The sequence below is a fragment of the Laceyella sediminis genome (assembly GCF_003003125.1).
GTDB lineage: Bacteria > Bacillota > Bacilli > Thermoactinomycetales > Thermoactinomycetaceae > Laceyella > Laceyella tengchongensis.
The window spans coordinates 1-57671 of record NZ_PVTZ01000012.1 but is presented as its reverse complement, the minus strand read 5'-3'; the positions used below and the strand labels follow the sequence as shown (position 1 = coordinate 57671).

56 protein-coding genes, 1 tRNA gene and 1 pseudogene (1 of these 58 running past the window's edge) are annotated in these 57671 nt (G+C 47.1%); 20 read left to right on the top strand and 38 right to left on the bottom strand.

Annotated features, from left to right (window positions below):
- From CLV36_RS13475 to CLV36_RS13460, 4 genes are all read right to left on the bottom strand, one after another.
- Positions 1–642, bottom strand: the 5' portion of a protein-coding gene (locus CLV36_RS13475) for a hypothetical protein (protein ID WP_106343005.1). 378 nt of this gene lie to the left of the window's left edge; the window shows 642 of its 1020 coding nt (coding positions 1–642); its start codon is at positions 640–642; its stop codon lies beyond the left edge, outside the window.
- A 50-nt stretch (positions 643–692) separates the two neighbouring features.
- A complete protein-coding gene (locus tag CLV36_RS13470) occupies positions 693–1487 on the bottom strand; it encodes a helix-turn-helix domain-containing protein (protein WP_106343004.1) in 795 nt (264 codons plus the stop codon).
- A gap of 165 nt (positions 1488–1652) precedes the next feature.
- Complete coding sequence (locus CLV36_RS13465; protein WP_106343003.1) at positions 1653–2675, bottom strand: tyrosine-type recombinase/integrase; 1023 nt, start codon at positions 2673–2675, stop codon at positions 1653–1655.
- 142 nt (positions 2676–2817) lie between these two features.
- Positions 2818–2893 (bottom strand) — tRNA-Ala (locus CLV36_RS13460).
- Positions 2894–3137: 244 nt separating this feature from the next.
- Here CLV36_RS13460 and CLV36_RS13455 point away from each other — a divergent pair.
- Positions 3138–3917: a 2OG-Fe dioxygenase family protein gene (locus CLV36_RS13455; RefSeq protein WP_106343002.1), complete on the top strand. Its 780-nt coding sequence runs from the start codon at positions 3138–3140 to the stop codon at positions 3915–3917.
- A gap of 87 nt (positions 3918–4004) precedes the next feature.
- Here the strand turns inward: CLV36_RS13455 and CLV36_RS13450 are convergent, their stop codons facing one another.
- The 4 genes from CLV36_RS13450 to CLV36_RS13435 form a co-directional block, all read right to left on the bottom strand.
- The gene (locus CLV36_RS13450) at positions 4005–5105 is read right to left on the bottom strand and encodes a hypothetical protein (protein WP_106343001.1); all 1101 of its coding nucleotides are present in this window, start codon (positions 5103–5105) and stop codon (positions 4005–4007) included.
- Positions 5106–5126: 21 nt separating this feature from the next.
- Positions 5127–6407, bottom strand: coding sequence for a hypothetical protein (locus tag CLV36_RS13445; RefSeq protein ID WP_106343000.1), 1281 nt, complete (start codon positions 6405–6407; stop codon positions 5127–5129).
- Between the two features lie 239 nt (positions 6408–6646).
- Positions 6647–7531, bottom strand: coding sequence for a phosphate/phosphite/phosphonate ABC transporter substrate-binding protein (locus CLV36_RS13440; protein WP_106342999.1), 885 nt, complete (start codon positions 7529–7531; stop codon positions 6647–6649).
- Between the two features lie 429 nt (positions 7532–7960).
- The gene (locus tag CLV36_RS13435) at positions 7961–8839 is read right to left on the bottom strand and encodes a hypothetical protein (protein ID WP_106342998.1); all 879 of its coding nucleotides are present in this window, start codon (positions 8837–8839) and stop codon (positions 7961–7963) included.
- A 589-nt stretch (positions 8840–9428) separates the two neighbouring features.
- On the opposite strand from CLV36_RS13435, the gene CLV36_RS13430 reads away from it, so the two are divergent.
- From CLV36_RS13430 to CLV36_RS13405, 6 genes are all read left to right on the top strand, one after another.
- A complete protein-coding gene (locus tag CLV36_RS13430) occupies positions 9429–10034 on the top strand; it encodes a hypothetical protein (protein WP_106342997.1) in 606 nt (201 codons plus the stop codon).
- 101 nt (positions 10035–10135) lie between these two features.
- Positions 10136–10747: a hypothetical protein gene (locus tag CLV36_RS13425; protein ID WP_106342996.1), complete on the top strand. Its 612-nt coding sequence runs from the start codon at positions 10136–10138 to the stop codon at positions 10745–10747.
- Between the two features lie 590 nt (positions 10748–11337).
- A complete protein-coding gene (locus tag CLV36_RS13420) occupies positions 11338–11586 on the top strand; it encodes a hypothetical protein (RefSeq protein WP_106342995.1) in 249 nt (82 codons plus the stop codon).
- Between the two features lie 163 nt (positions 11587–11749).
- Entirely contained in the window at positions 11750–12358 is a 609-nt protein-coding gene (locus CLV36_RS13415) for a hypothetical protein (RefSeq protein WP_106342994.1), read from the top strand.
- Positions 12359–12626: 268 nt separating this feature from the next.
- Entirely contained in the window at positions 12627–13265 is a 639-nt protein-coding gene (locus CLV36_RS13410) for a hypothetical protein (protein WP_106342993.1), read from the top strand.
- A 447-nt stretch (positions 13266–13712) separates the two neighbouring features.
- Positions 13713–14351: a hypothetical protein gene (locus tag CLV36_RS13405; RefSeq protein ID WP_106342992.1), complete on the top strand. Its 639-nt coding sequence runs from the start codon at positions 13713–13715 to the stop codon at positions 14349–14351.
- A gap of 205 nt (positions 14352–14556) precedes the next feature.
- On the opposite strand, the gene CLV36_RS13400 is transcribed toward CLV36_RS13405, so the two are convergent.
- The 4 genes from CLV36_RS13400 to glpT all read right to left on the bottom strand — a co-directional run bounded on the left by CLV36_RS13400 (position 14557) and on the right by glpT (position 18183).
- The gene (locus tag CLV36_RS13400) at positions 14557–15108 is read right to left on the bottom strand and encodes a hypothetical protein (protein ID WP_106342991.1); all 552 of its coding nucleotides are present in this window, start codon (positions 15106–15108) and stop codon (positions 14557–14559) included.
- A 111-nt stretch (positions 15109–15219) separates the two neighbouring features.
- Positions 15220–15393 (bottom strand): hypothetical protein, encoded by a 174-nt coding sequence (locus tag CLV36_RS17390; RefSeq protein ID WP_022738002.1) that lies wholly within the window; start codon positions 15391–15393, stop codon positions 15220–15222.
- A gap of 480 nt (positions 15394–15873) precedes the next feature.
- Positions 15874–16794 carry a glycerophosphodiester phosphodiesterase gene (locus CLV36_RS13395; RefSeq protein ID WP_106342990.1) on the bottom strand — a complete coding sequence of 307 codons (921 nt, stop codon included), beginning with the start codon at positions 16792–16794 and terminating at the stop codon, positions 15874–15876.
- A 39-nt stretch (positions 16795–16833) separates the two neighbouring features.
- On the bottom strand, positions 16834–18183 hold the full coding sequence (glpT, locus tag CLV36_RS13390; RefSeq protein ID WP_102993455.1) for a glycerol-3-phosphate transporter: 1350 nt from the start codon (positions 18181–18183) through the stop codon (positions 16834–16836).
- Between the two features lie 240 nt (positions 18184–18423).
- Between glpT and CLV36_RS17730 the strand changes: the two are divergent.
- Positions 18424–18552, top strand: a pseudogene (locus CLV36_RS17730) (DinB family protein); the annotation flags it as partial.
- A gap of 161 nt (positions 18553–18713) precedes the next feature.
- Here CLV36_RS17730 and CLV36_RS13385 read toward each other — a convergent pair.
- The 3 genes from CLV36_RS13385 to CLV36_RS13375 all read right to left on the bottom strand — a co-directional run bounded on the left by CLV36_RS13385 (position 18714) and on the right by CLV36_RS13375 (position 20468).
- On the bottom strand, positions 18714–18968 hold the full coding sequence (locus tag CLV36_RS13385; protein WP_102993456.1) for a hypothetical protein: 255 nt from the start codon (positions 18966–18968) through the stop codon (positions 18714–18716).
- A gap of 190 nt (positions 18969–19158) precedes the next feature.
- Complete coding sequence (locus CLV36_RS13380) at positions 19159–19776, bottom strand: PH domain-containing protein (RefSeq protein ID WP_106342989.1); 618 nt, start codon at positions 19774–19776, stop codon at positions 19159–19161.
- A 185-nt stretch (positions 19777–19961) separates the two neighbouring features.
- Positions 19962–20468, bottom strand: a complete 507-nt coding sequence (locus CLV36_RS13375; RefSeq protein ID WP_181353044.1) for a TlpA family protein disulfide reductase — start codon at positions 20466–20468, stop codon at positions 19962–19964.
- A 278-nt stretch (positions 20469–20746) separates the two neighbouring features.
- Here CLV36_RS13375 and CLV36_RS13370 point away from each other — a divergent pair, with 278 nt between their 5' ends.
- Complete coding sequence (locus CLV36_RS13370) at positions 20747–22051, top strand: helix-turn-helix transcriptional regulator (RefSeq protein ID WP_106342987.1); 1305 nt, start codon at positions 20747–20749, stop codon at positions 22049–22051.
- A 54-nt stretch (positions 22052–22105) separates the two neighbouring features.
- On the opposite strand, the gene CLV36_RS17385 is transcribed toward CLV36_RS13370, so the two are convergent.
- On the bottom strand, positions 22106–22255 hold the full coding sequence (locus CLV36_RS17385; protein ID WP_022737991.1) for a hypothetical protein: 150 nt from the start codon (positions 22253–22255) through the stop codon (positions 22106–22108).
- Positions 22256–22788: 533 nt separating this feature from the next.
- Here CLV36_RS17385 and CLV36_RS13365 point away from each other — a divergent pair.
- Entirely contained in the window at positions 22789–23469 is a 681-nt protein-coding gene (locus CLV36_RS13365; protein WP_083464900.1) for a Crp/Fnr family transcriptional regulator, read from the top strand.
- Between the two features lie 43 nt (positions 23470–23512).
- On the opposite strand, the gene CLV36_RS13360 is transcribed toward CLV36_RS13365, so the two are convergent.
- From CLV36_RS13360 to CLV36_RS13330, 7 genes are all read right to left on the bottom strand, one after another.
- On the bottom strand, positions 23513–25210 hold the full coding sequence (locus tag CLV36_RS13360; protein ID WP_181353042.1) for a YndJ family protein: 1698 nt from the start codon (positions 25208–25210) through the stop codon (positions 23513–23515).
- A gap of 169 nt (positions 25211–25379) precedes the next feature.
- Positions 25380–25766 carry a VOC family protein gene (locus CLV36_RS13355; protein ID WP_022737987.1) on the bottom strand — a complete coding sequence of 129 codons (387 nt, stop codon included), beginning with the start codon at positions 25764–25766 and terminating at the stop codon, positions 25380–25382.
- 102 nt (positions 25767–25868) lie between these two features.
- Complete coding sequence (locus tag CLV36_RS13350; RefSeq protein WP_054095730.1) at positions 25869–26360, bottom strand: BslA/BslB family hydrophobin; 492 nt, start codon at positions 26358–26360, stop codon at positions 25869–25871.
- 325 nt (positions 26361–26685) lie between these two features.
- Positions 26686–28827, bottom strand: coding sequence for a tetratricopeptide repeat protein (locus CLV36_RS13345; RefSeq protein ID WP_106342985.1), 2142 nt, complete (start codon positions 28825–28827; stop codon positions 26686–26688).
- 13 nt (positions 28828–28840) lie between these two features.
- Entirely contained in the window at positions 28841–30607 is a 1767-nt protein-coding gene (locus tag CLV36_RS13340) for an HSP90 family protein (RefSeq protein ID WP_106342984.1), read from the bottom strand.
- 149 nt (positions 30608–30756) lie between these two features.
- Positions 30757–31812 carry a hypothetical protein gene (locus CLV36_RS13335; protein ID WP_106342983.1) on the bottom strand — a complete coding sequence of 352 codons (1056 nt, stop codon included), beginning with the start codon at positions 31810–31812 and terminating at the stop codon, positions 30757–30759.
- A 228-nt stretch (positions 31813–32040) separates the two neighbouring features.
- A complete protein-coding gene (locus CLV36_RS13330; protein WP_106342982.1) occupies positions 32041–32571 on the bottom strand; it encodes a GNAT family N-acetyltransferase in 531 nt (176 codons plus the stop codon).
- Between the two features lie 183 nt (positions 32572–32754).
- Between CLV36_RS13330 and CLV36_RS13325 the strand changes: the two genes are divergently transcribed.
- The 6 genes from CLV36_RS13325 (at position 32755) to CLV36_RS13305 (ending at position 38117) form a co-directional block, all read left to right on the top strand.
- Positions 32755–33003 (top strand): hypothetical protein, encoded by a 249-nt coding sequence (locus tag CLV36_RS13325; protein ID WP_054095735.1) that lies wholly within the window; start codon positions 32755–32757, stop codon positions 33001–33003.
- Between the two features lie 268 nt (positions 33004–33271).
- Positions 33272–34804, top strand: a complete 1533-nt coding sequence (locus CLV36_RS13320) for an MDR family MFS transporter (RefSeq protein ID WP_022737979.1) — start codon at positions 33272–33274, stop codon at positions 34802–34804.
- Between the two features lie 111 nt (positions 34805–34915).
- The gene (locus CLV36_RS13315) at positions 34916–35113 is read left to right on the top strand and encodes a hypothetical protein (protein ID WP_022737977.1); all 198 of its coding nucleotides are present in this window, start codon (positions 34916–34918) and stop codon (positions 35111–35113) included.
- A 244-nt stretch (positions 35114–35357) separates the two neighbouring features.
- Positions 35358–36929, top strand: coding sequence for an esterase/lipase family protein (locus CLV36_RS13310; RefSeq protein WP_106342981.1), 1572 nt, complete (start codon positions 35358–35360; stop codon positions 36927–36929).
- A gap of 65 nt (positions 36930–36994) precedes the next feature.
- On the top strand, positions 36995–37138 hold the full coding sequence (locus CLV36_RS17380) for a hypothetical protein (RefSeq protein ID WP_181353041.1): 144 nt from the start codon (positions 36995–36997) through the stop codon (positions 37136–37138).
- A gap of 217 nt (positions 37139–37355) precedes the next feature.
- A complete protein-coding gene (locus CLV36_RS13305; protein WP_106342980.1) occupies positions 37356–38117 on the top strand; it encodes a hypothetical protein in 762 nt (253 codons plus the stop codon).
- A gap of 59 nt (positions 38118–38176) precedes the next feature.
- Here the strand turns inward: CLV36_RS13305 and CLV36_RS17725 are convergent, their stop codons facing one another.
- Both CLV36_RS17725 and CLV36_RS13295 read right to left on the bottom strand, forming a co-directional pair.
- Entirely contained in the window at positions 38177–39019 is an 843-nt protein-coding gene (locus CLV36_RS17725; protein ID WP_245888367.1) for an LPXTG cell wall anchor domain-containing protein, read from the bottom strand.
- A gap of 397 nt (positions 39020–39416) precedes the next feature.
- On the bottom strand, positions 39417–40259 hold the full coding sequence (locus CLV36_RS13295) for a GNAT family N-acetyltransferase (RefSeq protein WP_181353039.1): 843 nt from the start codon (positions 40257–40259) through the stop codon (positions 39417–39419).
- A gap of 184 nt (positions 40260–40443) precedes the next feature.
- On the opposite strand from CLV36_RS13295, the gene CLV36_RS13290 reads away from it, so the two are divergent.
- Both CLV36_RS13290 and CLV36_RS13285 read left to right on the top strand, forming a co-directional pair.
- Positions 40444–41547 carry a DNA cytosine methyltransferase gene (locus tag CLV36_RS13290; protein ID WP_106342977.1) on the top strand — a complete coding sequence of 368 codons (1104 nt, stop codon included), beginning with the start codon at positions 40444–40446 and terminating at the stop codon, positions 41545–41547.
- Between the two features lie 82 nt (positions 41548–41629).
- Entirely contained in the window at positions 41630–42433 is an 804-nt protein-coding gene (locus tag CLV36_RS13285; RefSeq protein WP_106342976.1) for a TdeIII family type II restriction endonuclease, read from the top strand.
- Positions 42434–42584: 151 nt separating this feature from the next.
- Here CLV36_RS13285 and CLV36_RS13280 read toward each other — a convergent pair whose 3' ends face one another.
- The 3 genes from CLV36_RS13280 to CLV36_RS13270 all read right to left on the bottom strand — a co-directional run bounded on the left by CLV36_RS13280 (position 42585) and on the right by CLV36_RS13270 (position 44439).
- Complete coding sequence (locus tag CLV36_RS13280) at positions 42585–42899, bottom strand: DMT family transporter (protein WP_106342975.1); 315 nt, start codon at positions 42897–42899, stop codon at positions 42585–42587.
- A 5-nt stretch (positions 42900–42904) separates the two neighbouring features.
- On the bottom strand, positions 42905–43273 hold the full coding sequence (locus CLV36_RS13275) for a DMT family transporter (protein WP_106342974.1): 369 nt from the start codon (positions 43271–43273) through the stop codon (positions 42905–42907).
- Between the two features lie 203 nt (positions 43274–43476).
- Positions 43477–44439, bottom strand: a complete 963-nt coding sequence (locus CLV36_RS13270) for a class I SAM-dependent methyltransferase (RefSeq protein ID WP_106342973.1) — start codon at positions 44437–44439, stop codon at positions 43477–43479.
- A gap of 303 nt (positions 44440–44742) precedes the next feature.
- Here CLV36_RS13270 and CLV36_RS13265 point away from each other — a divergent pair, with 303 nt between their 5' ends.
- Entirely contained in the window at positions 44743–45309 is a 567-nt protein-coding gene (locus CLV36_RS13265; protein WP_106342972.1) for an NAD(P)H-dependent oxidoreductase, read from the top strand.
- A gap of 136 nt (positions 45310–45445) precedes the next feature.
- Here CLV36_RS13265 and hutI read toward each other — a convergent pair whose 3' ends face one another.
- The 6 genes from hutI to CLV36_RS13235 all read right to left on the bottom strand — a co-directional run bounded on the left by hutI (position 45446) and on the right by CLV36_RS13235 (position 53474).
- Positions 45446–46732: an imidazolonepropionase gene (gene hutI / locus CLV36_RS13260; RefSeq protein WP_106342971.1), complete on the bottom strand. Its 1287-nt coding sequence runs from the start codon at positions 46730–46732 to the stop codon at positions 45446–45448.
- Positions 46733–46788: 56 nt separating this feature from the next.
- Positions 46789–48453, bottom strand: a complete 1665-nt coding sequence (hutU, locus tag CLV36_RS13255; protein ID WP_106342970.1) for a urocanate hydratase — start codon at positions 48451–48453, stop codon at positions 46789–46791.
- A gap of 90 nt (positions 48454–48543) precedes the next feature.
- The gene (locus CLV36_RS13250) at positions 48544–49518 is read right to left on the bottom strand and encodes an agmatinase family protein (protein ID WP_106342969.1); all 975 of its coding nucleotides are present in this window, start codon (positions 49516–49518) and stop codon (positions 48544–48546) included.
- A 38-nt stretch (positions 49519–49556) separates the two neighbouring features.
- Positions 49557–51083: a histidine ammonia-lyase gene (hutH, locus tag CLV36_RS13245; RefSeq protein ID WP_181353059.1), complete on the bottom strand. Its 1527-nt coding sequence runs from the start codon at positions 51081–51083 to the stop codon at positions 49557–49559.
- A 327-nt stretch (positions 51084–51410) separates the two neighbouring features.
- Positions 51411–52244, bottom strand: coding sequence for a phosphoenolpyruvate hydrolase family protein (locus CLV36_RS13240; RefSeq protein ID WP_106342967.1), 834 nt, complete (start codon positions 52242–52244; stop codon positions 51411–51413).
- A gap of 12 nt (positions 52245–52256) precedes the next feature.
- Entirely contained in the window at positions 52257–53474 is a 1218-nt protein-coding gene (locus CLV36_RS13235) for a Tm-1-like ATP-binding domain-containing protein (RefSeq protein WP_054095744.1), read from the bottom strand.
- 292 nt (positions 53475–53766) lie between these two features.
- Here CLV36_RS13235 and CLV36_RS13230 point away from each other — a divergent pair, with 292 nt between their 5' ends.
- A complete protein-coding gene (locus CLV36_RS13230; RefSeq protein WP_181353038.1) occupies positions 53767–55254 on the top strand; it encodes a DUF4153 domain-containing protein in 1488 nt (495 codons plus the stop codon).
- 97 nt (positions 55255–55351) lie between these two features.
- Here CLV36_RS13230 and CLV36_RS13225 read toward each other — a convergent pair whose 3' ends face one another.
- The 4 genes from CLV36_RS13225 to CLV36_RS13210 all read right to left on the bottom strand — a co-directional run bounded on the left by CLV36_RS13225 (position 55352) and on the right by CLV36_RS13210 (position 57543).
- The gene (locus CLV36_RS13225) at positions 55352–56083 is read right to left on the bottom strand and encodes an EcsC family protein (RefSeq protein WP_106342965.1); all 732 of its coding nucleotides are present in this window, start codon (positions 56081–56083) and stop codon (positions 55352–55354) included.
- Between the two features lie 72 nt (positions 56084–56155).
- A complete protein-coding gene (locus tag CLV36_RS13220; RefSeq protein ID WP_106342964.1) occupies positions 56156–56614 on the bottom strand; it encodes a hypothetical protein in 459 nt (152 codons plus the stop codon).
- Positions 56615–56725: 111 nt separating this feature from the next.
- A complete protein-coding gene (locus CLV36_RS13215; RefSeq protein WP_102993484.1) occupies positions 56726–57112 on the bottom strand; it encodes a hypothetical protein in 387 nt (128 codons plus the stop codon).
- 17 nt (positions 57113–57129) lie between these two features.
- The gene (locus tag CLV36_RS13210) at positions 57130–57543 is read right to left on the bottom strand and encodes an AAA domain-containing protein (protein ID WP_342748027.1); all 414 of its coding nucleotides are present in this window, start codon (positions 57541–57543) and stop codon (positions 57130–57132) included.
- Positions 57544–57671: the final 128 nt, after the last annotated feature.

Below are 57671 nucleotides of genomic sequence, written 5' to 3'. Positions count from 1 at the left end.
CTTGGCGACGTCTTGGTTGGTCTCATCCGCTTGGTTGGTTTGGGCAGTATCCGCTACTTGGGCGGTTTCATCCGGTTGGTCGGCTTTGTCGTTGTCTTCTGGTTGGGCGGTTGGTTGTTCCGGTTGATTGGTCGGTTGGTCGGTCTGTTCTCGTTGGGTGGTTGGATGGTTTGGGTGGTCTGGTTGCTCCGGTTGGTCGTGGCGGTCTGGTCGGGCGGTTGGTTTTTTCGGTTGGTCGTTTTCCGCCTTCTCCTCCGGTTCCTGTTCCGCGTTCTCGTCCGCCTTCTTCGTGGCGTTAGTCATAATCGCTTCCATAATCAAAACGGCGGAGACTATAGAGCTTCCGAGCAACCACCCGTCAATTCCGTATTTATATGTGGCGGCGATATTAGACCAGCCAACGAGCGCGACGCCTTGAATAAATCCCAGGTATGCGGGAGTTCCTGGCTTATACCCGCGTAGACGTGCCGCCGCTAGATTGATTCCCCCGACAATGAACATTGTTTCGCTCATAATGGTAGCAACCCACGCCTGCCGCGACGTGTACCCTACGCCCATAAACAAATCATGTGTATGATTAACGCTAATATATACCGCGCATACCAGAACTAACAGCGCTGATAAGGTGTTTAACAGTTTCATATTATCTCCTCCATATCCGCTGTTAAGCGTATTTGTTTTAGTCCGCCATATCAGGCGTAATATTCACATCCGGTCATAGTCTCTTCATAGAGAGCGTCTAAACAGTTGCGCAAAACTCCGTTATAATAGCCCGTTAACGAGCGTACTTTTCCTTTCTTGAATGCCTTAAATGATTCTCTTAACGCATACAATCCTATATCGGTTAGCTCGTTAATGTCGTAACCAGAGCGTAACCATTTAATATTCATCAGAAACACGCCGTAAATTTTGTATAATAGCTTTTTATCTCCTGTATGATTGAGTACTAGACTTTTGAATCGGTTGTACGGGTTTTTTCTAGAAAAACGTTTATTAAACTTCTCTATGATGCTTTTAGAAATTACTGCTTCGTCGTCATTTTCGACGGTCTTATCGCTTGTCTCGCTTGGCTGTTCCGGTTCTTCCCGTTGTGACAAATGCGCTGTGTCATTAGTAGAATATGGCAATAGAATATATAAATTCGAGCCGTAGCCGCCCGCTTTTTCTCGTAATACGTTCTTCTTCGCAATAATGCGCAATTCGATGAGTCGGTCAATCGCGCGGATAACCGTCCGGCGACTGATTCCGATACTTTCGGCTAAAGTGTCATGTTTAATGAACGCGGTACCGCAGAATTTGACCGCGTAGCGTGCTAGTAGCTTATAAACAGCGATAGCGTTTTTATTGAGTAAGTGCGTTTTATGATACAAGTGCTTGGCGACAGTTCCGTTCAAGTGTTCAACGTTTTTGAATAGCGAGTATTTCTTTGCGAGTTGCGCGTAGTTATTAGCGGTTTTATTAGCGGTTTTATTAGCGGTTTTGCTCATGCTGTCGGCTCCCCTTTACCGAGAGCCCCGACTAACACACGATTATTAGTGTAGCGGTATTGAAGCATATCCCGCCCACTTGCTATAATAAAAACCTCTTTAATGTGTTTTGTGTCGTTGTGTGTCGTCGGGCTTATGCTCGGCGCTTTTTTTATGTCTGAATGGCTAAACTCGGATATTTTGTATAGGCGAAAACTTGGCGTGTGTCTTCGATATGTCCGCGTCGGTCATCTGTACATATCGCCGAACCATTGAGATGGAAGAATGACCTAGAATCTTCTGCAATGACATTACGTCGCCGTTATTCAGAAGGTATTGCGTCGCAAAGCTATGACGTAGAACGTGCGGCGATACTTTCCGCGTAATCCCCGCTTCTTCCGCGTACCTCTTTAATCGCTTGCGGAATATCTCCCGTTCTAGCGGATTCCCGTAGACCGTGCAGAACAGATAAACGCAATCTATTTCCTTTACCTCGGCTATTAGCTCTTTTAGTAACCGCCCGGTCTTGGGGCTGAACGGTACGAACCGGAATTTACCGCTCTTAGCGTTCTCGGCTTTAACGGTAATGTTTTGTGTCTTAAAGTCGATATCATCAGCGGTAAGCGCGAGTGCCTCACTGATTCTCAACCCGGTGTCTAGTAGTAGAACGATTAGAACGTAATCCCGAAATCCAGCGAATCGCTTAGTATCAGGAATGCGTACCAGCCGCTTTATTTCATCCATCGTTAGCGCCTCTACCGCGTCCACGGGTTCTTTAACGAGCTTGACAGCATGGAAAGGGTTGTCATCGGTGTATTTTTCGGATTTTAGGAAGTTAAAGAAATCGCGCAAATGTTTCAAATGCGTGTTAACCGTGGAAGGCGATAAACCCGCCGTTTTATAGTCGTCATCGACAAATTGGTTATTTTCGTGTTTTACGTGGTTATACCGTAGATAGGAAATGAACTCCCGAACGGTCTGAACGCTTAACGCCCGCAATGATACGTCTTGATGTCCGTTGTCTTCGACGAACTGTAAGAACTTGTTAACGGCTAGCCGCTTGTTAGTTAACGTGCCTTTCGCGGTGCCCTCCGCTTGTTTGGCGTAAATGTACATTTCGAATAGTTCCGGTAGGCTTGCTAACGTTTCATTAGAACGACTTAACGCCCGCTCTAGCTTCGCGCGGCCGCGTCTTCCGTTTTTCGGCAACAAAAAAACCCCCCTTAACACGCGCAAATAACGTGTCAAGAGGGTTAAGGACGGCACAAAAAAAGGTGTACCGCTACCTTACCGAGTGAATGAACGTTAACACTCCGGTAAAATAACGGTACACCAACGCTTTTAAACCGTGTGGTGGAGCATAGCGGGCTCGAACCGCTGACCTCTACACTGCCAGTGTAGCGCTCTCCCAGCTGAGCTAATGCCCCGTATTCAATTGACTACAATAGTTATTGTATCCAGATGGAACACCCATGTCAACAACAAAATACCCATTCCGGGAAAGTTATTTTATTCCACTAACAAAGCCTTTCATACAAACATATTATCTACCCACCTCGCTTCTTCCTGCCATCACAGCAGGCTCCTCTCATCATCCCAAGATTCAGACTTCGCAAAATTCCCCTCTGCATCTAAGCGGCATGGTATGATGCTTACAGGAGGTTTGTCGACATGGAAAAGTTACTCACTCAATCTAAACCATTACAAGAAAACGGGTTCATTCGTTTCGACCTTAAACAAATGTGGTCATATCCGACACTGGGGGAAGAGTTGTCACAATTGCAACAGGCGTTCGCCGATCTGCCGCCTGATCCTTATGCTCCAAATCACACACGTTTCCGCCGCTATTCCCGGGCTATTATCTTGCCATGGGATAGCACGTTTTACTGGCTACCAAACCATATTCGGGAAGATGGCGTGGAAGTCTGCGAATATTTTCAAGGGACCTTTAATGCCGAGCATGTGGATACCTACCGGGCATTCGCACCGCTGTCTGAAGCGACCAAGGCCAATCCCCTGTTACATAACATCATCCTCCATGATTACGAGCAAACGTTTTGGGAAGCGCGCGACTTGGTGATGCCCATTCATGTCGGTGTGCATTTGGTCAATTTTCTTGTGAAACCAGGTGAAGAAGCATTCGCATCCCCCAACCACATCCATCAGGACGGCGAGCCGTTCACATTTGCTCATCTTATCACATACCGCAATGTGAAGGGTGGCCTTAATGCCATTGCCCATCCCGACTGTACTGGCAAGCAGTTGGATGAGGTTCCGGAACATCTGGTTCACACGCGATTCACCTTGACCGAACCACTGGACTCCTACGGCGTTTGCGACAGGATGGTCAGCCACTATGTCAGCCCTGTCACTTGCGGCCCCAACGGTAGCATCGCAGAGCGCGGCATGTTGCTGATCGATTATACGCCGACGGTGATAGCAATCACATAATTCAGCCTAGTTGACATAGTAATGTTTAAATTATAACGAACAATAAAAAAGCCAAAGCCCACGGAACAACCTACCGTGGGCTTTTTGCTAAAAGATCAAGTCTTCCAGATTGAATTCATCTGATTTTTTCTTTTGCAATTCTTGCTTGTGCCACTTCGCATCGGCGACGGCCACTTTGTTCAATTGCATCGTATCATTGTAGCTGAGCACCACCACATGTTGGCCCAATTGGTAGTAAGATTGTTTCACTTCTCTTTTGACCGGATTGCCAAATACCTTATTCACTCCTGCAATTTTCCAAGGTTTATCCTTTTGCTCCACTTCGATTCGGGTGAGTCTGTCTTCGTGGAAAGTTAATCTGATCGCTTGATTCTTGTATTCATAGCCGATGCGTTTGATTTTCTGCTCTTTATCTTGCTCTTCATACACCAAGTCCTTGCCGCAGGTGGTCAGTACCTGGTCATAAGTAGTACCCAAAGCGCCGCAACCATACGCTGGCAAATCCCCAGCTTGCATGTATTGCTTCAGCTTTTGCGCTGCGGGTTCCCCACCAGCCAGGGGCAACTCTTTATCTGGGCTCGCTTTGTATTCCTTTTGCAAAGCCGGAACGGATTTGTTCTCCCCCTTAGGTCTGATGCTGCTTCCTTCCAAGCGGATTGTGCGCAACAACCGCTTGTCTGGATCATACACGAAGGTCACTTTGTTCTTGCCCACAGGATAGGCATATTCGCTCACTTCATCATTAAGGCCATTGTGTTTCGTGTCATTAAATTCTTTTTTCACCTTATTGAAAGTCACCTGTGCGAAAGCAGGATCAGTTACTTCCATCTCCGTCAGCACTTGGTTGGTGAAGAAATACGACACCGTCCGACCTGCTTCCCCTTTGATCCGCACTTCATGTCTCAATTCAAACGGGGCAGTCGTTGATTGCGAACGCAATTGGTACACATAGTTTGGGCACTCTTTCATCACATCTTCTAAGCGATCCCCCAGTGCGCCGCAATCGCCGTAGATCAATTCATTCTTCTGTGCCAATCGTTTGGTCTTCACCTCTACCGGCTCATTTCCGGCAATCTGCATCACCCATTGGTTGGTTTGGTCCTCGAACGCAATCAAAATTACACTCAAGATCCCTGGGATCAACAGCACGCCAAAGATCGCGGACAACCATTTCCTTTTTTTCGACATGATCATTTCCCTCCCTTGCCATTAGCGATAGGTTTGTTTCTCTTTAAACTCCCTTTTGATATAGCCAAAATTCGGCTCAAACATATCGGCTCGGCGTAACCAAATGTCTTGGCACTTGTTATCGCTGAAAGAGAAAGTAATCTCTTTCCCATCTATCTTGTATGTAAGATAAAAGGATTTGGTATCAAACAACGTGCTCTCTTTCTCCTGCATTGGCTTACCAAACACTTGCTTCACTTGTTCCGGCGTAATGGCGAGCGAAGGTCTCTCCACCGTTTTAAAATTTTTCTCCGAATAAGAGAAGGTGTTCACAGAAATGGAAGCCAACACCCCACGATAAAACTTGGTCTTGATCTCTCTGTTTTTGAAGGCCCAATTCACATATTGGGTTTCTTCTCCCATGTCGTAGCCTTTTGCAGAAACGAGGGCGCCGCACTTCTTGTACACCTCTGCCAAACTGCTTCCCAACGGGCCGCAGTCGTAGTTAATCATATCCCCTTTGTCAAAGGCCGCCTTCAACTTGACCACCGCATCCATGCCACCTCTCGCTTCTTTGTGAGCAGGCGCCCGATGAACTCGGTTAAATGGGTCATACTTCTTGATATAAGGGTATTGTTTGGGATCTTCTAAATCGATTTGTAACAACTTTTTGTTATCCTTGCGAACAGTAAATTTTAATTCTTGTCCGCCTTCCATGTTGTATGTGAATGTCTGCGTTTTAATTTTCTCTTTGCCCTCTGTTTTCTCGAATTCAAACGGCTTATTATTTGTTACGCCAAACGTGCGCCTGATATCGTCCAACGTCGTCGACAGAAACATGTTGTCGATCACAGATATCCGTTTCAATCTCTCATTATTAAAATCAAGTAAAATGATATGATGATCGCCTTTTTGATAGCCCAGAGTTTGAGTTATCGCATCAGATAAGATCGTTCTTCTACTCAATGCGGGTTCACCACAGTTGTCCACCACGCCGCGCACGGTAGAGCCCAACACGCCGCAATCGTAATGGATCAAGTTCCCATCCTTAACCAATCGTTTCAATTGATCCATCTCGGTTTCTTTCGCCTGTTCTATCCCCAACAGATCCCATACCCATTCTTTCGCTTTTCCCTCGTATGCCGTCAATACGATCGACATCACCGTAGGAATGAGAATCACCCCGAACAAAAACGAAAAAAAGCGCTTCAAACGCTTGCGCTTCGGCTTGTCCCGATTTACCGGTTTGTACTCAAGCTCATCTTCAGCCTTATCTTGCATCAAATCATCATTGATATCATCCGACACAAAGCGACGGCCCATCGTACTCACTCCTTTTCCATGTTTCTCCTGACATTTCTTCATCTTAGCAGAAAACCAAACTGAAAACAGTTGCAAAAATTAAAATAAAGAATGAAAAGGCACTCTTTCCTTATTGGATGAGTGCCTATGTTCCGGTCACGCTTCCCACCAGCAAACCATATGGGGGATGGGCATTACTATGGGACAAGCGCATAGAACAAGGCGACAAGACCATATTCCCGCTTGCCGCCTCACTAAAACTATCGATTTAACGTATAGCCTGCGTCAATCAAAAACATCGCATCACGTACAGACTGATACATCCCGCGATCCGCTTTAACATATTTGGCCAACCCCAAATCCTCCACCGCATCTGGTTCGCGGGTGTGAGCCGTAAGCAATGCTTCGGTCAACTTCGCCCGCAACTGGGCATCCATCTCCGGGTGGGCAGCAATGGGTGAGCCAGGAATTAACTCTGATTTCCAAAGAATGGTCAAATCATCTGGGCTGATCTCTCCGCTTTTCAGCATTTGCTCATAGGATTGATTGTCCAGCGCCCCTGCCACAGCCCGGCCGCTCTTCACCGCTTTCGCCACCGCGTCATGACTTCCCATGAACCGCGCTTCACTGAAGAATTGGTGCGACTGGATATGCAATAATTGAAAGTAGGCATTGGGCATCAAAAAGCCGGATGTGGAAGTGCGATCCACAAAAGCAAACGGCTTGTCCCGCAAGTCTGCAATCGAAGTGATGCCATTGCCCCGGCGGGTGACGATCAAACTACGGTATCCGCTTCCCGTTTGTGGATATGATTCCATCACCAAAGGAACGGCGCCGATTTCTTTCTCCGCTTTCACATAAGAATAAGAGCCAAACAGCGCGAAATCAATCTTCCGCTCCTTCATCGCCGCAATCACGCCGTCATAATTGTTCGGCATATACAATTCAATGTCAACGCTCAGCTCTTTCTCCAAATAAGCAATAAGGCTTTCATAACGCTCGCGCATCTCCGCCGGATCCCCTTTGGGTACAACGCCCATGCGCAAAGTGACGTCACTCTTGGCACCCGCCAACGAGCTACATCCCGCCATCACGATCAATAGAATCAAACCGGATAATAACCAAATAAGTCCTTGACGTTTCATACCTTCCGCCTCCCGCAGTAACAGGGGTCATCATATCCCTTGAACCAGTGTAAGGGAAGATCCCCAAAAACACACGAACAAAATCACCCTTTCATTCCGTTTATTACCATTTTTAGGCGCTACAGAACAGGCTCTAAACTAGACTGACCAGTCAAATCGAGCGATTGCGCTAATAAAGGATTTTTTTTGAAATGATATGGGTATATGCCTAGGAGACCGCCTAATGAATAAAAACAGCTGAAGAAGCCACATTCAAAAACCTTTTCATCACTTCAAAGCCTGAAAAGGCTCATTGGGTACAAGGTTTACTACTGGTGGTCGTAGATTGTAAACTATACACCTCCTTCCCATTTATGATATAAGATTCTTCTCTCAATTTACCTTTTCTGCTTCTTTCTACATGTCCACTACACTTGTACCAGATGTACATCAATCAAAAGAAGTTACTACCGGCTTTCCTTTTTGCTCGGCCACAGCGATCGTTCTGTCAGTGGACACATCATTATTGATTATCCATTTTTGTTGATTCTTATCATAATAAAGGTGAATCTCTCGCACTGGATCTCCATCGAAAGAATCGGAGGGATCGCGGAATGTTTGCATCATTTCGACAATGACAGAAAACTCTTCATTTCCGCTGTATGTAGCGTTCACTTTCCCATCCAAATAGATCTTGGTGCCTTTAATATCTATGCGTAACCCTGGGTCGGCGTTCTCGATTTTCAACCGCAGCTTGTCCATTTCATACGCTTCCCAGTCAACATTCTTCATCAGGGAAGGATCACGCCGATTAATGGCATCTTCTTTTTGCTTGACATAGGTGTTTATCACTTGCACCAAGGTGTGGGCAACTTCCTTCGAGTTTACCCATTGTTCATGTTGTTGCGCACGTTTGTCTTCCTCTATAAAATAATCGCTTGCTACACCAAGGATGCTAAACACTTGCACACATCCTCCCACATTCAAAAACAAGAGAAAAACAAGGCCCCACTTAAACAATTTGTCATGTGTTTGATACTTGAAGACCATCCGCCCGATTAAGGTTCCCAATGCCCCACCGAGCAGAGACCATAAAAACAGACGCCCTCCGGAAGGTCGGAAATAGGCAAAAGTTCTCAACCGTTCTTCTTCTTCAATTGATTCTTGATTCCGCTCCCGCCCCACCAGGAGGAAACAGTACACATTAATAAAGATGACATATAATACAGGGATGACATAGAAAAACACAGTCGGTCCCATTCCATTGAAAAAGAAAAAAAACAATACCAGCGGAAAGATGATCGAAACAACACAGATGGCTAAAAACATAAATAGACATCCATGAAAACGTGATACACCTGGATCTCGTGACATCATGCTATCCTCCACTCCCACTGCATCTTTGTATCAAGATACATTTAACAACCGTTGTATTGCAAAGAAAATCTATGCATGCAATACTGATTGTTATAAAAACAAATATATTATAACTGATTTTGTCATTCTAACATGAATTTATTCGTATGCTTAGCCTTTTCTATCTCCACAATCTAATGAACAGCCCACCTTCATTAATTCCTCTCCATTCTTTTTCGCACAATAATTTATTTTTTTCCAAAAAACGATCACAATATATAAACACGTTGAACTTTATTCAAAATAATTATAAATTGTATATGTTATATAATTAACAATTTTAAATGCGTAGAGAACATATGACTTGAGTGCTTGGAGTACATTCAAGGATGACCTGGCAAAAACCACTGTGTCCTTTATTCGTGCTTTCAATAAAAATGTTCAGGTGTATTACGAAAAAGAGCTCATTCTCAAGTTTGCCTTGGTCGAAAAAAACGGGAACTAATATATATACTAATGAGACAATCCGTCATTGAAACCTTACAGAAAGATGTGATGAAAAATGGCACGACGTGTCTGGCGGTATGACTATGGACTTGGAACGATTTATGCCGAGTTGGACAAAAGCAAAACCTCGATGATGGATCTAATTCAGAAAGCATTCGCTATTGCAGATGACTTCGGATATATCAGTCGAGTCGAAATCACCACTGAATCAATTGGCGAAGATGCATTTGTTGAACAATATAATGTACAAGGAACAGGAGCATTTAAACCAATCGATCAGTTACATATCACAACTAAAGCCCCAACTGAAGAATTCATTGCATTTATAAAAAAACATCCTGATGTTAGAAAACTTAATTTCTCATTAAGCACAACCGGAGTAGATGATCATGGTCGCACTGTTCTTATAGGTGGAGCCGTAGATCTGACTATCTATCTTGAACCCGACGAAGAGTGGGGCATGAACATCTTTATCAATACAGATATTTTCATCCCCTTGTTTTGGATCAAAGATGCCCGCACAGAAGCAATGGCCGAAACTAACGCTCCTGTCCTGAAACGATTACTTGAAAATTGCTTAACCCGCTTCCCTGTCACCGAATGGGAGTGGTTAGACACCTTGCATTACACAGAAACATATCTCAATCTATCCGTTAAGTAAACTACTATCAACAGCGAGGCAAACATGTATTAACTAATAAGTTATACACTGCACATCGTGAAGATGATACAGCGACCCTATACAGAAAGGTGTGATGAAAATTGGCAATACGTATCTGGCGTTATAACTATGGTCTTGGAACGATTTATGCCGAGTTGGACAAAAGCAAAACCTCGATGATGGACATAATCAAGAATGCATTCGCCATAGCGGAAGATTTTGGATTTATCAGTCGAGTCGAAGTAGCTACTGAATCAATCGGTGAAGATGCATTTGTTGAACAATATAATGTGCAAGGAACAGGAGCGTTTAAACCAATCGATCAGTTACATATCACTACCAAAGCCCCGACTGAAGAGTTTTTAACCTTTATAAAAAAACACCCTGATGTCAATGAACTTTGCTTCTCATTAAGCACAACAGGAATAAACGATAAGGGCCAGACTGTTCTAATAGGCGGAGCCGTGGATCTAATCATTTATCTCAACCCCGACGAAGAGTGGGGGATGAACATATTTATCAATACAGATATTTTCGTCCCTTTGTCTCGGGTAAAAGATTCTTGTACTGAAGCAATGGCAGAAACAAATGCCCCTGTCCTGAAACGATTGCTTGAAAACTGCTTAACCCGCTTCCCTGTCACAGAGTGGGAGTGGCTAGACACCCTATATTATACGGAAACGTATCTTAACCTTTCCGTAAAGAACAAGTAACCTACTATCTAATAGCAAGACGAACATCTATTGACACCTAAGCTACCTGTTTATCGAGATGCTGCACAGACCAAACTTGATTGGGAAGCTCACAGAGTAGCCTCTTTTGAAGACAGAATGCAGGCGCTCAGACCTTATCTTACAGGCTACGCGGAAGAAAAATTCATTAACTTTAGAAATAATTCTTCTAGCAAAAAAATGAAGCAGCTTGGCTGGGAACGGTCGGTGAGATCGAGTTCCTAGAGCGTCAAGTTTTTGAAAATAAACAGATCGTTGAAGTATTAGAAGACGACCGTGATATACACATTTATCCAGATACCAAAATTTCAAACCCTGATTTTCGAATTGAACAAGAAATATATGAAGTGAAAGGGATCAATAACATTTCAGGGAAAAAAGTGCAATCACTGGTCAATTGGAAAAAGCCAATACAAAAATAAAAAGCTCCGGCTATGATACTCCTACTTATACTGATGATCAACAGCCACAGGGCATCGCATCGCTGCAATTTATCGGGAAAGAGCTAAAGTTGTCGCTTCGACCTTTACCAAAGCAAACCGGAAGCCGAGCGCAACCGGATTGAGCAGGAAATGCAAGAGCAGAAGAAAAAGAAAACCGCTCCAGTAAAAGAAAGAACAACAGAAGACACTTCAGATGGATGGAATTCGCTGAGTGATGTTATTGATGAAATCACTGAGCTTGATTTGACTGCAATGGAATCTAAGCAAGAGAAAGAAGCGGAGTCCATCGAAGCGGCTTTGGCCGAAATTAAGCGCGAGTTGGATGATTTGGATAAGTCTGGATTATTTGCAGTGGACAACAACCAATCTGCAGGTTAATAACACCAAAGGCAGGAACAACCATGTCTGTTATGGTTTCCTGTCTCCGAGCGTAAAAAGCTCTTTAAGGAAACTTTTGTCGATTTCTACATCATCTGAAATATTCACAAAAACATATTTTAGATTATAATTGAATTATTAAATTAAAAAGGTGTGATGAAAATTGGCAATACGTGTATGGCGTTATAACTACGGACTTGGAACGATTTATGCCGAGTTGGACAAAAGCAAAACCTCGATAATGGATCTGATTCAAAAAGTATTCAGTGTAGCAGAAGACTTCGGATATATCAATCGAGTTGAAGTAACCACCGAATCAATCGGTGATGACGCTTTTGTTGAAACCTATAATTTACAAGGGGTAGAACCATTTGAACAACCAATTGAAAAGTTGAATATTACTACCAAAACACCGACAAAAGAACTCATTGCGTTTGTAGAAAAAAATCACGATGTCAGCAGGCTTTACTTCTCCTTATGCACCACCGGTATAAATGAATATGGAAACACCGTTCTTTTGGGACGTGCCGTACAACTAGTCCTCTTTCTTGAACCTGACGAGGAGTGGTGGATTAATATCCATATTAATACTGACATTTTCGTTCCATTCTTTTGGGAAAAAAATGACTGCACAGAAGCAATGGCACAAAAAAACGCCCCCATCCTGAAGCAATTGCTTGAGAATTGCTTAACCCGCTTCCCTGTCACCGAGTGGGAGTGGCTTGACCCTCTGCCTTATATGGAAGAATATCTCAAACTATCCGTTAAGTAATCTACTATCAACAGCGAGGCGAACGGAATGAGGGTCTAACACAATTGCCTTATTTCCCATTCGCTTCATGCATGTAAGGCGATTTATCCTAGCTTCCTGTTACCGAGTGGCAAGAAGAAACACCATGTTATTTGGAAAAGTATTTAAATTTATTACGTTAAACAACTGCTACACATACCAAACTTGATTGGAAAGCTACCGAACGGCCACTCCTGAAGACAGGATGCAGACACTAAGGAACCTATCTTACAGAAAGATGTGATGAAAATTGGCACAACGTGTCTGGCGTTCAAACTATGGTCTTGGAACGATTTATGCCGAATTAGACAAGAGCAAAACCTCGATAATGGACTTAACCCAAAAGGTATTTGACATAGCGAAGGACTTCGGATTTGTTACTCGAATTGAAGTCACCACCGAGACAGCAGGTGACGATGCCTTTGTTGAATCTATTAATCTACAAAAAGAACAAGTCTTTCAACCCATCGAAAAAATGAACATTACCACAGAATCCCCCACCAAAGACTTTATTGCGTTTATAGAAGAACACCATGATGTCTGTAAGCTTTACTTCTACCTAAGCACAACAGGTGTAGATGAGCATGATCGAACCATTCTGTTAGGCGGAGCAGTACTTCTAATTTTTTATCTATATCCTGACGAAGAGTGGGGCATGAACATATTTATCAATACGGATATTTTTGTCCCCTTTTACCGGAAAAAAGATGGTTGTACAGAAGCGATGGCACGAGCAAACTCACCTATCCTTAAACAATTACTCGAGAATTGCTTAACCATCTTCCCTGTCACTGATTGGGAGTGGCAAGAAACCCTACCTCATATGAAAGAATATCTCAACTATCCGTTAAATAACCTATTACACAACAGCGAGGCAAACATTAATTGACAAATAAGCTACCTGTTTATCGAGATGCTGCACAGACCAAACTTGATTGGGAAGTTCACAGAGCAGCCTCTTTTGAAGACAGAATGCAGGCGCTCAGACCTTATCTTACAGGCTACGCGGAAGAAAAATTCATTAACTTTAGAAATAATTCTTCTAGCAAAAAAATGAAGCAGCTTGGCTGGGAAGGGTCGGTGAAATCGAGTTCCTAGAGCGTCAAGTTTTTGAAAATAAACAGATCGTTGAAGTATTAGAAGATAACCGTAACGAAAAATTTTGTCCTAGAGTCAATGTTTCAAACCCAGACATGGATTAGGTATTATTCTTGGCTAACAGTTATTAACTTGACAACATGTTAATCCAACTGATCAAGGTTAGCTTGCTTAAAAATCACATCGTTTTAAAATCATATGAATATAGTAAATATCAATGATATAGGAGCCGATCCAAATGGAAAGACTCTATCATCGGCATGATCCCTCTATAGCAGGAGCAATCTATGTTGAAATAGACAAACACAAAACAACAAACTTAGATCTCATTCATAAAATATTCTTGGCCGCTCAATCATTTGGATATGTAAGTTATATAGAAATGGTTACAGTTTCTGCTGGTGACGATGCATTTAGAAAATCCTTCAATGTACAAGAGACACGAACTTTGGCCTCGCACAATCAAATGAAAGTAACCACATCACATCCAACCGAAGATCTGGTTTCCTTTATAGAGCAAAATGGCGATATCACCGAAATGCACATTGATTTGGGAACTACTTGTTATAATGACAATTTCGAATGGGAAGTATTTGGAGAAGCCATCACACTCTCATTCTATACCGAGGCTGACGGAGAAGATTGGGGGCTATATATCAAGGTAAACACAGATATCTTTGTACCATTCCGCTGGATCCGTGATAAACGAACAGAGGAAATGGCACGAATGAACGCACCCAAACTAAAACAACTCATCCAAGAAATTATTAGTCTTTTGCCCGTAACCCAATGGGAATGGGAAGAGTATAAAGATTTTGTGATAGCGTATTTAGAAGGAAACATGTTTGCATCAGATAGTAAAAAATCTCACCCTTAAAACATGCCAAAATTAACAGGATGATTAGTTACGATAGCATTAACTGAAACCATAGCAAAAGAAAGTAATCAACCACAACTAATCCAATACGTAAAGAGTCAGCAAGGAAAAAATTAACATTGTGATGCCGACCAAAAAAACTCTTCTAACAAGCTTGTGAGAAGAGTTTTTTTGGATTATAAAACAAAATAGCCCCGTTTCGGGGTTATATATGGGCAGGAACCAGATGTGTTTTAGCAAAGTCTTTAACGCTGTCAAAGTCGCCATAACGAATCTCTAGGGTCTTGTCCGTTTTTTTGTCAGTTAGATACAGTGGGTGTTTCACTGCTTCTTTGTGGGTGTATGTTTTCCAAAGCCAATTGATCTCATCTACGACAAATGCTTTGTGAGAAGAAAAGTAAAAGCCAGCCCAAACAACGCCTACGCCGTTCTCAACCTCGTCGATTGGATATTCACCGACCAACTCCTCAATTTCCCGCATGTGTGCATAGTACTGCACGGATCGTTCAGGAAATCCAAGGGCGATACCGAGATGATAATGGTATGCACCAGAGTAGGCTTGTACACCGTCCATTCTGTTTTTAAAGTCATTCATCAAGGTGTCATTTTGAAAGAACAGACAGCTGCGCGGCTCATGCGGTAGAACGTGTGTAATGTGTGGATACTCTTTTAATTGGCTGTAAGTTTGAAGGGTGTTCAATTCTAACACAGCCGGTTTGTAGCCGTCTAAAAAGGCTTGGTACCAACGCTTTTTCATGAGGACTACTCTCCTTATTGGTATCAATAAAAAGCCAGTCCCAAATATGAGACTGGTTCAAGTATACGTCAAACATTAGACTGTCATCAACCTATTTTTTAAATAATCAGATTAATCAGGCTCGACGACAACTTCACAGCGGGAGCATTTCCACTCCCCGTTGCTCCATGACAGTTTGTCGTCTTTGCCACATGACCAGCAGGCACTAGGTTTTGGTGCCCTGAATTTTTTTGCAATACGGCCTTCGATACCCATACCTTTTAGAACAAACCATTTTCCGCGCATCGTCATACCCCCCTCGGTTATTTAACCAGAATAGATAGTGTGGGTAGAGAACGTATGTTGCGGCTACAGTTTTATTATAGTACCTATAACCATAATATTAAATATTTTTTAAAAAATTATATAAATAATCTTGATTTTTCTTGTGTAACTCGTATTCTTTGTCCAAGAAATTATCAGTCTTTTGCCCGTAACCCAATGGGAATGGGAAGAGTATAAAGATTTTGTGATAGCGTATTTAGAAGGAAACATGTTTGCATCAGATAGTAAAAAATCTCACCCTTAAAACATGCCGAAATTAATAGGATGATTAGTTACGATAGCATTAACTGAAACCATAGCAAAAGAAAGTAATCAACCACAACTAATCCAATACGTAAAGAGTCAGCAAGGAAAAAATTAATATTGTGATACCGAACAAAAAAAACTCTTCTCACAAGCTTGTGAGAAGAGTTTTTTTCACCATCCTGGATCTTCCGGCAACTAGTTGCAATTCTTTTTTAAAAGGTCAGTCAAGCGGTCGGCGTAGTTGGTGAACATGCCGGTCGCGCCCCAATCGAGCATGCGCTTCATATCCGGTTTTTCGTTGACGGTGTAAGGGTGGAACAGCAAGCCACTCTTGCGCACCTTTTGGACGTACGCGCGGTCAATGCGGTCGAAGTTGGCACCAACCCCGATGGCGTAGGTTTTGATCTCATCCAGTTCCCGTTTCGTGATGTGGCCTTGTTCGTTTTCATACCACAGCAGGGTAACCAAGGGGATCTCTGGGTTCAGAGCATGGATTTTTTTCAAGCTTTCTGGGCTGAAAGATTGGATGATCACCTTTCCACGCTTGGCGTGCTTGCCAATGAGTCGATGAGCTTCCAAGGTCTTCAGCAATTTTTCTTCCATGCCCGGGTAGATTTCCGGCGCTTTGGTTTCGATGTAGTAATTGGCACTGTGGCCAAAATGGTGAAGCACTTCATCAAGCGTCGGTACTTTTAATCCTTTGTAGTCCGGCTTCGCTTTATCCGGATATGCTTCGTTGAACCATGATCCGGCATCCAACCGCTTGATTTCAGCCAAGGTGTGATCTTTTACCAGTCCGGTGCCGTTCGTGGTCCGATCCAGCGTTTCATCGTGCATGGCGATGAGGTGGCCGTCTTTGGTCATCTGCAAATCGATTTCAATGTAGTCCGCTTTCATCTTTTTCGCCAGCTGATAAGCGACGATGGTATGCTCAGGCGCATGGCCGGAAGCCCCCCGATGGGCCACATTCAGGATCCGGTCGGGTGACAAAAGATCCTTGTGTCCTTTGCCCGCCCGAGCTGCATCTGGTGCGGCGAAAGCGCTGGTCACCCCGACTGCAAAGCTGAGTCCTAATGCGGCGATGGTCATGGCTACACGTTTCATTGACTTTTTCATTTGCTGTTCCCCCATTGATGTCAGTAGTCAAATGACGGTTTAAACCGTTTTTTGCTCAGATTTGCCTGTGTTCCATGTCAGAGCCAAGAAAAGGATGGCTAAAACACAAGAAACAACCAACAGTGTAAACATCCCATCCCAACCAAAGCCGTCAACGACATAGCCAACAATGGCGCTGGCGAAAGCGGTTCCAAAGAGGTACCCAAAAAATCCAGTCAAGCCAGCCGCGGTGCCTGCAGCTTTTTTGGGCACCAAGTCCAATGCGTGCAAACCAATCATCATAACTGGACCATAAATCAAGAACCCGATCGCTACCAGGGCAATGTTATCCAACAAGGGATTGCCCGCCGGATTTAGCCAGTAGATTAATACGGCGATCAATACGCCGGCCATGAATATGACACTTGCCGGTGCGCGCCGCCCTTTGAACAGCTTGTCGCTCATCCATCCGCTCAGCAGCATGCCTGGAATGCCAGCATATTCATACAGGAAGTACGCCCATCTAGAACCCTCTGGAGAAAAGCCCTTCGCTTCCGTGAGATAAGTGGGTGCCCAGTCGATGACACCATAGCGTACAAAATACACAAAGATATTGGCGAGGGCGATATACCACAAGAACTTGTTGTTCAACACATACTTGAACAGAATTTCCTTCGTGGTCAAATCCTTGTCGTAATCTTCGTTTTCGCTTCCTTGCGGATAGTCGTTTTTGTATTCTTCAATCGGCGGCAAGCCCACCGACTGCGGCGTGTCGCGTACTGTCAATAAGATGAACAGGGCGATCACCAGCGCAATCATTGCTGGGAAGAAGAACACGCTTTTCCAGGTGGCGAAAATCGCGATGCCTAGTGTCATCAACGGAGCCACCAGCCCGCCCCCAATATTATGGGCGATGTTCCACAAAGACATTTTTGTGCCCCGTTCACTGATGGAAAACCAATGCACCACCGTTTTTCCGCTAGGGGGCCATCCCATGCCTTGCGCCCAGCCGTTTAAAAACATCAGCACAAACATCACTGTGATGCTGGATGTAATAGCGGGAATCAAACCGAACGCCATGTTGATCAGAGCTGATAAAATAAGGCCCGTCGCTAGGAAGTACCTGGGGTTGCTCCGGTCGGAAACGATCCCCATCAAAAACTTGCTGATACCATATGCGATGGAAATGGCTGACAGCACCAGTCCCAACTCACCTTTGGAGAAGCCTTCCCGCACCAAATCGGGAATGGCCAGGGAAAAGTTTTTCCGCACCAAATAATAGCCAGCATAACCAATAAAAATGCCCAAAAACACTTGTAGCCGAAGCCGACGATAAGTTGAATCAATCTTGTCCGCTGGCAACCTCTCAATATGAGGAGCTGGCTTGAACAATGTCAAAAGCCAATTCATCGGCAATTCCCTCCCATGCTAAATATTGGGATGAAAAAAAGAGACCACAAATACAACCCTTTTGCAACGTCGCAAAGAGTTTAAATTAGTGGTCTCCTATCCTCATCACCATTATTAACTTACAAATACAGAAACGATCTAAGCGCTTCCAACTTTCTTTTATGTTAAGTGATTTTATGACAAGAATGCAACAATTTTTTTATCAGCGACGAGTCCAGTGATTTCCGATGGCCTGGCCGTAAGGTGAAACACCCGTATTTCGGCTATATCAACGTCCAAGAATGGTATCATCACATCGTGATGCATTTCGCCCACCATTTGCGGCAAAAGAAACGGCTGGACGAGTTTATCGCCGCTCACGCCGCGTAAGGATCGCTATTTTTTGCACCCAAGCAAAAAATAGCAAGACTCACCCCCCCACCCGAACCACAAATGGAAAACGGGAAGTGCCACACAGCTAGAGTGCGTGTGGCACTTCCCATCACATACTGGCGAAAGCGCGCCTTCCCATTCGTATGCCAATCAAACGGTCACCCTCGGTTTGTCACCAACGCCATAGTCAAACCGAAGACCGACAGCATCAAAAAGACATACAGCACCTTTTGCGCGAGTGAAAAGTCAGATAGTTTGCGCGGGAACAAAGCGGCAAGCTTCGTCCAGACCACCATCGCCAATCCGACTCCCAAGAGATGCGCAAAAAACGCTTGTTTCAGCAGCAGAGCCAAGACAAAAGCCAGAAACAGGAGCCCCACTCCCCACATCCGACTCCTCGGATCATCCACCATCGTCCGCTCCCTTCACAGTTCATCCGCTCTTGCAAACGCTTTCGATTAAGAACTTTTATATTTATTTTCGCGCATCTAGTGCTTCATTTCAATCGTTATCTTATGTTCCTCGCCCCAAGTCGGCCCCTTTGTTCGCCTGAAAAAAACCCGTGATCGAGCATTCGATGCACGGGCGGACAATGATCCGTTATCAGTTGTTGATGTAACGATCAAACACAAAGCCGAAATCTGTCACCATGTAACGACTTCTTGTGCTGGCGAGCCAATCAAACGCGATTTGGTTCAATTCCTTAAATTGTTGGCTGAGCATGCCTTCTGTACTTCTGATTTGGCTCAGGGTGTTGGAGGCCATCTCGATGCTCTTTCTGGACAAACCCAGCAACGCTTCGCTGTCCGCCTGCACGATGGAGATGCGAACGAGTGATTTGTACAGGTCTTTCAACTCATTGATATGTTTTTTATGTACATCGATCGAGTACTCCATGTTTTTGCCGAGCATAAACTTGATCTCCGCGTCCATATCCATCATGCCAGCGGTTTCCAAGGTAACATTGGAGATGCGATAGTTGCAATAGTCATACCGGTACAGTGTGCGTTTTTTGCTCGATGCGCTGCTTCCATCCAAGTGAATCAACGCTCTGTTGGTGAAGCAATACTCATCGGCCTTCGACTTGATGAGGAAGTAGATCCGCTCATTATCTTCATGCATCACATAATCGTCCGTATCTACCTTGTTGTAATCTTCTGGCTTGATAACAATCCCCACATCGCTCAGGCCAAGCACATCGGATGCCACTTTTCCTAACATGTTACCATTCCCTTCCTTTGTGTCATGTGATTTTTAAAAGCTATGAAACCATGACTTTGACACCTATGATACTATCACCTCATCTACTTACGACATAGATTATCCGTTATGAAACGAAACAAAACCTATTGAAAAAAGATGGTTATCCTTCTTTGCCACACCCGTCCATCTCCGTCTCAGGATAACTACTTGACCTGTGCACGCAACCATGCTTCTGTATCGGCCGGACGCACACCCTTGACAATCCGCTCGATTTTCCCGTCCCGATTAATAAAATAAGTGGTCGGAATCACTTTAATCTGAAACTGGTTTGATACACGGTCTTGTTGATCCATCACCACAGGAAACCGAATCCCATAATCTTTGGCAAAGAATTGGGCTGATTTCACATCATCCCGTTTTGTCCAATTGACAAACACAAACTCCACTTGCGAACCGTACTTCCGATGCCACTCCACCAACAGCGGAGCCTCCTTATGGCATGGATCACACCACGTGGCGAAAAAACTGATGATCGCTGGTTTGCCTTTGGCATGGCTGTATGCGTATTTCTGACCGTCAATGGTCTCAAGCGTAAAAGCGGGCGCCGGGTCCCCTGGACCAAGCTCTGATGAGCCTGGCAATCCCTTCTGCAAGATGGCGATACCAATCAAAATCAAGAGCAAAGCCCCTACGAAAATTGATTTCTTCATTGTCTCCATTCTCCTATCGTGTCCAGCCTATCCATTTTCTAATATAGAAGAAATCTCATCCAAGAGAAAGAGAACCATTTAGCGGTGGCGCCCCTCCCTGCTTGACTACCCGCCCATCATAGTGAACATCGTGTTTTAATCACTATCAATCATGTGCAAAAGATGATAATCATAAGTAGCAAATGCATTTCCATCATTCCACTTAATAATGTTTATTGGTACAATATTTTGGTATATTAAAATTAAAGAATTGACTAACAGAGTAGGTGGCCGTGGCCATGCATATCGGAGAAAAAATAAGACAGCTTCGCATGATGAAGAATATGCGACAGAGTGAATTGGTCGAAGGCATTTGTTCGGTTGCTTATCTCAGCCGCATCGAAAATGGCAAAACCAAACCTTCCGCCCCATTCATCCGCGCCGTATGCCAGAAGCTTGGCATTGTTCCCGATGACATCTGCGACGATGATTCCAACAAGAAAAAGCAACGGATCGCCAACATCATCAGCCAGTACAAAAAAACACGCATTCTTAATGAAACGGATGAATATCTGCTGAAAATTTCCCTGTTTGAATCGCACCTGCTGGACACACGAATCAACATTTACACGATATTGATTCGGCACTATCTGACCGACAACCGAATTAGTGAAGCGCAGCAAGTGTTTCAATTGTCCAAGAAATCGGTTCCCGACGAGGTCCCACCCGACCTGACCATCGAATTTTTCTACTACTATCTCAACTGCGGCAACATCTTTTTCAGCACCCAAGATTACATCAAAGCGACCCATTATTACGAACTGGCTGAGCGCTTGTCTAACCGGGTTGGAGAAAAAGACTTAGCGATCCTATTTTACAATCTCAGCCTTGTTAAACAGCATCTATCGCAGGACAAAACGATCTGCCTGCACTATTCGCAAAAAAGCTTAGATATACATAAAAAGCTGGGCAATGAAGTGGATCAGGCCAAAGTGCTGATCACCAAAGCGACGCAATACAACTTAAATCACCAATACAACCAAGCGATCAAGTGTTTGGATGAGGCGTTGGAAATCGTGCTAAAAACGGAAAACGTCAACTTCCTCGGCATGATTGAATACAATTACGGCCGCGCATACCAATCAAAAGGGGAAATTGACACCGCCATCAAGCACTATGAGACATGCCTCCAGCTACGGAGTAAAATCGGCGCGGAACAACCGAAAGTGCACACATACCGGGAATTGATTCTCATCTACATGGAACGCAAAGATTTGGGGAAAGTGGATCAATATTTGAAAGAGGGCCTGCGAATCGCGGAAACCTATCAACAATGGTATCACTATGTCGAGTTTCACATGTTTAAAGCGCTATTGTACAAATCCCACTTTCAAGAACAGCTGTATGAAAAAGAAACGCAGAGACTGATTGATATGGCTGTCGAAAAGAACCAGCTGAACTTGGCAAAAAAAATGGCCCACGATTTGGGGCGACATTACTACGAGAAAAACGCTTACAAAAAGGCGGCTGATTTTTACGATATGGCCCTGCGGTTTGAGGCCCTGTTGCACGCACCCACCACCTTGGCAGACAGCGAAAGCTGATCCATTTCAGGTTCAGTTTTCGCTGTCACCATATGGGGTGCCGTTATCCCAACATCAATCTTCAGACGGCATACCGCCTGGAGGAGGTTGATCGCCTTTAGTGGTCACATCATCCGTCCCTGGTTTTTGCGGCTTTTTGTTTTTGAGGATTTCCTTGCTTTCCCTCTTTTTGCCGCCAACGGTCGGCATCGGCTGCTTTTCCATCGAAACCTCTCCTTTCTCACTGGTACTTTGTCTGATGAATAGATGCGCGGCATCCCCCTTAGGTTTCAAAACCGTGCCCCTTTTTCAGATCACTTGTCTACGGCGCTCGTTGAACAACGAAATTTCCTTTTTATATCGTTTTTTTGAAATAAGTGGGTTATAATGGCGGAAAACTCTGATCACTGCCTTCTTGCTACGCCACTCAAGTGAGTCGTCAAACCGCTTTTCTATTCATATAAAAATTAAATCATTTTCATCATCTGAAATCTAGTTAATCCGAATGGTTAAATGACAGGAATTCATAGCTGTTTCAAACGACAATTTAACCAACTCATTTAACCATTTTTGATGATCTTTTCTCGCTCAAACGACCCCACAACCCAAGTACAACGGTATTTCATCAAATCGGGTTCGTTAAATAAAGGTTCATATTCAGTAAATATATCTAGATTTAACTCATTGCACTAAACTTTGCGTCCTTTTTATAATAAAAACGCAATCTCCTCTCAGCTTTTTTTCGCGGAGGCATAGGCGTGGAGAAAACCATACAAACATTCTTGAGTCAATGCCCCAACGATCAGTGGATTGAACATCACCCCGTCCAAATGGAACCCGAAAAGGTGTACATAATCCAAGCCGGTTATGGCACCTTGTGGGAAACCAAAGAGGATGGCAACCATGTCTTGTTGGATGTCTTGCAGGAAGGAAGCATATTTGAGGTACCGTTCATCCCAGATCGGACCTGTGAGTTTCGCCCCCACAGCCCCGTCCAGGTCTCCATCTGTGATTGGCGGGAGGTTCTCCACTCTCCAATCGCCGCTTCCGTTATCGCTGAATTGCGAAAATATTGGACCCGCGTACAAACTTTGCAAATGATCAAACATAACAAATTTGTGGAGGATCGACTCATCCAATTTCTTTTCTTCCTTGCTCAGCCATTCCAATCCAAGACCACCGAGCATCAGCTTGCCCTGCCCTTTCCCATCACGCATGAAGAGCTGGCTGCCGCCATCCTCTCCACTCGCGCCACCATCACCCGCTGTCTGAGCCAATTGCGGCGCGAGTGCAAGATTGATTATTTCCAAAAGCAAGGAAAACGTTACATTCTGTTAACCAATCGCTTTATTCATTCACTCATGTCTACCCAGCCGGAAATTTGTTTGGCGAAACTTACCCCATCTACTAACATAAGTAAGGCAAAGCGCATCTCTTAACGCTTTGTCTATTTTTTTTAGAACAACCTTAGGACGGATCAACCTAAGGCTTCCCTTGGGCAGCCTCCTCACGGATCAACTGATAGTGGATGTGAAGAAACCGCCATTTCCATATCCACATCTCATGCTCAGCTTGCATCCTGCCTTCTTCATCCACCCAGACATGGAACCGTTCACGCAAAGGTAAAACCACCAAACCCCAGCGTGAGGTCCAATAAAGCCCCTGATCACCCGGCTTCACTCCTTGAATGCTCGTCAGAACCAACCCATCGCTTTTCCCTTTCGCCCCCGTACCATGCTCCAGCCGCAACACGCCGGTCAAGTTGCCCCCGGGAAACGGCAGGGCAATGTTCATATATGTCTCCTCTGCGAAGGTATGAATGGAGTAAACCGCCACGAATACCGTCCGGCCCGTTCCAGCATGCGTGCGAACCCAAGCGCGGGGCGCCACTCTCCTGTCGCACACTTCTTTCACTGCTGCCAGTCTACTGTTCATTTCCGTCACCTTTTCACCAGCTGGAGGAAGATGACATTGCCCGATGCGGCCAGTTAACCGGCTAAACCATGCGGAAAAACGCCGGAATCCTTTTTGCCACTCTACTTTCGCCTCCAGTCGGTAGGCCAGCGTATCCTCATAAAAAGATCGAATCGAAGGATGAACGGCATCCGGATCAAAATCAGGCCGGGCGAAAACAGCAAAATCATCTACCAGCCCCCGCACGTAGCGTGCTTCATCAACCCATCCCAAGCGGGTCAAGATGTCGGCACCAATCCGCCCCTTTCCCGCAAGCAAACTATGCGGAATCCCAGACGGCAATCCGCGCTCTGGAGGCAAACTCGCACACCAAGCCCACGCTCCGGCTGTCACAAAGCCAAATGCGTTGGCAATCCCATGCAGGAGAACCATTTCCTCAATGGTGAAAAAAGAAATCTGCATCATCCGCCCCAAGCTATAAATGACAGACAAAGCCATTGTCCCCCATATAGTCACTGAAGAAAGCAAAAACAAGGCCCGAATCCCTCCACGCTGTTCCCGCTTCCAAACCACGGGGAGAAGCAGTGCGGTATAAAGTAGCAAGGCTCCGACAAACCAAACAACTGCGACAAACTCTAGTACGGTGGAGAAAGTGATGCCCATGGCCACCAACATCGGGCCGGTGATCACTCCCACGGACATCAACCGGTACCGAAGAGGGAATTGGGCACGCCAGTCCACTGCACGGCCTAATAAGCCGACAAAGATCGGCACCACAAAGGCGGAATAATGAAAATGGATGCCAGTCAACGCTACAATCTCTTCACTGAAATGAAGAACAGGCATCCCAAAACGGCTTGCCGCCAACCATCCCCCGCCGATAGCCAGGTAGAGCAAACCGCAATCCATCGCCAGCTCTTCCAATGCATGGCGATTTCGCTCAAGCAGGCGTTTGCATCCGTACACCGCCACCACCACGGTGAAGACGAGCCACGGCACAGAGAGAAGCCCAGCAAGATTACCCTTGGGCAAAAGAAATGAAGCCGCCCCCAGTCCTGCACACCACGGATAACTGCGCCAACACCATTGATACACACGATCAATCTGTCCCAAACGATTCCTCGTTTCTGTCAGGCAGAGCGTCAATGGCACGGTCACACCGATCGCCCACAGCAATAATTGCTCCACCAGATCATTTGTGAAAAATATCACAAATACAACCATAACAAAAGCCGGCAATACCCGTTTCATCGATGGTTTACTCATGGTTTCACTCATTTCTTCTGCGAAGTCATCAGTTGTTTCGCTCCCTCTTCATTATACAATGAACACAGCAAATGCCACTAGGGTGTGTCTGGCCGCTGGCCTATTCATCAGACACGCTCTAGCATAATGACTTGAAAAACACCATGCTGGAAAGCATGGCGTTCTGTCGTCACTTCTTCGGTTCAAAAAATTCGATCCACTCCCCATCAGGGCCGTGTACAAAGAAATAGCGACCAACGGGCAGGGTGGTGATCTCCTCGTCTTGAAAAGAGACATTCAGTTGCTTCAACCGATTCCATTCCTCTTCGATATCATCCACAGTAAATGCAATGTGGTGGACTTTGCCCTCCTCCGGCAATGCTTTCGGATATCCCTGAATCAGTTCCACCTGCGTCTCCTCTGCGCCCGGAAAACCGAGAAACGCCAATTCCAATCCCCCAGCAGGCACCGTAATGCGGCGGATCAATTCCATCCCCACCACCTGTTGATAAAAAGCTAGTGAAGCATCCATATCTTTTACCATCACGCCGACATGTTCGATTTTGCGAATGGACACGCTTTCGCCTCCTCACTTGATTGAACCATCCGTTGCCATTCATTTTAAATGATCGGCGCAATAGAAAACACCCCCGACCGCATAAGACTGGGGGTGATGCACTTAATTTCTCAACTCTAGCACCGCTTCGGCCGTATTGTAAATGCCGATGCCAATGCCCCAATATTCCGCTCTGAACTTATACTGTCCCGCCGAGGGCAACTTTTTCCCGACCAGCCGCAACTCAAATATGCGCATCGCCCCTATATCCACGCCGAACGGCAGAGTCACCGTTTGCCCCCCGTTTTGAATATAGTCCGCCGTCAATGGTTGGCCATTGATCAGATCTCCGGCCACCGCAGAAAACCCTTTAGGCAAATGAAACTTCGCCCGCCCATAAGCCAATACGACATCCGGTTTGTATGTGATCACCACATCGGACACCGCTTCCTGCTTGTTTTTGCTTGGCTCTAGCCTCACTGTCAATGCCTTCCCCTGAGCGGCTTGCCACTTGGACGGAACCTCCGCATCTGCTGGCGCCGGCGGATTCGTCCATCCCACCAACATCCACGACAAGCCCACGATAACGGACAGCCATACCATTCTCAAACGCATTGCACATCTCCCCTTTGTTCATCCATCTGGTTTTCAGGGTGCGTCTGGTGCGTATCCCCGGCGAATCCAACACCACTTTCCCTTCGCTTTCCTTGCCCATCGGTGCTTATCAGGAAAAGATGTCTCCGCCACTTCATATGTATCAACTTGATTTATCAGACAACCCCAAGCAAATATCAATGAGTCATCCGTACATTCACGCTGTTAATTCTCCATTCTCTCTTAAATTCCTTTTTGTTTAAAAAATGTGCAAATCAGGAAGTAAAGACCAAATGAAAACGGCCGGCCTCCCTCATGGGTGGCCAGCCTCCGACTGATGCGTAATTTATGCTTTTCCCAACTCATCCAACAAGGCTTGCGCTTTTTCATGGCCAGTGAGAGCCGCTTTGCGTAGCCATTCTACCGCCTCGCCCTCATGGGTGGCTAAATCGGGATAGTCCAGCAGATAGCAACTTAGCAAAAACATGGCTTCCGGCAGTTCGGTGGCAGCTGCCTTCCGCAACCACTCAAACCCTTCTTCCCAGCGAAATGCGACCCCATCTCCTTGCAACAGCCGCCCGGCCAGCTCCAACATGGCGCCTTCCTCTCCCACCATGGCTGCCCGGCGCAACAACACTTCACCCTCCAAACTGCTCTTGGCGAGGCCATCCCCTTCAAGCAGCCGGTAGCCCAGTTCATGCATAGCAGGTCCATACTCGGCTTCCGAGGCCCGTTTCAACCACTGCTTCCCTTCCTCGGGTTGCGCGGTAAGCACATGGCCCGTGATCAAGCGGCTTCCCAACTGATGCATGGCAGGTGGATACCCTTCCTCCGCTGATCGGCGGAGCCAGTGTTCCCCTTCTTCCTGCCGGTGCGGGAATAGATTGCCTTCCAACAAGAGCGTACCCAGCACCTGCATCGCCACTGCATGGCCCGCTTCGGCTGCGCGTTGGAGCCAGAACTCGCTTTGCTCAAGCTCCTGCGCCCCTCCCAGACCATCAAGCAAACACAACCCATATTGGAACATGCCGCTCAACGCACCTGCTTCAGCCGACTTGCGCAGCCAGTCTCTTCCTTCTTCTTGGTTGGCAGGCAAGCCTACACCGAACAACAACCGGTAGCCCAGTTGATTCATCGCCTGGGGATCCCCCGCCTGCGCAGTTTGCCGCAATAGCGCAGCCCCCTCTTCAGCTGCTTGTCGCTCAAACAATTGCTCCGCCAACACATGAGCCGCATCCAATCTGCCGGCCTCAGCCGCCCGGCGCAACCAAGCGATACCTTCCTGCTGCTCTTCCGGGCCGCCTTCGAGCAAGGCTAGCGCAAGCCGGAACATCGCTTCCGGATCGTGGGCTTCCACGCCCCGCATCAGTGCCTCCCATGCGGCTCGCGCCTCCGCTTCCCCCTCTTCCTGGCCCGCCTGTTGTTCCATCTGCCAAGCGCGCACCCGTCCGGCGAGCAATGTCACTTCCCGCAATTCTTCCCTGATGCGGTCGCTGTAGCGGGTGGTGCCGTTGCGTTCATCAAATTGGCGTGCCAGCATCTCCGTTTGCTCCTGCAACCATGCTTCCGTTACATATTCGGGAATATGGAGCACCTGCTTTTCCCGATCATCCAAATAGGCGAACAGTACGGAAGCCGCCAAGAAATATTCGAACTTAGAATGGGGGTCTGCTGAAGCCAACGCTTCTGGCAATCCCTTCTCCAAACAAGAAATAGCCCGTGCGTGGTCGATAATCGTCAGATACTTCAAATGCTTTGCTTTCGAGGAGATATAGCCTGGCTGGTCAAGAATTAAGCGGTAACCCCGTTCGTGGAACATGGCCGCTTCCTCCAGCCGACCTTCCTGTAACAAGGGGAGCAGAAAATTGGCAAAGGTGATATGCGGAACGGATTGGCTACAACTCAATTGCCCGGTCACAATCGGCCGCACCCGCTCATACGCTTCCACAAACTGATCACGGCTCAACAAATAATCCAGTTGAAGATCAAGCTCACACGCCACACAGTCAGATATCGAGTCGCGAGGTACTGCTAACCACCGCTCATACTCCCGTTCGGCCGTTTCCCAGTCGCCTCTTCTCCAGGCAAAAACAAATTTGGTCTGATGATAAAAGCGCTCATTGTAACCCAGTGCTGTGTACCTTTGCTTAAGATCTTCCAGCATCGCTTCCATTTGCTCCAGACTGATCGTCGGGAACCGGTCCAGCTTGTCCACAATCCATTTATACTGCCACATGACAGCCAGGCTGTTGTACGCCTCGGGCTGTTTGTCATAGTGAGCCAAGCACCAACCAAACGTCGTAAATGCCTTGTCCGCTCTGCCAGCATACACCGTCGCCTTCGTTAGCTCCATGCGGGCTGAAAACCCAAGTTCCGTCTGTTGGTACGTGTCGGCCAGCCGCACCGCTTCTTCCAACAGGGCGATTTTCGCTTCACCGTCAGGCAAATCCTTTGCTCGCTTCATCAACGAGTCAAATTGTTCTTTCATCACTTGTTCCCTCCTAAGCGTCTAAGCCTCGTTCAATGAAACGAACCAACCCGCTATTCAGCAGACTCATCTCTTGCGACTTCAAGGGATAATGACCCATCAGCAACGCCTGCACATAAAGCGTTTCCACAATTAACTGGCACAGCTCAGGATCTTGCACCCGAATCACTTTTTGAATGATCTCATTTTCAAAGTTAAAACATAATTGAGCATAATCCTGTCCGGCCTGATTTGTCGTCACCCGCTCAATGATCGATGCAAACAGGGGATTGGCCTCTTCTTTGGTTTGCTCGGCCATACGTAAAAACAATCCTTCTTCGCTTGTCGTGTACAACGCCGGTAGATCAAGAGGATAGAACTTCTTAATCTCCGCTTTGCACCGGTAAGGCAACAACACCGCATTGGCCAATCGGATGAAAGAATAGGCTAACTCTCGCTCTTCAATGGATAATTCGGTAAATCCTTGCGTAAATGCCGCAGAATCGATCCGTTCAACATGGGTGTCTGGAAACACGCGCCCCAGCTTTTCAATCAACTCCAGATCGTACATGTATCCCCCGTTGATCACGCAACGCGATTGGGCTTTGGCCACTTTGCTGATCTGCCGAAACTCATCCACGCCTGGCGTATAGCAGATCGTTGGCGTCAGGCGGCGGATCTCCCCCATCGTCATCGTGCCCAGTGACGTTTCAAAGGGTAGCCAGTCGATGAACAGCGCATACAATTCATCATCCTCCAACGCCAGCAGTTTCAGGGAGGAATAATGAACGCGAATAATCTCCCCAAGTAGCGGCGATTTCCGTTCTGCCAATTGTCGGAGATAACGTTTGATGCAATCGCCCAGCTCTTTTTTCACCAACTCCAAGAGCGCGTCATCATAAAACTCCTCGCGGGAGGCCGTCGGCTTCAAATGATTCACATTCAGCACACAGGTAACGAAGAAGGACCAGTCCGGCAAAATCTTCTCCACCGTCTCCGACAAAAGCATCTGTTTCACATAAACGCGGTGTTTTCGCTTGGCGTTGACAGTGACCGAATGCGGCAGAATGTAAGCGATGCCTTGCGCATCACCGAGCGGTGAATGTAGAGGAATCACATCGATAAAGTCGACATGCCACTTTTCTTTCCCATACACCAATGCATCGATGGAGCTCATCTCCCACGGAGCTTGATCGGCTGTCAGCCGAATCGCTTTCTCCCCGTAGAAGAAAATCGGGTACGGCAAAAACTCTCCATAATACCTAGCAAACTCTTGCACCCGCTCAGGTGCAAAATAACGCTCAAATCCCTCTTTGCTTTGAATATAAATGCGGGTGCCCGGGGACATCGTCTGCGTCAATTTGCGAATCTGATAGCTTCCGTCCGGGCGTCCCCGCCACTCGATCGTTTCTTCGCTTTTGATAGAACGCGAGATCACAACGATTTCCTCACTGACGATAAAACAGGACAGAAGCCCCACCCCAAACCGACCGATGAAATCCGTCTCATACTCCGACCGCTTTGACGTCTGTCCAATCTGGGCCAAAAAACGGTGCACTTCCTCTTCTGTCAGGCCGACACCATTGTCCTCCACATACAAGGTGGGCGCCATCTCCTCGGCGGTAAACACCTCCATGCCCACTTTCCCATCATGATCCGGCTCAAGCTGTTTGCGGGCGGTGATGGCATCCACTGCATTTTGCAACAGCTCGCGGACAAACACTTGGGGTGTACTGTATAAGTGATTGGACAACAGATCAATCATGCCTTTAAGATTCACTTTAAAGTGGAAATCGCTCATCTTTTCTCACCTGACTAATATAAAGATTATTGCTCTTCACCATTTTATATAGAAAAAAATCCGGTGAGTAGAAAAAAAACTGACTGGTCAATAAAAAGATCATCACTGCATGGTATTCACCCAGCCACCCCTAAAAAAAGAAAGAAAGGTTATAAATCAGAGATTCGATAAATGATCTCTTCTAAATCAGTTGGGAGGGATTCCCTAGTGTAATTCGTCCACCAGTTGATAAAAAGTTGATCAGACGGCGACGATTCATGCCCATAATGAAGAAAATAATCGAGGATATTCTGCCAAGCCGCGGCTGGGCCTTTGCCTCCGTGGTAAAAGATGAGCGCCGCTGCAGCATCCCGTTGCCAATCACGAGATGGGTGAAAACTGAGCCAATCATGCACCAACTGTTCATGCTCCGGCGACCAGTGCCGCAAATGCCCAAATGCGTAAAGAGCGAGCGACTGCTGATATTCCCAAGGAGACCTTTCGATGATATCCATCAAGGCCCGGTGCGCCAGCGGATGATCCTTGCCTACTTTCCCCAACAAGGTGATCACCTGATCTTGAACCGCCAATTCCTCATGGTTTAAATAAGGGAGATACAAAATCATCCCTTCCCGAAGCACCTGCCCGGCCTTGCCGTAAACAATCGCCTCATCATCAACGAAGCGAGTCAACAGCACGCCGATGATCTCTTTTTGCGTATCCGGATAAGGATATTCTTCCGCCAGCAAGCGAAGCAGAAAACGGAGTGCATAGGGAAGCGCTTGACAGTAACCCCCTTGGTGGCGCACATGATCAACTAGGCGAGTCAATCCCCGTTCACGAAGCCGTTCGTCTTCCGCACACATCGCCTTCAAGTGGATCGGCACATCCTCCGCCGTGCCAAACGCATGATGCAATGCTCCCCAATCCAGCTCATCCCATCCACTGAGCAGCGCTTCCGCCACCGGATTGCAAAAAAGAGGATGCTCGTGCAACACTCTGAGCGCCTCCTTCCGCACTTCCAGCAAATCGCCCGCATATTCGGCATCAATTCCCAACCAATACAAAATCGATGCCGCCGTCCACCGCACCTCTGCGTCCGCATGGCCCATCCACTCGCCACACTTTAGCGACAATTCTTCAATCCACTCTCTCCGCCTCTCTTCGGAAACCCCAGCCTCCACTTCTGATGCAATCTGTTTTAATTCATGGAGCAATGATGTCATAAGTATCTATGATTCTCCTTTACTTAAAATCTGTATTTCTCGCCATAGGATTGCAATGCTCTTTCCCAGCGCACAGCCAAACACATTCATCCCAGCCCATCAAATCATGTCATCTGATGCATGATATATGAGATATTTCTTAGAATTTTATATAACACGCCCATCATTTCACATCACACTAAGGCACGTCAATGGATTGCCGCCACTTTTCTGGGAATCCATCCCATCTCATTGCTGTCCCAATTGACTCACATGGCACAGGCTCTTCGAAAATTCCAGAAAAAAGCGGTTTAGGCGCCTCTCCATGCTTGCACCTGAACCGCTTTTACTCACGCTTATTTTTCTATATGCAAAACCATATGGCATAAATCTACATAACCCTCTCCCACTTTCAGCCCTTTGTTCTATATCCGTTTCCGTCCGCACCCGGTCAATCGCCTGCGACAGCAACTGCTTGGCAATCCCCTTTCCCCGGTGCTCCGGTTCCACATACACAGCCACGATATGGGACTTATGCCGGATCTTCAATCGCGCCCCCCGATACCATCCGATAACACCCACCAGCTTGCCTTTCCCATCAAAGGCGCCCAACATCCAACGCTCCGGCGTGACCGCCAATTTCTCCGCAAACTGGGCTACTGTCCACTGCGTTTCCTCTTCATACGAGCTACCAAAGGCTTCCGGAGACTCCTGCAACGCCCGCAGTCGCACGTCGCGATACGCTTCGGCGTCTGTCTCCCGCAATAATCTGATGACCACGTGCCCGCCCCCTTTTACACATCCTTATGTATATAAAGATAATTGTATCAATATTGACTCTAACGGATAGTTACTTTATATTAGATTAAAATCCTACTATTCTTATTGAATTTCACGAAAAAGGTGCGTTACGTCACAACTTATCCTGTCCTGAGTTCATTTGGACAAAAGGGAGGGAGCCTGATGAGTTACATCAATTTGAAAGAACGGTATTTCTTGGCCCAAAAATTGATGAGATCGTTGAACCACGCCGGACAAGAGCGGTCATTGATCACATCCATCTTGAATAAATTTAGCAACCCTGACATCATTCTCACCGCAGAGGAAGCCCACTATCTGCAAGTGCAAATCAACGCCTATCTCGATGAAGCCATGGAGCGCCGGGATGATTATCACATAGAGTTTCTTAACCATTTACGGGAAAAAATATAAAATGCGCCGGGGAGTACACCCCCCGGCTTGGTCACGCCTTTTTTCTTTTTTAAAGAGGATAACTCAAGATCAAGTGACACTCACCAGGCCAATCTTTACCCGGACAAACGGATACATAACCACCCGCTCCTCCCCTCTATGGCATGTGATGCCCCCACCTTCGCCGCTCTTGGCAAGTCACCAGCGCGGCACCTTCACTTGCTGAATCGGCGAACCAACTATAAAATATTCTCATCACTTCATTACTGGTTAAAAAGGAGCTAAACAAATGGTTTCCAAAGAAAGTAATCTCCGTCTAGTCGTCGTCGGCTTGCTGTTGGCGATTTTGATGTCGGCGATGGACAATACCATCGTCGCCACCGCCATGGGCACCATCGTGGCGGATCTGGGCGGGCTGGACAAATTCGTCTGGGTCACTTCCGCCTATATGGTCACGGTGATGGCCGGCATGCCGATCTTCGGCAAACTGTCCGATATGTACGGTCGCAAACGTTTCTTCATCTTGGGCTTGGCTCTGTTTTTGCTAGGGTCAATCTTGTGTGGTACGGCGCAAAGCATCGTTCAGCTCAGCATCTACCGCGCAATCCAAGGAATTGGTGGCGGCGCATTGATGCCCATCGCTTTCACTATCGTATTTGACATCTTCCCGCCTGAAAAACGGGGCAAAATGACTGGACTCTTGGGCGCCGTTTTTGGCACTTCCAGCGTCTTCGGCCCGCTTTTGGGTGCATATATCACTGAATACATCAGTTGGCAGTGGATTTTTTACGTTAATGTACCGCTCGGTTTAATTTCTCTGTTTCTTATTTTCATATATTATAAGGAATCAACAGAACACAGAGAGCAGAAAATCGACTGGTGGGGCGCGATTACGCTGGTGGTGGCCGTCGTCAGCCTGATGTTCGCCCTGGAATTAGGAGGCAAGGAATTCGCATGGGATTCCACCCAAATCATCGGGTTGTTCGCTTGCTTCGCGATCTTCTTCCTGTTGTTCATCTTTGCAGAAAGAAAAGCTTCCGATCCGATTATCTCTTTTTGGATGTTTAAGCGGCGCCTGTTCGCCACATCACAAGTGATCGCTTTTTTGTACGGCGCCACGTTTGTGATCTTAACCGTGTTCATCCCGATTTTTGTGCAAGCCGTGTACGGTGGATCGGCCACCAACGCTGGCTTGGTGCTGACTCCGATGATGTTGGGATCAGTGGCTGGTAGCGCAGTCGCTGGGGTGTTCCAAACCAAAATTCGCTTCCGCACCCTGATGATCCTATCAGTCATCGCTTATCTGTCGGGTATGTTCCTTTTGAGCACGATGACCCCTGACACAACACGCTGGTTGTTGACTGCCTACATGATTCTGGTCGGCTTCGGCGTCGGTTTTTCGTTCTCACTCCTGCCGACAGCCACTGTTCACAATATGGAGCCCCGTTTCCGCGGATCGGCAAACTCGACCAACTCGTTCTTCCGATCGCTGGGCATGACTCTGGGCATTACCATATTCGGGACCATCCAAAATAAAGTCTTCACCAATCAGTTATCAGATGCTTTTAAAGACATGCATGGCCCGGCCGCCTTCAATCCGGCCCAGCTCAATGACGCGCGTTCCATTTTTGAAGCGAGCGAGCGGGCGCAGATTCCGCCCATGGTCTTGGACAAAATCGTAGATGCGATGTCCTCCTCTATTACCTATACCTTTTTACTGGCTTTGATTCCCATTGCCATCTCAGCCATTGCCATTGCCTTGATGGGCGATAGCAAAGTGGAAACAACGAAACAACCTTCGACCCAACCAAGCGAAGCCTAAAAAATCAGGCCGCCCCGATAAAAAGCCGAAACCAAAAGGGCGGGCACAGGCGTTTAGGTATGGTATGCTAAATGAGAGTAAACCTATCAATTATCAAAGGAGCTTGTCGCAATGATGACTACAGCTGCAATCATCCTGTGCGGGTTGCTATGCCTCATTGCCTTTTTCGTCACTTTCCGCTTGGGAGCGACCCAGTCCAATCAGAAAAACGAAGCTTATACCCAAAGCAGAAAGAAAAGTATCATCTTGCTGTCAATAATCTATCTGGTCGCCACCACCATCGGCATCTTGTTCGTCTATCTCTTATGATGGGGTAGCATAGGCGAGTCCCTACAGAGACTCGCCTTTTTTGGTTTATCAACCACCCATCGACACTTATAAAGCCAACTGTTGAAATAACTTGCCTCAGCAATCCATTGGTCAGATTGTATACCACTCCATGTTTGTAAACTTATTTATAAAAATAAGAAGAATATGAATATTAACAATAAATTATCTATCTGTTATAATACAGTTACATTCAATATTTTTCTAATAAGGAGGGATTGCGCACATGCGAAAAACTTGGGCTGTCGGCTGTCTCATCCTGTTACTTTTATTCTCCATGATCGTCCCGCAAGCGACATCACACGGCGGTTCGATTTTTCCGATCGTGATCGGTATTCCCGGCGTTCCTGGAACCGTTTACATCGGTGACGCTCCACCCCAACCCGATCCCGCCAAACCAGTCATTGTGTTCGTTCAAGGCTTGTTCAACGCATCCAGCATCTGGCACACTGGGAACGACATGTATCAGCGTGCACGGGAGGCTGGTTTTGAAACCGCTTTCGTTGAGTTGCATGATGCTGGTGGCGATCCCCGTAGCAATTGGAACAACGGCAAGATGCTTGCCGAACAGTTACAGAAGATCGCCGATCATTTCCCAGGCAAGAAGTTGGTCATGGTCTGTTACAGCAAAGGGGGCATCGACACGCAAACCGCGCTGGTTCACTATGGCAAACACCCTTTGGTGTCCAATGTGATCACCATCGGCTCACCCCATTATGGCAGTCCGCTAGCTGACTTGGCTTACAGCGACTGGGTCTGGTGGCTGTCATCCCTGCTCGGCACAAGAAACGAAGCCGTATACAGTCTACAAACCGGCGTTATGCAATCTTTCCGCACCCAGACCGACAGTCGTCCGGAAATAAATGAAAACGCTTACTTCACTGTTGCTGGTAACAGCTGGGGCCCTTTCCTATCCCCGACTTGGTTTGGCGGACTTTACATGCTGGAAGACAGTGATGGCGTCGTGCCCTTGCGCAGCACCAAGCTCCCCTACGGCAACCATATAAAAACAGGAAATTGGGATCATCTCTCCATTTATCATGGGAAAGAGACCTTTGATGTGATCCGCCCCTATCTAACCTCCACCCGGCAAACCGCTTCCGCCAATAACACGACAGAAAGCGTTTCTCCACTCCTTGCAGAAAACAATATCTACCTTACCGGCGGAGAACAGGAAGGCACCTTGGAGGAATCCCTTGTGATTGAGCCCGGAACGGAAAGCGTCACGCTTAACTGGATGAGCAATCACCCGCTCAACCGCATAGAACTCATCCGCCCTGACGGTCAAGTGCAACCGGCTTCGTTCAAAGTGACGCAAGACCAACAAACCCTTTTCAAAGGCGCTTGGCAACATATCGCTCAGCTGAACAAACCGATGGCGGGCACTTGGAAAATCCGCACTTCTACCGACCGCAAAAGCGCCTATGCCCTGATCGCAACCTTCAACTCCCCCTTGTCAGCCCAACTCGCTTTACAACAAAAAAGACCCTATGCTCCAGAATACCTTGTCACTGCAACCAACAAAGGGAAAAGCCACAACCTGATCAAGGAAATCAAAACAGAAGCGCAAATCCAATATATTCCCGATCCACACACAAACCACAAACAAGAACGGATCATCCTCCGCAAACGCGGCCCCATCGATTCCCGCGCCATCCAGATTCCGGTCACATCAGCGGGCACCTACAACCTGACTATCAATATCCGCGGAACCACTACAAGCGGTGCTCCTTTTGCCCGCACCATTGTCAAATCAGTGGCAGTGGACAAGCAAGGCCGCATCCACGTTCGTCCGTAGCACAATAATAAATGAACTTATAACTATCCCCTTCAACATAAGTATGGAAGGGGATAGTTATTTATATGGAGATGAGGGTGTGTCTGACAAATCAAGTTGGTGGGAAAGAAGCGGCGGAAAAACCTTTTCTCGAAGAGCGCCTCGCCACGCGTGAAGCGAATGAGAAAATGGTTTTGAAGCCGCTGGCATATTCATCAGGCACGCCCTAACTTGTTTTAACCCATTAATATAAAATATTTAACTTTAATTTATAATAGATATATTATATCATATAAATGTTTACCGAATATTCGATTCAATATATTTTTGTTTATAAAGGAGTTGATCCATATAATATATCAATAAATTTATGGATGAATTGACTAATAAACAAACATAAAGCGTATTGCTTCTACAATATTTTGCAAAAATAAAGGGATGTACTATATGAATAAGACAGTCAATCTTTTAAAATGGCTCGTCAAAAGCTCCATTGAACTGACTTTTACATATTTCATTGTGATTTACGTGTTATATGAAAAACTTCAATGGATCAATTGGAGCACAGTAAAGGTTTTGTTTATCTTCACTTTAGCAGGTATATTGCTGGATGCCTTCTTCGAATTATCTACTAATTCGGAAGAAGTTTGTTTAAAAAAATGGTATTTCCGCGGGGCGATCGCGGTTATCACTATTCATCTGATTCTCTTTTTCGCACTCACAACTATCGTATCCGAAACACAAGCATGGCTGTATACCTGTCTGAGCTTCATAGTGGTGCTGGGGACAGTAGTAGGAATTTTTGTTTTCATTGTGAAAAAGCTGAACAGACTCCCGGCTTCTCCTAAAGAGACAGAGTATGAACAGCGATTCGCGCAACTCGGTGTCCCTTTTACCGACATTCCCAAATATCAAGCAAATCGGGTATACAAATCAGAACAACTCGCCCTCTTTGAAGTGGTCATCCACGCGGAAGTGGACGAAATCCAGGCCAAACAAGTGCTCGCTGATTGTCTGATGAAATTTCAACCCCTGCATGACAATCTCATTGTCAAAATCGCGGACAAAGCAGGAGCAACACATGTAGGCGGCTACCTTTCCTATACTTGTAATCTGTCTCCAGTCGAATCATGGGGCATACAGATCCCCTCTTTTGAACAAAACGCACCCTTGTTGTTTTTCGACAACCGTGTCATTCACACTAAATAAAGCAATGCACAACAATACAAAAAAAGGATGGGAAAACTCTCCCATCCTTTTGTCATTCATTATTCAGCCGCGCGACGGTTGCGAATCATCAGCGCTGCGCCACCCGCCAACAGAGCGAGACCAGCTACTGCACCCACTGGGTAAGAAGTAGCGGTTTTCGGCAATTTTCCGCCTTTGATTTGCTTCACGCCCTCTTTACCTTGTTTCGGGTTTGGCTTGGTGTTTGGTTTGTCAGGATTTGGTTTAACCGTGCTGTCACCTTTGCCTCCATCTTCTTCAACAAGCAAGGACTCGTAACCCAAGCCGAATTGGCAAGCTTTTCCGTCGATGGTTCCTTCAAAAGCAACAAAGATCGCATTTTCGCCAGCATTCAGCTTTGTGATGTCCAAAACATATTCAAAGTTTACACTGTTGCCTTTCACTTCAGCTTCAATCTGTGGAGCTTCGGCGTCTTCCGAACCAGCTGCAATGTACCAGGTGCCTTTAGCAGTTTTGCCATTCAGCTTTGCAATAATCTTCACCTTGTTGTTGCCCAAGTCTTTGATATCGACAATAGTAATGTCATGGAAGTCATCCTCATCTGGCTCAGCTTTGCACTCATCAGCCGGTTGCTTTGGCTCTTCCGGCTTTTGTGGTTGCTCCGGATTCGTTGCTGGCGGTGTGGTAGTGTCATTGTTGTTGTCTTTGCCTTCGTTACCTGTAGCTGGCTTGGTTTCTTCACCCGCTGGTTTTTCACCGGTTTGTTTATCATCAGCCGTGGCCGGTTTTTGTTCCGTTTCTGGAGCGGAAGTGGTCACGTCCGTAGCCGGTTTGGTTTCTGCATTCTCTTCTGCAAATGCGGCCAGTGGCATGCTGGCCAGTGCCAACGCAATAGCTGCTGATGCAATAGAAATCTTTTTCATATCCATTACTCTCCTTTAACTATTAAAAAATACAATATGTTTTTGTTGTTGTATAAATTAATTCGTTACTTAATCGCGCGTTTATGGTTCAAATTTTTTGGCTAATTTGTGTCAGAAAATAATAAAGTCATACAAGGGATTTCATGAACAATTGAAGAGAGGGGAACTAAGTGCTCCGCCTACATTTAAAATGCCTTAGGCTCAATTATTGGAAAAACTTCCGCTATATATGATCCAGATTATGAGTACAAGGTGGAACATTAGTAAGTCCTGTTCTTTTCCCTAAAAAATATCTCTCTTAACTATGAAGACAAATCCACCTAAACAAAAAGAAAAAGCCAACTCTAAAAAGTCGGCCTTTTAATCTCGTAACGATGAAGAAACAATTAGTTATTTTCTATAATCTACAATGCATCAGATGCCGCTCTCTTTTCCACACAAACCCCATCTCTTGTAACAACGGCAACATTCGCTTATCATGCACCGGAAAATCGTCCAACACCGCGCGGCCTGATCCCATGTCCCAGATCATTTGTAATGCATCGCAAAGTTCCGCTTCCGTCATCCCACACGCTGGATTGGGCACAAACTGGTGCAAGGTCACTGTGCCATCCTCCTTGATACTGAACAGCGCATACCCCCGATCCACTCCTTGTCCGTCGGTGATCAGGAGCGCTTGCGCCTGATTGAGATTGCACCAGTGCGCCAACCAAGGGGCATCAGGATCATAATATGACTTCCCAGACACCGCTTGCGGCAAAGCCAACTGGTAGACAAGCGGTGTCCTTCTCGGGAGCGGACGCACGGCCTTACATTCCAACGTCACCAGCCGCTTCACCGGTCGAAAGCCAAAGGATTCGTACAGCCGAAGGGCCGGGGTGTTCTCCACCAACACCTCCAGCGTGGCCACATCCACCCCCGCTTCCTGATACACTTCCATCGCCGCCACCATCAACCGCTTCCCGACCCCTTTCCCCCGGTACTCTGGCACGATCGCCGTTCCCCCGTTCCAGGACAAGCGCCGTCCGGAAATATCTTTCACTCCCGACTGAATGAACCCCACCGGCTTGCCGTCCACCAGCGCCACCAACGACCGGCTTGGGTCCAGTCCCCAATTCGCCAATTGCCGGGCAAATGCATCGACATCCACTTCATAGTTAACGGAATAACCGGAAAACGCCCGGTTCCATAAAACCGTCAGTTCGTTTAAGGTGAAATGTTCATATGTGCGTATTTCCAAGGCGGGTGGCTCCTCCCCAAATAGATAGAACAATCAAAATTATACTATAACAAAATTCATTTTTGTTAAATATGTAAAAATTACAAATTTAGTTAAATATAAAAAGTGAGTTTAACATTACACTGGACCGACTGATAATTAAATGTTATACTTACCTTACCAATCTGTTGGTGAGGTGTATTATATGCCTATCGCAATATCATTCTTTACAGGTGCAGGCGGACTAGATATAGGAATACATCAAGCGGGATTCGATATTAAATTAAGTGTTGAATTAGAGAAAATATATTGCTCTACATTAAAAAGCAACTACCCCGATATGAATGTTCGACAAGGTGACATCATGGAATACAATAAGTCACGTATATATAAAGAGGCTAACCTCAATACTACTGATGAAGTTGATCTTATATTTGGAGGTAGCCCGTGCCAGAGTTTTAGCACCGCGGGGAAAAGACAAGCGTTTGCTGATCCTCGTGGACAAGCAATGCTGAAATTCGCGGACATAGTTAATGAAGTTAAACCTAAATTCTTCCTACTAGAAAACGTCAGAGGGCTTTTATCCGCTGCATTAAAACATCGTCCAATTTCACAAAGAGGTGAAGGCTTTGCACCTCTAAGTAATGAAGAAACACCTGGAAGCGCTCTGGCTCATTTATTAAAGCAATTTATAAACTATGATGTAAAGGTCAAGCTCCTTAACGCCGCTGACTATGGAGTTCCTCAAAAAAGAGAACGTGTATTCATCGTTGGAACTCGTAAGGATCTTAAGATAAATTATGAATTCCCGGAACCAACTCACTCAGAAAAAGGTGATTTATATACTAAGCCATGGATTACTGTCGGTGATGTATTAAAAAGCCTCAAAATTAAACATCACCATTACATGCCCTATTCTCCTGAACGATTAAAATACATGAAGATGATCCCTCAAGGTGGAGGAAACTGGCGTGATTTACCCAAGACAGTTGTAGAAGATGCGATGGGGGGGGCTTATAATTCTGGTGGTGGAAAGGTCGGGTTCTTCCGCCGTATCAATATAGACAAGCCATCACCTACTTTGTTGACAGTGCCTGTACAAAAGAGTACTAACTTAGGCCACCCTTTTGAAGACCGTCCACTTAGTATTGAGGAATATCTTGCAATACAAGGATTTCCTCTAAATTATGTTGTTAAGGGCAGCTTGTCACAACAATATACACAAATCGGTAACGCAGTACCAATTAAACTTGCCAAAGTATTAGGGTTATCAATAATAAATAAACTTAAAGTATACGAATTAGTATAATTACAGATTGTTTGTAGCTAGAGTATCTCTTAAAATAGGTAGAGAGCTCTAGCTCTTTTATTATTTATAAAGAGGTGTGTATATGGATTCTTCAACTAAAAACCGAATAAAAGAGCACATTTCGTCGGTATTAGAAAGTCTTATAACAAAGAGAGTGAATGATGAACCTTTTAACGAAAATGAAATTCGAGAAAAAAATCCTTTTGGTTATCTTCTAGTTCCCATAGAAGTTTGGAAAGGTGCCAAGTTTGAACGTTCTTTTGTTACAACTCTAGGCCAAAATATTTTTGAGCAAATCGGAAAAATCATAGCGGAAGGTACAGGAGCATACGCAATTAACCAATATAAGCGACACTTGACTTTAAACACTCACCAAACTGATAAAATAAATATGATTATTGAAAATCAGAGAAAAAAGAAAGAAAAGGGCGTACAGCCTAACATCGAAATGGAAATTAATGACCTTAAAAATATAAGTATAAATAGAACAGAAAATTTCACAATTGTTTCTGATCTTTATATACGCAGACCTAACGGACACGAAGAATTCTATTCATTCAAAACAGTAAAACCTAATAAAGATCAAACTGCTGAAGCTAAGAGAAATTTACTTATCTTACGTACCGCTTTTCCAAATTGTGAAGCATTCTTCGCATTGCCGTACAACCCTGCAGGGGAAGGAAAAATGTACAGAAAATCAAAGCATTCTGTTCCCTATAGCTTCTTTGATATGGATGATGATAGATTTGTACTAATTGGTTCAACACTATGGAACAAAATTGGAAACAATTCAAACACTTACAATGAACTCCTCCAAATTTTCGAAGAAGTAGGACAGGATTATTGGAAGAGAATTCGAAGAGAATATTTTGGTATGCAAATATAAATAGTATTAACAGAAAAAACTATTTGGTCGTTAAAACTTCATAACTAAAGACTCTTACATCTATATTGTAAGAGTCTTATTAAACTTGCACTTCTCCTTGTTAACTAATTATCTAGCCTATTACAATTATGCTGCGATTTCTACCCCTACCCTAATGCACCAACTTCAACCCCATCACCGAAAACACAATTCCCAGGATGCAGGCCAGCCGAATCCAGCTCTTTGACTCTTTGAAAAACAACATCCCCACCACGGTGGAGCCCAGTGTGCCGATGCCGGTCCAGACGGCGTAGGCAACGGAGAGAGGGATTTCTTTCATCGCCGTAGATAAGAGGCTGAAGCTGGCAATGAACCCACCGATGAGGATGACGTTGTTGAGGATATTATCCTTTTCAGACACGCGTTTGAGACCGATGACTCCGACGACTTCGAACAGTCCGGCAATAATGAGGTAAACCCAAGCCATGTCCCTCACTCCTTTCCTTTGGTATCGCTGGTTAGTTTGAGGCCGATGATGCTGGCGATCAGCACCAAGGTCAGCACGATTTGCAACCCGCTCATGGGCTGGCGCAAGTACAGGGCATCAACGATAATAAGTCCGACCGTACCAATCCCCGTAAAGGCGGCGTAAGTGGTTCCGATGGGAAGCGCTTTGAGGGCGCGGACCAGTAGCTCGAAACTGATGATCATCAAGACGATCAATATCCCGCTGATGCCTCCTGTTTTAAGCCCTGTAGCCCACGCGATTTCCAACAATCCTCCTAAAAGGACATACAACCAAGCCCGCTGTATGCTAATTGTCTTTTCGTTTTTCTTTTTGGCGGTATCTTCCGCACTCATCTCCTTCGTCTCCTTCCGTGATGTCTCATGAAACCTTTCTTTATTTTCAATCCATTCATACCCAAACCACCCGATCTTGCAAACATGGTTCGGTCAAAATATAAAAAAGCCTGTCCTCAATGGTATGTGAGAACCGGCTTTTTTCGTTCTTATGGCAAATTCAACCCAACCTTCATCAATCCGGTTTAGGGCTACTATGAGCACTACCGATTGCGCCGCACGGACACCGCATACCAGCGTGAACCATGCAACTCTTCTGTCTCCTCCTGTGCGAAGGGGAAAGGGTCCAGCGGACGGCGGATAACCGTGTAGTCATCACCGCTGTCGGTCAGGATATCTTCGACGAAGGGCAGACCCGGGGCGTAGATGAAGCTGCCTCCCACTTGGAGCGAACGCAGGATTTCCATGTATTTCTGCGCATAGCTGGCATAATCCCCGTCTTTCCTGATGTGATGATGCCAAAAGTGGTTGGAGAAGGCCATGTTAGAGATAATCGTACCCCATTTGTCGGGCACAAAGTGAAAATCGAGCCAGTTGGCGGCGTAAATAAACGGGTTCTCCTCCTGATCCAAGCGCTCCAATCCATAGGCATCAATGCCTCGCTCCCTAAGGGCGTTAACCAACAGCGCCTGGGCTCCACAACCGATGTCAAGCACCGGTTCTCGGAGGTCAGCCAGCTCAATCTGCAATAATTCTAATTGGAATGAAGCATCGTATTCAGCACAGGGAACCCGCCGCACCAGCACCTGGTCACCCTCCAGCTGAAAGGCGTGAAGGCCATTGGACTTCAACAACCATTGGCTCACCTTGAGCGCTTGCTGGTTGAACACTTGCGTCAACCGGTCAGGGGTAACTTTTCCCTGCTGGCAAAGATCGGCCAATTCCAGCAGTAATGAACGCATCATCCGTTCCAGCCGGCGAATATCGCGTTGGCGGAAGTTGAGATATTGATTGGTGGCGAGCAAGGACGCCATCGTGAAGCGGGCGAAGTCGGCGGCCTGTTGGTTCAACTGTTCTCCGTCGGCACAGATCGCCGCCAATTCCACTTGATATCGCTCCTGTTCGGCGATAAAAGCGGAGACAAGTGTCGGCGGTGGAACCAAAAGGAGGCCTTTGTCGCCTTGCTTTGTAAACAAACCGTGCTGTTGCCATAACGATCTTAACATGAGCTAACGTCCCTTTCTCCTTGAACGCATACGCCTGCGCGGCAGTATGACACGGCTTCAAGCCAGTTGGCACAATTATACAGCCGGATCGCTTCCAATTCAATTTTCGCCAGCGCCAGCACCCGGAAAGTGGACTCTTTTCTCTACCTTTTCTGTGAGTCACGAAGAAGGAATGTCTAGACGGATAATTCCCCTAAAAATATGATTAATATTAACATTTTATATCAAAAAACCATTGCATTTTGTGATTATATAAGTATAGAAAGTATATTCCAACTCCAAAGAGATACACAGGGGGAAACCATGAAGATTTTAGTGTTAATCGCCCATCCCGACCTTCGTCACTCAAGAGTGAATCGCTATTGGGAACAGTACTTGCGGCAGCATCCAGATATCACTGTGCACAACTTATACGCCACTTATCCTGACGGCATCATCGACCATGTTCGGGAAAGAGAAATGCTGTTTAATCATGATCGAATTGTATTCCAATTTCCTTTGTATTGGTTTAGCGCACCCGCCTTGTTGAAAAAATGGCAAGATGAAGTGTTGGCCTCACTATGGTCGGAAACGGAAGGCAAACAATTGTCCGGCAAAGACCTCATTTTGGCTATCTCCACTGGCGCGCCCCAATCGTCTTATGGGCCAGATGGGTTCAATCATTTCACATTGGAAGAATTGATGCGTCCATATCAAGCGATGGCTAACATGAATGGGTTGAATTTCCTGCCGATGTTCAGTTTTTATCATGCACTCCAAGCAACCGATACAGAAATCTTTCTCAGTGCGCAAGAATATGTGAAGCATATCACCAACCCTCATCTGAAACCGCTTCATCCCCGATCCACAGTCACCGCCTCAGCCGATTGACGGCCATCCCTCCCATAAGCCATTCGCGGAAGAATGCTATTGCTTCCCGCCCCTGCGGGAGTGATCAAAAAACGGGAAGGACCGGTAAACGCGTCCTTCCCGTAAGACTTATTGGCAAATTAAATGGCTCGCCCCATCAGTCAGCCGTCAACCGGCCACCAGCGACAACCACCTTTCCGTTTTTGACTACCGTGTCTACATGGTTTACCCCAAAATGATAAGGCAGATAAGCCAAATTGTGGGCGTCATAAATCACCAAGTCGGCTTGCTTGCCCACTTCCAAGCTACCAACCGTATCCGCCCGGCCAATAGCATGGGCCGCGTTGATGGTCATCGCCGTCAACACTTCTTCTGGAGTCATTCCCAAGTTGAGGCAACCGAGCGTCATCACCAACTGCAAAGATTCGGTGGGGGAACTTCCCGGATTATAGTCGGTGGACAAGGCTACTGGCACACCCATGTCGATCATCGCCCGCGCCCGGGCATGGGAGGTCAAACGCAGATTAAATGAGGTGGCGGGCAGGCAGACGGCGATCACTCCCGCATCGCGCATCGCTTCCAAGCCTTCGTCCGTGGCCGCCAACAGATGTTCCGCCGAGATGCAACCCAGCTCTCCAGCCAGTTGCGCCCCGCCCATCGGTTCGATTTCATCTGCATGGATCTTGAGGCCAAACCCGTTCGCTTTAGCAGCCGACAATATACGGCGGGATTCCTCCACCGAAAAAACGCCATGCTCGCAAAACACATCGCAGAATTCTGCCAAGCCTTGCCGCTTCACTTCGGGTAACATTTCGTGAATAACGAGATCCACATACTCCGCCGAGCGTCCCTTATATTCCTCTGGCACAGCGTGCGCTCCCATAAACGTAGACACCACATCTACCGGGTGGGTCTCATCCAGCCGTTTGGCTACCCGCAATTGCTTGAGTTCATCCTCCAACCGCAATCCATAACCGCTTTTGACTTCAACCGTCGTCGCTCCATAAAGAAGCATCTGGTCTAAGCTTTTTTTAGCTTTTTCATATAAGGCTTCTTCTGATGCGGTGCGGGTGGCCCGAACCGTGCTCAAAATCCCGCCGCCCTGAGCTAAAATCTCGAGATAAGGTACCCCTTTTAACTTGAGTGACAATTCATGTTCCCGTGACCCACCATGCACCAAGTGAGTGTGGGGGTCGATCAGTCCTGGTGTGACCAACCGGCCTTGGACATCCAGCTCTTGTTTCACCGCCATGCCCGCAATTTGCGCACGAACCTCTTCTTCTTGGCCCACGGCAAAAATTTTCCCGTCCCGAATGGCAACCGCCCCGTGTTCTACAACGCCCACGTCATCCATATCACGTCCGGTGCGCGGCTCATCCTTCCCCCGCATGGTCACCAAAACGCCAATGTGATGCACCAGCAAATCGATTGCTTTGTTTTCCATCGGACCACTCCTTTTCCAAATGGCTGCGGACCCGCATCTAGGCCCGCAGCGTTCGGTCAAATTCCCAGCATGGGTACGCGGATTCCCCGCTCTTTGGCCGTTTTCACCGCCAATTCATATCCGGCATCCGCATGGCGGATCACACCCATGCCCGGATCGGTGTTCAGCACGCGTGACAGACGTTCTTCCGCTTCTTTGGAACCATCAGCCACAACAACCATGCCCGCATGCAAAGAGTAACCCATGCCCACACCACCGCCATGGTGCACCGATACCCAGCTGGCGCCAGAAGCAGTGTTGACAAGCGCATTTAGGATCGCCCAGTCAGCCACGACATCACTACCGTCTTTCATTCCTTCCGTCTCACGGTTGGGCGAGGCGACGGAACCGCAATCCAGATGGTCGCGGCCAATTACGATCGGTGCGGAAATCTCCCCTGTGCGCACCATTTCGTTGATTGCCAAGCCCATCTTGACGCGTTCACCGTAGCCCAGCCAGCAGATTCGCGCCGGCAATCCCTGGAATGCCACTTTTTCTCTGGCCAACTTAATCCAGCGACACAGGTGTTCATTTTCCGGGAACAGCTTTAACACCAACTCATCTGTTTTATGAATGTCTTTCGGGTCACCGGAGAGCGCCGCCCAGCGGAAGGGGCCTTTCCCTTCGCAGAAGAGGGGCCGGATGTAGGCGGGCACGAAGCCGGGGAAATTGAAAGCGTCTTTCACCCCTTCATCAAAGGCCACTTGGCGGATGTTATTGCCGTAATCGAAGACGACTGCCCCCATTTTTTGCAAGTCGAGCATGGCCTGGACATGAACGGCCATCGATTGTTTAGACAACTTCACATAGGTAGCCGGGTCGTCACGACGCAATTCCGCCGCGGCCTCAAGTGAGTAACCAGCCGGCACATAGCCATTTAGTGGATCATGAGCCGAGGTTTGATCGGTCACAAAGTCAGGCACCACTCCCCGTTGGACAAATGCAGGGAACACCTCCGCCGCATTCCCGACCAAGCCGATGGACAACGGCTTGCCTTCCTCCTTGGCCGCTTGCGCCAGCGTCAACGCTTCATCCAGATCGTGAACCATCACATCGCAATAGCGGGTGTCAATACGGCGTTGAATGCGGGCCGGGTCCACCTCCACCCCAATTACCACTCCGCCATTCATGGTAACAGCCAACGGTTGTGCACCACCCATACCACCGAGCCCGGCGGTCAGCGTCAAAGTGCCTTTCAACGTCCCGCCGGCATGCTGGCGCGCAGCTTCGGCGAATGTCTCATAGGTGCCTTGCAAAATGCCTTGCGTTCCGATGTAAATCCAGCTTCCAGCTGTCATTTGGCCGTACATCATCAGCCCTTTTTTATCTAGCTCATGAAACGTCTCCCAATTGGCGTAAGCGGGGACGAGCACAGAGTTGGAAAGAAGAACGCGCGGCGCCAAAGGATGCGTTTTGAAAATGCCTACTGGTTTCCCCGATTGGATCAGCAACGTTTCATCTGCCTCCAAGTCGGTCAAGCATTCCACGATTTTATCAAAGCACTCCCAGTTCCGGGCCGCCTTGCCGATTCCGCCATAAACAACGAGGTCTTCGGGGCGTTCCGCTACTTCGGGGTCTAAGTTGTTCATCAACATTCGCAACACCGCTTCTTGTTGCCATCCTTTGGTATTCAGCTGCGTGCCGCGGGGAGCGCGGACGATTCTTTTTGTTTTTTTACTCATTTGTCATCTCTCCCATCGTTGGTTTTGAGTTGGATTGAACACATACCCGGTTGCTCGGAGACAGGCGCGTCATTCCCTTTTGCCATCCATTTACCTGCCTAGCCGTTTCGCATATCCTGAGAGGAAGGTTAATATCGTGTGCAATGTCATGCGCACAGTGGCCCGACGCGCATCATGTACCGGATCGACGCAGACGATGTCAAACCCTTGCACTTTTGGATGTGCACCCAACAGGTACACAGCCTCTAATAACTGCCACGAAGTCATGCCCGCCGCCACCATTGCGGGCACTCCTGGTGCATACGCCTGATCCAACACATCCATGTCCACCGTGACATAAATAGCCTCGGTACCATTGCCAGCCACCGCTAATGCCTGCTCCACCAGCGGGGCGATGCCTTCTTTGGCCACTTGGGAGGCCGTGAATTGGGTAATTCCTTTGGACAAGGCATACTCCCGGTAAGGCTTAGAGTTGGCGAAGCTGTGTAGCCCGATTTGGGCGATGTGGGTTCCTTCGACTGTTCCCGACTCAATCAGCCCGCGGATCGGGGTTCCGTTGGACGGGCCTCCGTCTTCCAGATTCCTTACATCCATATGGGAATCCAGTTGCACGATGCCCACTTTGCCCGAATATCGGGTCCTAAAGGCTTTGACCGACGGGCAGGTGATAGAATGGTCTCCGCCCGCGATAATGGGAAACATCCGCGGCATCGCCTGATAAATCTCGGCCAAGCCTTGTTCAATGTTGCTGTGGCACCGCAGAAGATCAGTCACATGCATCTGGATGTCTCCCAGATCATGTGCCCGTAGCACCTGCAAATCCACATCATGGTCGATGTCATAGGTTGTCATGGTGGGGAATAATTCCCGGAGCGCATTGGGTGTCATGGAAGCTCCCGACACACTGATCGACGTTTTGGACAGGGGCACCCCGATAAATCCCACTTCTACATCCGCTTGCCCGTCCCACGGCGTTAACCAGTGGGCCACTTTGGTTTCGTGCCGGTCACGCCAGTTGGTGCGTCGGACAAGCTCTGGCGGACTCAACAACGCGAATCGTTTCATCAGCATCACCTCTTTCATTGATTGAACCCAAACCCTTTTTAAAACAGCGGGCCGGACACCGCTTCCACGGCTTGCAACCATTCGCCTTCTAAGAGAGCTGCCGCCACGCTTTCAATCTCTTGGCTGGTGGAACGGTCTGCCGCAACCGGTGGCACGATGGCGCGCAACCGGTCATACAAAGCCCGAGTGGCCGGGGCCAATCCTTCGATACCCACAAAGTCGGCGGCTTCCGCGGCGCAGATCAGCTCAATGGCCAACACTTTGGCCACATTATCTACCACCTGAGCCGCATGCCGGGCGGCAGTGGTTCCCATCGACACATGATCTTCTTGGTTGGCCGATGAAGGAATGGAGTCCACACTAGCCGGATGGGCAAGAACTTTGTTTTCCGACACAAGCGAAGCGCTTACATATTGCAAAATCATCAGTCCAGACTGGGTTCCCGGCTGATGGCTCAAAAATGCGGGTAGCCCGCCGGACAAGGAAGGGTTGACCAACCGCTCCGTGCGGCGCTCGGAAATATTGGCCAATTCGCTTAACCCGATTTTCAAGAAGTCCATTGCCAAAGCAATTGGCTGGCCATGAAAATTGCCGCCTGATATCACTTTGCCTTCTTCCACAAACAACAGGGGGTTGTCGGTTGCAGCGTTGATTTCAATCGCGATTTTCTCCTTCACATAAGCCAACGCTTGCCGTGTCGCCCCGTGCACCTGCGGCAAACAGCGTAGCGAATACGCATCTTGTACCCGCAATTCCCCTTGCCGGGTGACTAGCTTGCTCCCCCGCAGCAGAGTCCGCAAATTTCTCGCCACACCGCTCTGCTCCGGATAAGGGCGCACCCGATGCACTTCATCCGCAAACGCATCGGGGATTCCCCTCAGGCATTCCACCGTCAGCGCGGCAATGGCATCAGCCACTTTGGCTAACCTTTCCGCTTTGGCCAAAGCTAGCACACCGATCGAGGTCATCGCCTGGGTGCCGTTGATCAAGGCCAATCCTTCCTTGGCCTTCAGGGTGATCGGTTTCAAGCCCGCCTTGGCCAGCGCTTCGGCGCCTGGCAAGCGTTCGCCCTCATAAAACGCCTCCCCTTCTCCCATCAATACCAACGCCAAGTGCGACAAAGGCGCCAAGTCACCACTCGCCCCCAGCGACCCTTGCTCAGGAATCACCGGATGGACTCCCCGATTAAGGCAATCGACCAACAATTGCAACGTTTCTAAACAAATGCCAGAGTGCCCTTTGGCCAACGCGTTTGCCCGCAACATCATCAGCGCCCTGACCGTTGGTTCTGGCAGAGGCTTTCCCACCGCGCAGGCATGGCTGCGAATCAAATTGACTTGCAATGCCACCGCATCCTCCGCAGAAATGCGCACATCGCTAAACTTGCCAAAACCAGTGGTCACCCCGTATACCACCTTGCCGGCACTGACCCATTCTTCTACCATCCGCCGGCAAGCGACTACCCGCTTGATTGCCTCATCACCCAAAACGACGGGAACCCGGTTGATTGCTACCGCGGCCACATCCTCCGCTGTAATCTGGTTCCCATCCAACTCTATTCCCATCAATTGCCCAACAGGTTTTGTTTGCTCAGCATACATCGCTGCCCCACCCTTTCCTCTTTCTTCGCTTTACCAAACTAAAAGGGACTGCGCAGAAGTTACTCACTTCCACACAGTCCCTTTTTCAAGAGGGGTATATGCGATTGTATTGTTGGCGTTTTGCTAACCTTCATCGCAACCACTCGCTTTATTGGTTTCAGATAATTTTATTATGTTATATTATTCTCACATAACCAACTTCTATTTGTCAACTATGTGAAAATTCTCTCCTACAATCGCATAAACAACAAAGGAATGACCCTGGCCGGATCATTCCTTTTGCCATGTTGCTCACACTTTTACCAAAGACTTAAAGCTTTCCACCTGGGCACGGATTCCGACCTCCACAGGCAACCGCTCCATGCTGGAAGCCCCGAAGAAGCCGTCAATTCCCTTCGTGAGCGAGAGGATTGTGCGCACATCTTCCGGCTCGGCGATGGGGCCGCCATGGCACAACACCAACACATGGGGATTAACTGCTTTGGCCGCATCATGGATCCGTTGAATGCGCTCAGCAGACTGCTCCAAAGTCAATGCCGTTTCCGCACCGATGGAGCCTTTGGTGGTCAAACCCATATGGGCCACCAGCACATCGGCACCCGCTTCTGCCATGGCCACTGCTTCTCGCTCATTGAACACATACGGGCAGGTCAACATGTCCAATTCATGGGCCAAGCGGATCATTTCCACTTCCAGTTCGAAACCCATGCCAGTTTCCTCTAGGTTTTGGCGGAACGTGCCGTCGATCAAACCCACGGTGGGGAAATTTTGTACACCGTCAAAACCCATTTCTTTCAGTTCTTTCAAGAATACAGGCATCAGTCGGAATGGGTCCGTTCCGCACACTCCCGCCAGCACAGGAGTGTCTTTTACCACTGGCAAAACCTCACTCGCCATCTCCACCACAATCCCATTGGCATCCCCATACGGCATTAGGCCAGCCAGTGAACCGCGGCCCGCCATCCGGTAACGGCCTGAGTTATAGATGATGATCAGATCCGCACCGCCTTGTTCCGCGAATTTCGCGGATATGCCCGTGCCCGCTCCACAACCGATAACCGGGGATCCTTGGCTCACCGTCTCACGCAACCGGCGGAGAGATTCATCTCTTGATATGAATGGCATGCTTCTCAGCTCCTATTCTTCTTCGTTTCTCAGCATTTCCAATAATTTATCCGTCACCGCTTTGGCGAATTGCGGATCATTGATGTTGCAATCCAGTTCGTAGACCGGGATATCCTTGCGGATGTGCTCCTTGATGGCGTCAAACAACGCCTGATTTGCTTCCGGCCACCAAAAGAGTTTGCCGGGCGCATCCAACTCGGACAAACCTTGCAAAGGCAGGAAAATAGCTAATTCCCCTTTGGATCGATTGGCCTTTTCAGCCAAAATCCGCCCCAAGATGGCGTTTTCTTCCGGCGTGGTCCGCATCAAAGTGATATTGTCATTCCAGCTGTACAGCAAGCGGTCGCGGTATTTCCCCGGAACAGTGGACATGCTCCAGAAGTTGACCATATCCAAGCATCCGGGAGCGATCACTTGGGGCAACGCCCATTTGCCCGCAGCATCCAAGCGGGAGGGGCCCGCCGACAAAACACCGCCAACCAATTCATCCGCCAGCTCCGTCGTCGTCACTTCCAACACCCCGGTGATATACCCTTGGTCAATCAGCGATTCCATGGTTTTGCCACCGGTACCTGTCGCATGAAACACCAGCACTTCATAACCGTTTTCTTCCAGTTGCTTTGTGCATTGATTCACCAACACAGTCGTGTTGCCAAACATCGAGGCTGAGATAAGCGGCTTGGTTTTAATCTTCGGCACTTGCGTTTCCACCATGCCGACCACCGTTCCCACCGCATTGGAATAAATCTTGGCGCTGATGCGGTTCAGCCCAGCTATATCCAAAATCGATGGAATCATGACGATGTCACTGATGCCCACATAAGGCTGTGTGTCCCCCGAAGCCACCGTGCTCACCATCACCTTGGGCACCCCCACAGGCAACACGCGCAAGCCTGACGTACCGATCATGGTTCCGTTTGAACCACCCATGGATAACCCACCATCGATCAATCCCTGATCAAACAACTCTTTCACCACACGGGCAATCCCTTTGGTCATTACCGTCATGGCCAAAGACTTGTCTTTTACTTTTCTCAGCTCAGCCAAGGACATGCCACCGGCTTCCGCCACCCGCTCTGCGGGAACATCCGGTTCAAACAAAGGCTCCCCTAGCACCCCAGTGTTGATGGTGAGAGCGTAATGGCCGCGCTTCTCAATCTCCTGCTTCACAAATGCATAATCGGGACCTTTGGTATCCAATGCACCAATCAGTGCAATCGTTTTGCCCATAACAACCTCCTCGACAATCAAATTATTTTTTTGCCATGCTTATTTATGTATTAAATCAAAAGATATATTTCTGTAGAATTAGTCAAATCTCCTTCAAATAAAGAAAAACAGGTCTCTTTCCGCCAGTTCATTCCATCTTTGCTTGTAAACTCCTCATCGTGATCAATCATCTCCTCAGCACGTTTCTGACGAATCAGGTTGACGGTTGCCATTAGAGATAAGACTTTGCAAAAGAATTCAAATATGAAATGATATGTATAAAAAAAGAAAACACAGAGAAAGGAAGTTCATTATGGGGGTTTCAGACGCAAATCAAGTTACTAAAGAAAGCAAGCTTTTGTTATGGTGTTTCGCCCTTGGCCTGCTGTATGACTTCATGTTCTTTGACACCACCTTTGCCGGAATTGCTTACCCGATCTTCGTCGTAGCAGTCTACGGCGTGTTCGCTTGGCTGTTCCATTCCCAAGGTCGTCTCAAACCGTCGTTCACCTTCCCATGGCTACTGGTCGCTCTGATTCTATTGCTGAGCCTCACCTTTGTCCTGTTTTCCAATCCGGCGTTTCTGGTGTTGAACTTTTTCCTCGTTCCCCTGCTGTTTGTCGCCCATACGATGCTGGTGACCGGCACCCACAAGCACCCTTGGCACCACATCGGATTTCTTATAGAAATGGCCGAACGGGTCACCATCCACACCCTCAGCAACTTGTTAAAGCCCTTCTCCTCAGTGGTGCGATCTCGACTCATGCCAAGTAGTGTGGCCATCAAAGTCGGTTTGGGAATTGCTATCACTTGCCCCTTGTTATTGGTGGTCATTGTGCTACTCTCCTCTGCCGACAGCATCTTTCTGAAATACGTGATTGAAATACCCAAACAACTATTGGATATCGATTTCGGCGAAATTCCCGCTCACATCATTCTCACCACCTTCATCACCTTGATTTTATTCGCTTATTTCTGGAGCCTGCTCCACCCCACCAAAGAACCGGAACCAACAGGGACAAGCGAAGAAGAAACCCGGAAAGCAAAAAAATTGGACGGTGTCATTTCCGTCACCATCCTTACCATGCTCAACCTGGTATACGTCATTTTCACTGTGATCCAAATCTCTTTCTTGTTTGGCGGGGCAGAATCCGCTTTGCCCGCGGGAGTAACCTATTCGGAGTACGCTCGCCAAGGATTCGGCGAAATGCTAACTGTCAGCTTTATCAATATCGGCGTGTTGCTGTTATTGCTTCACTTTGCCTCGCAACAGAAAAAAGGCTTATACCGGGCCGTCCAAGTTTTGCTCACCATTCTCACGGTATGTAGTCTGTTCATCCTCTTCTCCGCCTTCACCCGGTTAACCATGTATGAACAAGCCTACGGCTTCACTCTGTTGCGCTTGTTGCCCCAAGCCTTTATGATTTTGCTTTTATCCCTATTTGCCGTCTCATTGGTGCGAGTCTGGAAAAGCAATGTCTCCCTGTACAAATGCTACACCATCATCACCTTGGTGTGGCTGGTCACCCTCAACTACGCCAACCTGGATCTGATCATCGCCAAAAGCAACATTCAGCGGTACCAACAAACAGGTGAAATTGACCTATACTATATCGGTAGCCTCTCTTATGATGTAGTGCCGGAATTGGCCAAACTGCAACAAGACCCCAAGATTGGCGACAAGGTGGTGGCTGAGCTGAAGAAAATGAAGTCCCGCTTGAAATTTGAAACCCAGCCCGAGTGGCAAACATTTAATTTTTCCCGGCATCGGGCCGAACAGATCGTCAAAAATATCCACTGACCATACACAAAAACGAGTCTGCTTCCACATGGCAGACTCGTTTTTCATTGATTGTGGCAAGGCGGTTGAATCTCTCGTAGGAGAGGCCGTTCCATGACTAGCGGGGCAAAGGCAAAAGCCTCATCCGGTAAGCATTCATAGCCGCACGTCCCAACTCGTCGAGAAACTGGTAATTGGCGGCGGCGCCCACCACTGCGCCCAATCCCGGCACCAATTGCAACATCTTAGCCAGATCGATGTGATCACGATAGGTTTGTTGGAACTTCTGCCAATCCAGCTGTTTTAAGTAATCCGCATGGGACGGGTAAGCTCGGATCGTTTCATGCCAATTTTTCATCTTGTGAAACGTCTCGATGCGAACCTCCCCACTTGAAAACGCAAGCTGGAAGATGTGCAGGATATACAGCCGCTCACGATAATCTTTCACATCAAACCCGTACAAGCTAGCTGCATCAAACAAAAACTTCATCTTGATCGAGAGCAGCATCGGGAAATCGGCCAACCCCAATAACAAACCGCCCATTCCCGTCCCGGCTCCTTCCACCGTCGCTGTGTATTTGTACATCTTGATCTTTTCTAGCACTTGTTTTTCCTTTTCCTCTAAGGAAACGGCGGTGGTAGCCGATTTGGTTGTCCACTCCGAACCGACGAGCACCGTTTGCACCAGGTGCTTGATGCTTTCAGTTATCACATCATGCACCTTTTGCGGAATCTTCTCATTGATTTTATCCTGGATTGACTTGGCTGCCCATTGCAACACCGTTGGAGACTTCTGCATTTCTGCCTGCCAAGCAATGCATTCTTGGCGCGCACGTTGTTCGTAATCCAATCAGCTTCACCCTTCGTATGTAATCTGGTATGTGCGACAGTGATATATACCCGGTTGCTGAGAAGTTGATGCTCATTCCTTCTTGTTCCAAAGCCCATCCATTTGTTCCATCGCGTCAAATATCAAGGAATAAACAAATGCCAAGACCAAAAGCCCATACAGAGAAAAAGTGAGATCTTCAATCATCACATCTAATACATGCATATGAAACAGAACAAGGAAGAAACTCGCAGCAGCATCCAAACCGTCTTTTACCTTTTCCCTTTCAGCGAATAGAAATTGTATTACCAACTCCAATACAAAACCCACCGTCATCGCTGGAATGAAATAAAATAACACACCCACTCCAAACAAGATCAAACCGGTGGTCGATTGGACTTTAATGCCGAGTGTGACAACGTTTTTAAGCAAAGAGAGAATCCCCATATTGATCAGTACAGGAATACTCAGAATAACCACGACTAAAACACCTAATAAAGCGAAAACAATCACATTGCCCCATAAGCCAAGTTTCTCTTTTTTTCCTTTCACAGAAATCCCCCATTACGCGATCAATGAAGAAAGACGGCCAAACCGCCGTCTTCTTGTTATTTCCTTTATTCATTCCCTCGCAAACGGGGGATGGTTGTTTTTCGATATCATTCAAAAGCTTTTCATCATCGTCTCTACAACATCGACCGTCGCACTAATGGCCTGCCCCAAAGCACCCATTCCAGTAACTACCCCACTAAATTCGTCTAACGTTTTGTTTAAACCTCTCAATACTCCTTTAGAGCATTTCCCATTTTCTATTTGAGTTTTTGCTCCACTAATAGTCATAAGGTATTCGTCTTTCGTTTCCTGATCGATTTCTGTTTCGGCTTCAATTGATTGGATCAGTTTAGCTAACTGTTGTTTTAGCTCTTCAATTTTATCATTTTGTACATCCGTATCTGTATTTACAACCATTTTTGCATGACGATTATCACCAATCTGGCTACTTTTAATATCACCACCGCTGATGCTGATGGTTACATTATTTTTTTCCATGATAAATTCCTCCCTATTTATAAATACAAAGTAGCGCCCTCATTGTTCCCAACCTGCGACTGACTAATGACACTGTTAATAATATTAATTTTATTTATTTGATGAATCTTTCCAGGTAACTCTCTGAAAAAATCTTTTCTCATCGTTTCAAGCAGGTGATCTACTTCTTCCCTCTCAGGTAATATAATTGTTTCAGTTGCATCAACGCTGTAACTTCTTAATTTTCCTGAAGGTACGTTCTTATCAACTCCGAAAACCTCCATATCTCCAAAGGTAAGAAATGAGGTTTTCGCTCTAGAGGTAGCAACATTTAAAATATAGGGTTCACGATCAAAAAAATGTTTTTCAGTATCTCGAGATGTATAAGTTGGTGAAAACATAACCACTTCAAATTCGGATCCCTGTAAAGCATGCACGGTTCCAACAACAATATTTCTTACATCTAATTCTCCTAAATATTTTCTCTCTTTAGCCCCCTAATGACTTTGGACACTAAGAGTGTAAGTGGATTACACTACTAGTGATGGGGGATGAGAAAAATGAAAAGAAATCGGTACTC

Coding starts and splice junctions, on each gene's coding strand:
- CLV36_RS13470 (WP_106343004.1), bottom strand. CDS start 1,487: ATGAGCAAAACCGCTAATAAAACCGCTAATAAAACCGCTAATAACTAC.
- CLV36_RS13455 (WP_106343002.1), top strand. CDS start 3,138: ATGGAAAAGTTACTCACTCAATCTAAACCATTACAAGAAAACGGGTTC.
- CLV36_RS13450 (WP_106343001.1), bottom strand. CDS start 5,105: ATGTCGAAAAAAAGGAAATGGTTGTCCGCGATCTTTGGCGTGCTGTTG.
- CLV36_RS13445 (WP_106343000.1), bottom strand. CDS start 6,407: ATGGGCCGTCGCTTTGTGTCGGATGATATCAATGATGATTTGATGCAA.
- CLV36_RS13440 (WP_106342999.1), bottom strand. CDS start 7,531: ATGAAACGTCAAGGACTTATTTGGTTATTATCCGGTTTGATTCTATTG.
- CLV36_RS13435 (WP_106342998.1), bottom strand. CDS start 8,839: ATGTTTTTAGCCATCTGTGTTGTTTCGATCATCTTTCCGCTGGTATTG.
- CLV36_RS13430 (WP_106342997.1), top strand. CDS start 9,429: ATGGCACGACGTGTCTGGCGGTATGACTATGGACTTGGAACGATTTAT.
- CLV36_RS13420 (WP_106342995.1), top strand. CDS start 11,338: ATGCAAGAGCAGAAGAAAAAGAAAACCGCTCCAGTAAAAGAAAGAACA.
- CLV36_RS13405 (WP_106342992.1), top strand. CDS start 13,713: ATGGAAAGACTCTATCATCGGCATGATCCCTCTATAGCAGGAGCAATC.
- CLV36_RS13400 (WP_106342991.1), bottom strand. CDS start 15,108: ATGAAAAAGCGTTGGTACCAAGCCTTTTTAGACGGCTACAAACCGGCT.
- CLV36_RS17390 (WP_022738002.1), bottom strand. CDS start 15,393: ATGCGCGGAAAATGGTTTGTTCTAAAAGGTATGGGTATCGAAGGCCGT.
- CLV36_RS13395 (WP_106342990.1), bottom strand. CDS start 16,794: ATGAAAAAGTCAATGAAACGTGTAGCCATGACCATCGCCGCATTAGGA.
- glpT (WP_102993455.1), bottom strand. CDS start 18,183: ATGAATTGGCTTTTGACATTGTTCAAGCCAGCTCCTCATATTGAGAGG.
- CLV36_RS13385 (WP_102993456.1), bottom strand. CDS start 18,968: ATGGTGGATGATCCGAGGAGTCGGATGTGGGGAGTGGGGCTCCTGTTT.
- CLV36_RS13380 (WP_106342989.1), bottom strand. CDS start 19,776: ATGTTAGGAAAAGTGGCATCCGATGTGCTTGGCCTGAGCGATGTGGGG.
- CLV36_RS13375 (WP_181353044.1), bottom strand. CDS start 20,468: ATGAAGAAATCAATTTTCGTAGGGGCTTTGCTCTTGATTTTGATTGGT.
- CLV36_RS13370 (WP_106342987.1), top strand. CDS start 20,747: ATGCATATCGGAGAAAAAATAAGACAGCTTCGCATGATGAAGAATATG.
- CLV36_RS17385 (WP_022737991.1), bottom strand. CDS start 22,255: ATGGAAAAGCAGCCGATGCCGACCGTTGGCGGCAAAAAGAGGGAAAGC.
- CLV36_RS13360 (WP_181353042.1), bottom strand. CDS start 25,210: ATGAGTAAACCATCGATGAAACGGGTATTGCCGGCTTTTGTTATGGTT.
- CLV36_RS13350 (WP_054095730.1), bottom strand. CDS start 26,360: ATGCGTTTGAGAATGGTATGGCTGTCCGTTATCGTGGGCTTGTCGTGG.
- CLV36_RS13345 (WP_106342985.1), bottom strand. CDS start 28,827: ATGAAAGAACAATTTGACTCGTTGATGAAGCGAGCAAAGGATTTGCCT.
- CLV36_RS13340 (WP_106342984.1), bottom strand. CDS start 30,607: ATGAGCGATTTCCACTTTAAAGTGAATCTTAAAGGCATGATTGATCTG.
- CLV36_RS13335 (WP_106342983.1), bottom strand. CDS start 31,812: ATGACATCATTGCTCCATGAATTAAAACAGATTGCATCAGAAGTGGAG.
- CLV36_RS13325 (WP_054095735.1), top strand. CDS start 32,755: ATGAGTTACATCAATTTGAAAGAACGGTATTTCTTGGCCCAAAAATTG.
- CLV36_RS13320 (WP_022737979.1), top strand. CDS start 33,272: ATGGTTTCCAAAGAAAGTAATCTCCGTCTAGTCGTCGTCGGCTTGCTG.
- CLV36_RS13315 (WP_022737977.1), top strand. CDS start 34,916: ATGATGACTACAGCTGCAATCATCCTGTGCGGGTTGCTATGCCTCATT.
- CLV36_RS13310 (WP_106342981.1), top strand. CDS start 35,358: ATGCGAAAAACTTGGGCTGTCGGCTGTCTCATCCTGTTACTTTTATTC.
- CLV36_RS17380 (WP_181353041.1), top strand. CDS start 36,995: ATGGAGATGAGGGTGTGTCTGACAAATCAAGTTGGTGGGAAAGAAGCG.
- CLV36_RS13305 (WP_106342980.1), top strand. CDS start 37,356: ATGAATAAGACAGTCAATCTTTTAAAATGGCTCGTCAAAAGCTCCATT.
- CLV36_RS17725 (WP_245888367.1), bottom strand. CDS start 39,019: ATGAAAAAGATTTCTATTGCATCAGCAGCTATTGCGTTGGCACTGGCC.
- CLV36_RS13290 (WP_106342977.1), top strand. CDS start 40,444: ATGCCTATCGCAATATCATTCTTTACAGGTGCAGGCGGACTAGATATA.
- CLV36_RS13285 (WP_106342976.1), top strand. CDS start 41,630: ATGGATTCTTCAACTAAAAACCGAATAAAAGAGCACATTTCGTCGGTA.
- CLV36_RS13280 (WP_106342975.1), bottom strand. CDS start 42,899: ATGGCTTGGGTTTACCTCATTATTGCCGGACTGTTCGAAGTCGTCGGA.
- CLV36_RS13275 (WP_106342974.1), bottom strand. CDS start 43,273: ATGAGTGCGGAAGATACCGCCAAAAAGAAAAACGAAAAGACAATTAGC.
- CLV36_RS13270 (WP_106342973.1), bottom strand. CDS start 44,439: ATGTTAAGATCGTTATGGCAACAGCACGGTTTGTTTACAAAGCAAGGC.
- CLV36_RS13265 (WP_106342972.1), top strand. CDS start 44,743: ATGAAGATTTTAGTGTTAATCGCCCATCCCGACCTTCGTCACTCAAGA.
- hutI (WP_106342971.1), bottom strand. CDS start 46,732: ATGGAAAACAAAGCAATCGATTTGCTGGTGCATCACATTGGCGTTTTG.
- hutU (WP_106342970.1), bottom strand. CDS start 48,453: ATGAGTAAAAAAACAAAAAGAATCGTCCGCGCTCCCCGCGGCACGCAG.
- CLV36_RS13250 (WP_106342969.1), bottom strand. CDS start 49,518: ATGAAACGATTCGCGTTGTTGAGTCCGCCAGAGCTTGTCCGACGCACC.
- hutH (WP_181353059.1), bottom strand. CDS start 51,083: ATGGGAATAGAGTTGGATGGGAACCAGATTACAGCGGAGGATGTGGCC.
- CLV36_RS13240 (WP_106342967.1), bottom strand. CDS start 52,244: ATGCCATTCATATCAAGAGATGAATCTCTCCGCCGGTTGCGTGAGACG.
- CLV36_RS13235 (WP_054095744.1), bottom strand. CDS start 53,474: ATGGGCAAAACGATTGCACTGATTGGTGCATTGGATACCAAAGGTCCC.
- CLV36_RS13230 (WP_181353038.1), top strand. CDS start 53,767: ATGGGGGTTTCAGACGCAAATCAAGTTACTAAAGAAAGCAAGCTTTTG.
- CLV36_RS13215 (WP_102993484.1), bottom strand. CDS start 57,112: ATGGAAAAAAATAATGTAACCATCAGCATCAGCGGTGGTGATATTAAA.